This is a genomic window from Corynebacterium sp. KPL4035 (assembly GCF_037908325.1).
In the GTDB taxonomy this organism is placed as follows: domain Bacteria; phylum Actinomycetota; class Actinomycetes; order Mycobacteriales; family Mycobacteriaceae; genus Corynebacterium; species Corynebacterium kefirresidentii.
Window position 1 is genome coordinate 56,835 of the sequence record NZ_JBBMGF010000009.1, and the last position, 52,733, is coordinate 109,567.

52 protein-coding genes and 1 tRNA gene (1 of these 53 only partly in view) are annotated in these 52,733 nt (G+C 57.0%); 21 read left to right on the forward strand and 32 right to left on the reverse strand.

Annotated elements, in window-relative coordinates:
* A protein-coding gene (locus tag WMP96_RS08940) for a Dyp-type peroxidase (RefSeq protein ID WP_239206043.1) crosses the window boundary here: on the forward strand, positions 1–719 show its 3' portion. Its footprint begins 190 nt before the window's first position; only the last 719 of its 909 coding nucleotides appear in the window; its start codon lies off the left edge, out of view; its stop codon occupies positions 717–719.
* Here WMP96_RS08940 and WMP96_RS08945 read toward each other — a convergent pair.
* Entirely contained in the window at positions 716–2,029 is a 1,314-nt protein-coding gene (locus WMP96_RS08945) for an SAM-dependent methyltransferase (protein ID WP_239206045.1), read from the reverse strand. The genes WMP96_RS08940 and WMP96_RS08945 overlap by 4 nt on opposite strands.
* Positions 2,030–2,261: 232 nt before the next feature.
* On the opposite strand from WMP96_RS08945, the gene WMP96_RS08950 reads away from it, so the two are divergent.
* The 4 genes from WMP96_RS08950 (at position 2,262) to WMP96_RS08965 (ending at position 6,822) form a co-directional block, all read left to right on the forward strand.
* The gene (locus WMP96_RS08950; RefSeq protein ID WP_340432983.1) at positions 2,262–3,605 is read left to right on the forward strand and encodes an NAD(P)/FAD-dependent oxidoreductase; all 1,344 of its coding nucleotides are present in this window, start codon (positions 2,262–2,264) and stop codon (positions 3,603–3,605) included.
* A gap of 246 nt (positions 3,606–3,851) precedes the next feature.
* On the forward strand, positions 3,852–4,664 hold the full coding sequence (gene thiM / locus WMP96_RS08955; protein ID WP_239206049.1) for a hydroxyethylthiazole kinase: 813 nt from the start codon (positions 3,852–3,854) through the stop codon (positions 4,662–4,664).
* Positions 4,665–5,294, forward strand: coding sequence for a thiamine phosphate synthase (gene thiE, locus WMP96_RS08960; protein WP_239206051.1), 630 nt, complete (start codon positions 4,665–4,667; stop codon positions 5,292–5,294). It begins immediately after the preceding gene.
* Positions 5,287–6,822, forward strand: a complete 1,536-nt coding sequence (locus WMP96_RS08965) for a bifunctional hydroxymethylpyrimidine kinase/phosphomethylpyrimidine kinase (RefSeq protein ID WP_340432992.1) — start codon at positions 5,287–5,289, stop codon at positions 6,820–6,822. The genes thiE and WMP96_RS08965 overlap by 8 nt, the downstream gene beginning before the upstream one ends.
* Here WMP96_RS08965 and WMP96_RS08970 read toward each other — a convergent pair.
* On the reverse strand, positions 6,819–7,421 hold the full coding sequence (locus tag WMP96_RS08970) for a class I SAM-dependent methyltransferase (RefSeq protein ID WP_034655351.1): 603 nt from the start codon (positions 7,419–7,421) through the stop codon (positions 6,819–6,821). The two genes, WMP96_RS08965 and WMP96_RS08970, sit on opposite strands and share 4 nt — an antisense overlap.
* 108 nt (positions 7,422–7,529) lie before the next feature.
* Between WMP96_RS08970 and WMP96_RS08975 the strand changes: the two genes are divergently transcribed.
* Positions 7,530–8,603 carry a magnesium and cobalt transport protein CorA gene (locus tag WMP96_RS08975; protein ID WP_239206055.1) on the forward strand — a complete coding sequence of 358 codons (1,074 nt, stop codon included), beginning with the start codon at positions 7,530–7,532 and terminating at the stop codon, positions 8,601–8,603.
* A 23-nt stretch (positions 8,604–8,626) separates the two neighbouring features.
* A complete protein-coding gene (locus tag WMP96_RS08980; RefSeq protein ID WP_034655349.1) occupies positions 8,627–9,793 on the forward strand; it encodes a saccharopine dehydrogenase family protein in 1,167 nt (388 codons plus the stop codon).
* Here the strand turns inward: WMP96_RS08980 and WMP96_RS08985 are convergent.
* Positions 9,790–10,236 (reverse strand): PaaI family thioesterase, encoded by a 447-nt coding sequence (locus WMP96_RS08985; RefSeq protein WP_340432996.1) that lies wholly within the window; start codon positions 10,234–10,236, stop codon positions 9,790–9,792. The genes WMP96_RS08980 and WMP96_RS08985 overlap by 4 nt on opposite strands.
* Before the next feature lie 59 nt (positions 10,237–10,295).
* Between WMP96_RS08985 and gndA the strand changes: the two genes are divergently transcribed.
* The 4 genes from gndA to WMP96_RS09005 all read left to right on the forward strand — a co-directional run bounded on the left by gndA (position 10,296) and on the right by WMP96_RS09005 (position 14,908).
* Positions 10,296–11,747 carry an NADP-dependent phosphogluconate dehydrogenase gene (gene gndA, locus WMP96_RS08990; RefSeq protein WP_239206059.1) on the forward strand — a complete coding sequence of 484 codons (1,452 nt, stop codon included), beginning with the start codon at positions 10,296–10,298 and terminating at the stop codon, positions 11,745–11,747.
* A 105-nt stretch (positions 11,748–11,852) separates the two neighbouring features.
* Positions 11,853–13,154: a DEAD/DEAH box helicase gene (locus WMP96_RS08995; protein WP_239206061.1), complete on the forward strand. Its 1,302-nt coding sequence runs from the start codon at positions 11,853–11,855 to the stop codon at positions 13,152–13,154.
* Between the two features lie 19 nt (positions 13,155–13,173).
* The gene (locus tag WMP96_RS09000; RefSeq protein ID WP_340432998.1) at positions 13,174–14,022 is read left to right on the forward strand and encodes a 3-methyladenine DNA glycosylase; all 849 of its coding nucleotides are present in this window, start codon (positions 13,174–13,176) and stop codon (positions 14,020–14,022) included.
* A gap of 40 nt (positions 14,023–14,062) precedes the next feature.
* Complete coding sequence (locus tag WMP96_RS09005) at positions 14,063–14,908, forward strand: hypothetical protein (RefSeq protein ID WP_239206065.1); 846 nt, start codon at positions 14,063–14,065, stop codon at positions 14,906–14,908.
* 273 nt (positions 14,909–15,181) lie between these two features.
* Here the strand turns inward: WMP96_RS09005 and WMP96_RS09010 are convergent, their stop codons facing one another.
* The 5 genes from WMP96_RS09010 to secA2 form a co-directional block, all read right to left on the reverse strand.
* Positions 15,182–15,745 carry a MerR family transcriptional regulator gene (locus WMP96_RS09010; RefSeq protein WP_411338901.1) on the reverse strand — a complete coding sequence of 188 codons (564 nt, stop codon included), beginning with the start codon at positions 15,743–15,745 and terminating at the stop codon, positions 15,182–15,184.
* A 146-nt stretch (positions 15,746–15,891) separates the two neighbouring features.
* Positions 15,892–16,485, reverse strand: coding sequence for a bifunctional nuclease family protein (locus WMP96_RS09015; RefSeq protein ID WP_340433001.1), 594 nt, complete (start codon positions 16,483–16,485; stop codon positions 15,892–15,894).
* Between the two features lie 38 nt (positions 16,486–16,523).
* A complete protein-coding gene (ftsR, locus tag WMP96_RS09020; protein ID WP_239206069.1) occupies positions 16,524–17,270 on the reverse strand; it encodes a transcriptional regulator FtsR in 747 nt (248 codons plus the stop codon).
* 99 nt (positions 17,271–17,369) lie between these two features.
* Positions 17,370–17,804 carry an oxoglutarate dehydrogenase inhibitor Odhl gene (gene odhI / locus WMP96_RS09025; RefSeq protein ID WP_023021587.1) on the reverse strand — a complete coding sequence of 145 codons (435 nt, stop codon included), beginning with the start codon at positions 17,802–17,804 and terminating at the stop codon, positions 17,370–17,372.
* Between the two features lie 85 nt (positions 17,805–17,889).
* On the reverse strand, positions 17,890–20,181 hold the full coding sequence (gene secA2 / locus WMP96_RS09030; RefSeq protein ID WP_340433006.1) for an accessory Sec system translocase SecA2: 2,292 nt from the start codon (positions 20,179–20,181) through the stop codon (positions 17,890–17,892).
* An 87-nt stretch (positions 20,182–20,268) separates the two neighbouring features.
* On the opposite strand from secA2, the gene WMP96_RS09035 reads away from it, so the two are divergent.
* The 3 genes from WMP96_RS09035 to WMP96_RS09045 all read left to right on the forward strand — a co-directional run bounded on the left by WMP96_RS09035 (position 20,269) and on the right by WMP96_RS09045 (position 21,954).
* Positions 20,269–21,420, forward strand: coding sequence for a bifunctional alpha/beta hydrolase/OsmC family protein (locus WMP96_RS09035; protein ID WP_023021589.1), 1,152 nt, complete (start codon positions 20,269–20,271; stop codon positions 21,418–21,420).
* A complete protein-coding gene (locus WMP96_RS09040; RefSeq protein WP_023021590.1) occupies positions 21,420–21,809 on the forward strand; it encodes a YchJ family protein in 390 nt (129 codons plus the stop codon). Before WMP96_RS09035 ends, WMP96_RS09040 begins: the two co-directional genes overlap by 1 nt.
* A 71-nt stretch (positions 21,810–21,880) precedes the next feature.
* A tRNA-Pro gene (locus WMP96_RS09045) sits at positions 21,881–21,954 on the forward strand.
* 37 nt (positions 21,955–21,991) lie between these two features.
* Here the strand turns inward: WMP96_RS09045 and WMP96_RS09050 are convergent.
* Positions 21,992–22,564 (reverse strand): cadmium resistance transporter, encoded by a 573-nt coding sequence (locus WMP96_RS09050; protein ID WP_023021591.1) that lies wholly within the window; start codon positions 22,562–22,564, stop codon positions 21,992–21,994.
* 91 nt (positions 22,565–22,655) lie between these two features.
* Here WMP96_RS09050 and WMP96_RS09055 point away from each other — a divergent pair, with 91 nt between their 5' ends.
* The 4 genes from WMP96_RS09055 to WMP96_RS09070 all read left to right on the forward strand — a co-directional run bounded on the left by WMP96_RS09055 (position 22,656) and on the right by WMP96_RS09070 (position 26,156).
* Complete coding sequence (locus tag WMP96_RS09055) at positions 22,656–23,579, forward strand: ABC transporter ATP-binding protein (protein ID WP_301715772.1); 924 nt, start codon at positions 22,656–22,658, stop codon at positions 23,577–23,579.
* 39 nt (positions 23,580–23,618) lie between these two features.
* Positions 23,619–24,410 (forward strand): ABC transporter permease, encoded by a 792-nt coding sequence (locus WMP96_RS09060; protein WP_200287528.1) that lies wholly within the window; start codon positions 23,619–23,621, stop codon positions 24,408–24,410.
* 155 nt (positions 24,411–24,565) lie between these two features.
* Positions 24,566–25,555 carry a sensor histidine kinase gene (locus WMP96_RS09065; protein ID WP_340433014.1) on the forward strand — a complete coding sequence of 330 codons (990 nt, stop codon included), beginning with the start codon at positions 24,566–24,568 and terminating at the stop codon, positions 25,553–25,555.
* Positions 25,548–26,156, forward strand: coding sequence for a response regulator transcription factor (locus WMP96_RS09070; RefSeq protein ID WP_239206079.1), 609 nt, complete (start codon positions 25,548–25,550; stop codon positions 26,154–26,156). Before WMP96_RS09065 ends, WMP96_RS09070 begins: the two co-directional genes overlap by 8 nt.
* 46 nt (positions 26,157–26,202) lie before the next feature.
* Here WMP96_RS09070 and WMP96_RS09075 read toward each other — a convergent pair whose 3' ends face one another.
* Together WMP96_RS09075 and WMP96_RS09080 are read right to left on the reverse strand one after the other, a co-directional pair.
* Positions 26,203–27,585: a hypothetical protein gene (locus WMP96_RS09075; protein WP_340433020.1), complete on the reverse strand. Its 1,383-nt coding sequence runs from the start codon at positions 27,583–27,585 to the stop codon at positions 26,203–26,205.
* Positions 27,586–27,790: 205 nt separating this feature from the next.
* A complete protein-coding gene (locus WMP96_RS09080) occupies positions 27,791–27,964 on the reverse strand; it encodes an antitoxin (RefSeq protein ID WP_023021594.1) in 174 nt (57 codons plus the stop codon).
* A 357-nt stretch (positions 27,965–28,321) separates the two neighbouring features.
* Here WMP96_RS09080 and WMP96_RS09085 point away from each other — a divergent pair, with 357 nt between their 5' ends.
* A complete protein-coding gene (locus WMP96_RS09085; protein WP_239206083.1) occupies positions 28,322–29,581 on the forward strand; it encodes a site-specific DNA-methyltransferase in 1,260 nt (419 codons plus the stop codon).
* On the opposite strand, the gene WMP96_RS09090 is transcribed toward WMP96_RS09085, so the two are convergent.
* From WMP96_RS09090 to WMP96_RS09100, 3 genes are read right to left on the reverse strand one after another with little or no spacing between them, the layout of a single operon-like run.
* Entirely contained in the window at positions 29,578–30,537 is a 960-nt protein-coding gene (locus tag WMP96_RS09090; RefSeq protein WP_023021596.1) for an alpha/beta hydrolase family esterase, read from the reverse strand. The genes WMP96_RS09085 and WMP96_RS09090 overlap by 4 nt on opposite strands.
* Positions 30,534–32,276, reverse strand: coding sequence for an ABC transporter ATP-binding protein (locus tag WMP96_RS09095; protein WP_023021597.1), 1,743 nt, complete (start codon positions 32,274–32,276; stop codon positions 30,534–30,536). Before WMP96_RS09095 ends, WMP96_RS09090 begins: the two co-directional genes overlap by 4 nt.
* Positions 32,276–33,706, reverse strand: coding sequence for an ABC transporter transmembrane domain-containing protein (locus tag WMP96_RS09100; protein WP_301715777.1), 1,431 nt, complete (start codon positions 33,704–33,706; stop codon positions 32,276–32,278). Before WMP96_RS09100 ends, WMP96_RS09095 begins: the two co-directional genes overlap by 1 nt.
* 37 nt (positions 33,707–33,743) lie before the next feature.
* Here WMP96_RS09100 and WMP96_RS09105 point away from each other — a divergent pair, with 37 nt between their 5' ends.
* Positions 33,744–34,550 carry a class I SAM-dependent methyltransferase gene (locus WMP96_RS09105; protein WP_301715778.1) on the forward strand — a complete coding sequence of 269 codons (807 nt, stop codon included), beginning with the start codon at positions 33,744–33,746 and terminating at the stop codon, positions 34,548–34,550.
* Here WMP96_RS09105 and WMP96_RS09110 read toward each other — a convergent pair.
* The 5 genes from WMP96_RS09110 to scpB all read right to left on the reverse strand — a co-directional run bounded on the left by WMP96_RS09110 (position 34,547) and on the right by scpB (position 39,878).
* The gene (locus WMP96_RS09110; protein ID WP_049360916.1) at positions 34,547–35,932 is read right to left on the reverse strand and encodes an anaerobic C4-dicarboxylate transporter; all 1,386 of its coding nucleotides are present in this window, start codon (positions 35,930–35,932) and stop codon (positions 34,547–34,549) included. The two genes, WMP96_RS09105 and WMP96_RS09110, sit on opposite strands and share 4 nt — an antisense overlap.
* Before the next feature lie 156 nt (positions 35,933–36,088).
* A complete protein-coding gene (gene der, locus WMP96_RS09115; RefSeq protein WP_086589034.1) occupies positions 36,089–37,669 on the reverse strand; it encodes a ribosome biogenesis GTPase Der in 1,581 nt (526 codons plus the stop codon).
* The gene (gene cmk / locus WMP96_RS09120) at positions 37,662–38,357 is read right to left on the reverse strand and encodes a (d)CMP kinase (protein ID WP_200287537.1); all 696 of its coding nucleotides are present in this window, start codon (positions 38,355–38,357) and stop codon (positions 37,662–37,664) included. The genes der and cmk overlap by 8 nt, the downstream gene beginning before the upstream one ends.
* Entirely contained in the window at positions 38,357–39,268 is a 912-nt protein-coding gene (locus tag WMP96_RS09125; protein ID WP_005329503.1) for a pseudouridine synthase, read from the reverse strand. Before WMP96_RS09125 ends, cmk begins: the two co-directional genes overlap by 1 nt.
* A gap of 55 nt (positions 39,269–39,323) precedes the next feature.
* Positions 39,324–39,878, reverse strand: a complete 555-nt coding sequence (scpB, locus tag WMP96_RS09130; protein ID WP_301715779.1) for an SMC-Scp complex subunit ScpB — start codon at positions 39,876–39,878, stop codon at positions 39,324–39,326.
* Positions 39,879–39,966: 88 nt separating this feature from the next.
* Between scpB and WMP96_RS09135 the strand changes: the two genes are divergently transcribed.
* The gene (locus WMP96_RS09135; RefSeq protein WP_005329498.1) at positions 39,967–40,533 is read left to right on the forward strand and encodes a GNAT family N-acetyltransferase; all 567 of its coding nucleotides are present in this window, start codon (positions 39,967–39,969) and stop codon (positions 40,531–40,533) included.
* Here WMP96_RS09135 and WMP96_RS09140 read toward each other — a convergent pair.
* From WMP96_RS09140 to WMP96_RS09200, 13 genes are all read right to left on the reverse strand, one after another.
* A complete protein-coding gene (locus WMP96_RS09140; RefSeq protein WP_200287539.1) occupies positions 40,530–41,327 on the reverse strand; it encodes a segregation and condensation protein A in 798 nt (265 codons plus the stop codon). The genes WMP96_RS09135 and WMP96_RS09140 overlap by 4 nt on opposite strands.
* A gap of 6 nt (positions 41,328–41,333) precedes the next feature.
* Positions 41,334–42,206, reverse strand: a complete 873-nt coding sequence (locus WMP96_RS09145) for a ParA family protein (protein ID WP_034668724.1) — start codon at positions 42,204–42,206, stop codon at positions 41,334–41,336.
* 127 nt (positions 42,207–42,333) lie between these two features.
* Entirely contained in the window at positions 42,334–43,335 is a 1,002-nt protein-coding gene (locus WMP96_RS09150) for a hypothetical protein (RefSeq protein WP_301716806.1), read from the reverse strand.
* Between the two features lie 12 nt (positions 43,336–43,347).
* A complete protein-coding gene (gene xerD / locus WMP96_RS09155) occupies positions 43,348–44,238 on the reverse strand; it encodes a site-specific tyrosine recombinase XerD (protein ID WP_340433032.1) in 891 nt (296 codons plus the stop codon).
* Entirely contained in the window at positions 44,235–44,873 is a 639-nt protein-coding gene (locus WMP96_RS09160; protein WP_023021610.1) for an NUDIX domain-containing protein, read from the reverse strand. The genes xerD and WMP96_RS09160 overlap by 4 nt, the downstream gene beginning before the upstream one ends.
* Before the next feature lie 3 nt (positions 44,874–44,876).
* A complete protein-coding gene (locus WMP96_RS09165) occupies positions 44,877–45,779 on the reverse strand; it encodes a copper transporter (protein WP_301716804.1) in 903 nt (300 codons plus the stop codon).
* 3 nt (positions 45,780–45,782) lie between these two features.
* The gene (gene steA / locus WMP96_RS09170) at positions 45,783–46,934 is read right to left on the reverse strand and encodes a putative cytokinetic ring protein SteA (RefSeq protein WP_340433035.1); all 1,152 of its coding nucleotides are present in this window, start codon (positions 46,932–46,934) and stop codon (positions 45,783–45,785) included.
* 28 nt (positions 46,935–46,962) lie between these two features.
* Complete coding sequence (gene recN / locus WMP96_RS09175; protein ID WP_023021613.1) at positions 46,963–48,624, reverse strand: DNA repair protein RecN; 1,662 nt, start codon at positions 48,622–48,624, stop codon at positions 46,963–46,965.
* Positions 48,624–49,508: an NAD kinase gene (locus tag WMP96_RS09180; RefSeq protein ID WP_340433037.1), complete on the reverse strand. Its 885-nt coding sequence runs from the start codon at positions 49,506–49,508 to the stop codon at positions 48,624–48,626. The genes recN and WMP96_RS09180 overlap by 1 nt, the downstream gene beginning before the upstream one ends.
* The gene (locus tag WMP96_RS09185) at positions 49,505–50,311 is read right to left on the reverse strand and encodes a TlyA family RNA methyltransferase (protein WP_023021615.1); all 807 of its coding nucleotides are present in this window, start codon (positions 50,309–50,311) and stop codon (positions 49,505–49,507) included. Before WMP96_RS09185 ends, WMP96_RS09180 begins: the two co-directional genes overlap by 4 nt.
* Positions 50,311–50,472, reverse strand: coding sequence for a hypothetical protein (locus WMP96_RS09190; RefSeq protein ID WP_162837064.1), 162 nt, complete (start codon positions 50,470–50,472; stop codon positions 50,311–50,313). Before WMP96_RS09190 ends, WMP96_RS09185 begins: the two co-directional genes overlap by 1 nt.
* Positions 50,463–51,446 carry an HAD-IIA family hydrolase gene (locus WMP96_RS09195; protein ID WP_340433041.1) on the reverse strand — a complete coding sequence of 328 codons (984 nt, stop codon included), beginning with the start codon at positions 51,444–51,446 and terminating at the stop codon, positions 50,463–50,465. Before WMP96_RS09195 ends, WMP96_RS09190 begins: the two co-directional genes overlap by 10 nt.
* On the reverse strand, positions 51,446–52,255 hold the full coding sequence (locus tag WMP96_RS09200; RefSeq protein ID WP_239206103.1) for a hypothetical protein: 810 nt from the start codon (positions 52,253–52,255) through the stop codon (positions 51,446–51,448). Before WMP96_RS09200 ends, WMP96_RS09195 begins: the two co-directional genes overlap by 1 nt.
* Positions 52,256–52,733: the final 478 nt, after the last annotated feature.

Here is a 52,733-nt window from a genome sequence, read left to right on the forward strand (position 1 = left end):
CTCGTTTGACCAGCGCACCTATGCCCGAACACCTCAAGGAATTTGCTGCTATTGACGCCGCACATAAGGCACCGGCAACACCGGGCGATATTCTCTTGCACTTCCGTGCCAATAATTATGACCTGTGCCACGAAATGGCTCGCCAGGTACTCAATCAGCTGGGTGAGGCTGCAACGGTCATCGATGAGACCCAGGGGTTTAAATACCTTGACCAGCGCGACCTGCTCGGCTTTGTAGACGGCACCGCCAATCCCCTCGCCGAGGAAGCTTTGGATACCGTATTGCTTGACGACGCCGCCGATTACCCTCGTGGCTCCTATGTCACCGTACAAAAATATATCCACGACCTCGACAAGTGGAACGAGCTGAGCACCGAAGAGCAAGAAAAGGTCATTGGTCGCACCAAGGCTGACGATATCGAGCTCGATGATGGTATTAAGCCTTCCAATTCTCACGTTGCTCTCAACGACCTTGAGGAAGATATCTACCGCGAGAATATGGTCTTTGGTTCTTTTGCTGCTGGTGAGATGGGTACTTACTTCATCGGCTATGCAAAGGATCCAGAAAACGTCATGGAACGTCTGCGCAATATGTTCATCGGCAAGCCGGAGGGGAACTACGACCGCATTCTAGACTTCTCCACCGCTCTTACTGGCACCAACTTCTTTGTGCCCAGCGCGGACCTGATGAAAAACTTCGACGAGCTACCGCCCGCCTAGCGTCGTCCCCCACGGTTGCGGTGGGCCAATCCGAATTGCACCGCGTCAATCATTCCGAGCGTCATTAAGGCCTCGCGGAGGGCAAATTGGAAGGTCCACAGGCGGCGGAATACTGGGTCGAACCCAGCCGCCGCGGCCTCCCGCAGGTGCCCATCAAAAAAGGATCGTTGCTGACGCAAAGATTCTAGGTAGTGTGTCCCCACGTGTGTTTCCGATACGATGCGCAGGTTCGAGTTCTTATCGACGAGCTGGTGCAGCTCCGCGGTAAGCGGATAGTCCAGTGCAGGCCACACATATGCACGCAAGGCCTGAATCGACGCCTTTCCGGCGTCGGTCATTGCTTCGGTCGCCACAAGGGACTGAATTCCTGCCCGGCCATTAGGGGTTAAGAACCGGTCGACTGCGCGAATATACTCTTTGCGCTCCTGTGGGCTAAGCTGTTCTATCTTTTCCACGGTGACGATTGCGTCATAGTGTCCGCGCCATTGCTTGGGATTTGGGACAACCCCGGGAATGCGTTCCACATGGATGGAATCATCTGCCCCCTCGAGCACGAGCGCCTCACGCATATGACTTATCTGATCTACGTCGCTGGTCAATACGTCTACCGTTGCGCGCCGCTTGGTTGCGCGCATGGCAGGCTGCATTCCAGCGGCTGGGTACACCAATAGGTGGGTTCCGGCGCCGGTGCGAGTGACGTCGAGAAGCCAATCAGCGGCGCGACGCTGGGCATCGCCCAAATCATCTCTGTCCACACTCGTGGGCTCGCTTAGCGTCGTGACATCCACGAAGTGGCTTTTCGGTTCCTTGCGGCCGGCCTTGGGGCTATAGCTTTCTACTGTCTCCCTAATGGTCGTCGGCACACCGCTAGAAAAGATGCCACCCACATGGCTTAAACCATCACCGGAATAGAGCCGGACCAACTCCATCGGCAACTCCCCTGGCTCCGAATTGCCGGCGCCTAGCATCTTGGCCTTGGGAAGATATCCCACCCCCAGCAACCGCCCAAGCACTTTTACCAGCTGGGAGGACGAGCTGACGGACCACTCTCCTGCCATAAAGCTTTCTGCGAACCCCAGCCATCCACTGGCGGCGATTCGTTCAAACAAGGCATCGTGTCCGACCTTGAGATCTGGTCCGCCCTCTACTTCCAAGTCGAGTTCCAATCCGGCGTCATCGCAAGCCTTGGCAAATTCAGCCTCTGCACGGCGAGCCTTTAAACCAGGCCAACGAGATGAAGGGACTGTAGCCACATTGGGCCAGGAATCTGCATCGATGGAGCTCAAATGCTCGGGGCGGATAAAACTCATAATGCCAGGTGCGCTCCTTGGTGGGCGGAGGAAGTCACTATCGGCAATTACCTTAGTCAGCTTGGCACGCACCTCGGCTTAGGCGCTCCGCACAGGCGCAATGGTTCCTGCCGCGAAAATAATAACGATGCACGGAAGTTTATCAGTCAATGAGTATGCACGTTCTGTTAGAAGTGTTTACACTGAATGGGTACAAAACATTAGCTTTCTTGAGGAAGGTCGCAATAAATCCATGACTGATACCGCTTATCGTCCCAATGGTGGCCGTCACCACGTTGTCGTGGTTGGCGCTGGCTTCGGTGGTCTCAACACCGTCCAGAAGCTAAAGAACGCCGATGTAGAAATCACTCTCATCGATAGGAAGAACCACCACCTGTTCCAGCCGATGCTGTACCAGGTAGCAACAGGCATGATTTCCGCCGGTGAGGTGGCCCCGTCCACCCGCCAGCTGCTGCGCGATCAGGATAATGTTCACTTCGTCAACGCCGAGGTTACCGATATCAACCTGGCTGACCAGACCGTCACTGCTGAGCAGGATGAGTTCTCCCGCACTTACGCATATGATTCCCTGGTGGTTGCAGCGGGCTCCGGTCAGTCCTATTTTGGCAACGACCATTTTGCCGAGTTCGCCCCAGGCATGAAGACCTTGGACGATGCCCTCGAGCTGCGCTCTCGCATCATCTCCGCGTTTGAGAAGGCTGAGCTTACCGATGACCCAGCGGAGCGCGAGCGCCTGCTTACCTTCATCATCGTTGGTGCTGGCCCAACCGGCGTCGAGCTGACCGGCCAGATTGTCGAACTAGCAAACCGCACCCTCAACGATGTCTACTCCAACTACGGGACCACCTCCGCCAAGATCTACTTGCTTGACGGCGCCCCACAGGTACTGCCGCCGTTTGGCAAGCGCTTGGGCCGCAAGGCACAGCGCACCTTGGAAAAGGAAGGCGTACAGGTTCACCTCAACGCCATGGTGACCGATGTGACCGCGGATACCGTCACTTATAAGGACATGAAGACCGAGGAGGAGACCACCCTGACGGGTGCTACCAAGATCTGGTCCGCTGGTGTGGCCGCTTCCCCGCTGGGCAAGATAGTTGCAGAGCAGGCTGGCGTCGAGGCAGACCGCGCAGGTCGCGTCTCCGTCAACGAAGATCTGACTGTGGGCGAGCACAATAACGTCTACATGGTCGGTGACATGATCTCCCTCAACCGCCTGCCAGGTCTGGCACAGGTTGCAATCCAAGGTGGCGCGCACGTCGCTAAGCTCATTCAGGCCAAGGTGGACGAGGAATCTACCGCTAATGAGAAGGAAGCCTTCGACTACTTTGACAAGGGCTCCATGGCAATCGTCAAGCGCTTCAACGCCGTCGTTAAGCTGGGCAAGACCGAATTCGGTGGCTTTGCTGGTTGGGTAGCATGGCTCGGCCTGCACCTGACCTACGTCATTGGTCTGCGCAGCCGCTTGGCCGTGCTGGTGAACTGGGCTACCAATATTCTTTCCCGCGACCGCGGCAACCTAGAAATCACCACTCAGCAGCGCATCGCGCGCAACATCATTAACAAGAACGAGAAGTAATTACTCCTCGACCGCATCGCCGCCCTCCTGCCTCAATGCAGGGCAAGGGCGGCGATGTTCTATTTTCCTGTCGTTACTCATTGATAGCGATAGCACCACACCAACTGGGCACTGGAGCGCCGATTTTCGCACATAGTTTCCGTGACCTTTGTTAGGCTGAGAATCGCAACATGGGGTGCCGCACACGGTGCGGCTGAGAAATACCCATCGAACCTGCACTCAGTTAGAACTAGCGAAGGGATAGTTGTGGGATATAGTTTTCTCCGCGCACACGATGCCGTGCGCGAGTCCACACCACTTATTCAATGTTTGACCAATAAGGTCGTTTCCAACGTCACCGCCAACGCCCTCTTGGCCGTTGGCGCCAGCCCGGCGATGGTTGATACTCCGGAGGAATCCCGCGAGTTTGCACAGGTAGCCGGCGGTGTTCTCATCAACTGTGGCACGCCTAGCTCCGAACAATACGGCGGCATGCGCGAGGCCATCGCGGGTGCGAATGCCGGACAGACCCCCTGGGTACTCGATCCGGTAGGCGCCGGCGGTCTCCCCCAACGCACCAAGTTCATGCACGAAGTGCTGCCCCTTGGCCCAGGGGCAATCCGCGGCAATGCTTCAGAAATCATTGCGCTCGCAGGTACCGGACAGGGCGGCCGCGGTGTCGAATCTACTGATGAAGTGGAAGCCGCGTTAGATTCCGCACTAGCGCTTTCCCGGGACACTGGCGCTGTAGTAGCCATTTCCGGCCCACGCGATCTTATCGTCCACGCCGGTGAAACCACGCGCGCTGCCTTCCTGCACTCCGGTCATCCGATGCTCCAAAACGTCATTGGTACTGGTTGTTCACTCGGTGCTATCTGCGCAGCATATTTGGCGGCGTGGGAGGATCCTTTCGAAGCAATCATCGCGGCCCACGCACACGTGGGAGCCGCAGGCAGCGTGGCAGCTGAAAAGCACCACGCGCCAGGCTCCTTTGCCGTTGCTTGGCTGGACGCGCTCTACGATGTCCCGACGGCGGACATCGAGGGACTAATCAAGCTCACAGACGTCGAAGGGGTTTAAATGGCAATCGACTGGTCGCTTTACCTTGTCACAGATCCAGATCTGGCAGGCGGGCGAGAAAACGTGGTTCGCATCGTGAAGGAAGCTGTACGCGGTGGGGTTAGCGTCGTCCAGCTGCGGGATAAGGAAGCTAGTGATGAGCAGATTGAACACACCGCCCGCGAGCTGCTGGCCGTGCTCGGCAATGTTCCGCTTTTTATCAATGACCGCGTGGAGGTAGCAGCAAAACTCGGCTGCCATCTACACATTGGTCAAAATGACATGGCCTTTCGTGAAGCCCGAGGGATGCTGTCCGATGAGCAACTTATCGGCTTGTCCATTGGCAACCACGCCGAACTTGCTGCCATTTCGGATGACGCCCGCCCGGATGTCATCGGTATTGGCCCTGTGTATTCGACGAACACGAAGAAGAACGCCCCGGCGGGGATGGGGCCAGATGCAGCAGCGGCCCTCGCCCGCGCCGCACGGGAACGCGGCATTGATTCCGTCGCCATCGGCGGCATTAAAGACCATAACGCGCACGAACTGGCGGGAAGCGACTTTGACGGCATTTGCGTAGTCAGCGACATCATGGCGGCCGCAGACCCTGCAGCAGCCGCCGGCCGACTAAAGGAGGCTTTTCATGCCTAAAGGTATCTATCCCCGAGTACTGTCCATCGCGGGTACAGACCCCACGGGCGGAGCGGGCATCCAGGCTGACCTAAAGTCCATTGCCGCTGCGGGCGGATATGGCATGAATGTGGTAACAGCCTTGGTAGCCCAAAACACCCAGGGCGTCCGCAGCGTACATGTCCCGCCAGTGGAATTTCTGCAAGAGCAGCTAGAAGCAGTCATTGACGATGTGGAGATAGACGCGGTAAAGATTGGCATGCTTGCTGACGCCGCCATTACCGCCAAGGTCGCAGATTTCCTACGCCGCCTGCCGGAGGATGTTCCCGTGGTCTTGGATCCGGTCATGGTGGCTACCAGCGGGGATAGGCTGCTGGAGCAGGAAGCCGAACAGGCCGTGCGAGATCTGTGTTCCCGGGTGGATATCATCACCCCAAACTTGAAAGAATTGGCTGTTCTCACCAACACCGAGGAGGCAGGCGACCTCGAGCAGGCCATCGCCACCGCTAAACAATGGGCGAAGGAAGCTTCTACTGCAGTTGTGGTCAAGGGCGGTCACCTCGATTCCGATATCGCAGACAATGCGGTAGTGAATCCGGATGGGTCCGTTCACCGCGTCTCCTCGAGCCGGGTGGACACGAAGAATACGCACGGCACAGGTTGCTCCCTCTCCTCTGCTCTGGCTACCCGGCTTGGAGCCGGCGATAGCCACACCGCAGCGCTTACGTGGTCCACCCACTGGCTGCACGAAGCCATTGTGCACGCGGATGCGCTCCAGGTGGGCAAAGGGCACGGTCCCGTGGACCACCTGCACCGCTCGCAGCGCCTCATGCGGGCGGCCTCTACCCTGCCACAGCCCTACCTTTCCGGCAGCTTGAAGGAACCAGAAAAAGTCGAGCAGCCCCGCGTTCCTGCGGCCGGACCACACACGCAACGTCTGTGGGACCTGGCGGGAAATCACTGGGAGGCTATCAAGGCTCTGCCCTTTATTCGGGCATTGGGAACGGGCGCTTTGGATAAAGAAGCCTTTGGGTTCTATCTCGACCAAGATGCCCAGTACCTCAACGCCTACTCCAAGGCCTTGGCTCGCCTAGCCAGCCTAGCCCCTGCAGCGGCACAGCAACTGCACTGGGCCGAAGGAGCGCATGATTGCTTGGCGGTTGAGGCCGAGCTGCACCGCGGCTGGCTCCAAGAGGGCATCACTACCGCAGCTTCTAGGGTTACTAGCGCCTATACGGACTTCCTTATCCGTTCAACTCATACGGATGACTACGTGGTAGGCGCTGCGGCAGTATTGCCCTGCTACTGGCTTTATGCAGAGGTAGGCCTACACCTCGCAGATTTCGATTCCCCAGAACATCCCTATCACTCCTGGCTTTCCATGTACGGCGGTGAAGACTTCCTCAACGGAGTCCGCGCCAGCCTCGACATTGTCGAGCAGGCTCTCAGCGGGGCGGATGAGCGCACTCGTACACGGGCCGAGCGCGCCTACATCACAGCGAGCCACCATGAGGTAGATTTCTTCGACCAAGCCGATAGGCGCTTTTAGGCCAGAAGGTCCGACCCCGGACGCGAAAGGACGGCGACGAGGAAGGTGGAATGCTCCGAGAATAGCTTCATGTCCCACGAGGAGAAGGTGAAGTCGACTCGGTAGCCCACCTTCTGCGCCATATCAAGAAAGTCGGAGAACTCCCAGCCCCGGCCCTCGCCGAAGCCGGTGACCAGGCGACCACCTGGTTTGAGAGAATTAAAGATATTGCGCAAAGCGGGCTCGCGGCCTTCTTTTGCTAGAAAGCCCATCACATTGCCGGCAGACACGGCGATATCAAAGGGGCCTTCCGGCACCTCTTCCTCGCACAGGTCTCCAACGAACCAGTGGCCGTCCGGAAAGTCGTGCTCTGCGTGCTCAATAAGAATGGGATCTACGTCGACTCCCACGACGCTGTGGCCGCGGCGAAGCAATTCGCCACCGACTCGGCCAGTGCCACAGCCGGCGTCGAGGATGGTGGAGTTGCGCTCGACCATGGCATCAATAAGCCGGGCCTCGCCATTGATGTCCTTGCCTTGTGCGGCAAGCAGCTTCCATTTGCGGGCAAAATTATGGGAGTGCTCGGGATTAGCTTCGGTTACTTCTTTCCACGTAGGCATAGATTCGATTATATTACCCGCCTTCGGTGTAAGATTTACCCGCTGCATAAAATCGCCGTCGAATTTTTGCGAACTTGTCCGCACTACCGCGCAAAGGAGGCTGAAACGATGCCATCCGTACCTTCACCCTTTAGGGGCCGCAAGAAACCCGAGCCTCCAAGTAAGCCCACCTCCCTGCCGGTACCACCGGAGCGCGCCATCGAACATTGCCGCGTCTTTGTGGATGGCGAGGCGCTACCCGGGGAGTATTCCACCAGCTCCGCGCTGGAAGCCATAGAAGAATACGGACGCGGATTTATTTGGGTGGGCCTGCACGAGCCCTATGAGTCCCAGATGACCAAGGTAGCCTCACAGTTTGGCATTCACGAACTCATCGTGGAAGACGCAGTTATGGCTCACCAGCGTCCCAAACTCGAACGCTACGATGACCAGCTCTTCGTCGTCGCCCGCTCCGTGAACTATCGCGACCACGATGAAGTAACGGATAAGCGCCAGATCATTTCCACCGGTGAGATCCAGATGATCATGGGCTCCAACTTCATCATCACCGTGCGCCACGGCGCAAAGCTGCCCAACTTGGCTTATACCGTGGAAGATGAGCAGGACTTGGTAGAGCTTGGCCCGGTGGCCATGGCCTGGAAGATCCTGGATATGATGGTGGACCGCTACTCGGAAATCTCCCGCCTTATCAGCATTGAGGTCGATGAGCTGGAAGAAGAAATCTTTACCCCGAACCTCAAGTTTGATGTGGACCGCATTTACATGTTCAAGCGTGAGGTGCTGGAGATGAAGCATGCCATCGACCCACTTTCGGTGGCACTGAAATCCATGGTCTCTGACCACAAGGATCTGATTTCTAAGCAATTGCGCTCGTATCTGCGCGACGTCAACGACCACGAGCTCGTAGTCAAAGACCAGGTCTCCAGCTTCGATGAGCGCCTTACCTCGCTTATCGATGCCTCGGTGGCCAAGGTAACCATGCAGCAAAACTCAGATATGCGCACCATTTCTGCGGTCGTTGGCATGTGGGCTGCGCCCACCCTGGTGGCCGGTATCTACGGTATGAACTTCGACATCATGCCGGAACTGCATTGGGCTTTGGGCTACCCCATGGCGATTATCATTATGATTGTGGTCGTTGTGGGCCTGTGGGCTTGGTTCCGAAAGAACCACTGGCTCTAAAGACTGCGGTACGCTCGTATACTATGAGCGATATCACTGTCTATGGTGCCACCGGGCTTGTCGGGCAATTGGTGGCGCGCTACCTTGCCTCGATTAACGCGCCCTCTGTGACTCTGGCCGGCCGGAACCGACCGGTGCTAGCCGCGCTGCGCGATGAACTCAATCAGCACTGGGACATCGCCATCGCCGCCGCCGATGATGCCGACGCTGTGGAGCACATGGTGGAACATACCAAGGTACTAATCACCGTGATCGGACCCTACAGCCTTTATGGGGATAACGTCGTTGCCGCCTGCGCGCGCCATGGCGTAGACTATGTTGACCTGTGCGGTGAGGTTCCCTTTATTCGCCGCAGCATCGATTCCCACCATGCCGTGGCCGAATCTACAGGTGCGCGCATCGTTCATTCCTGCGGCTTCGATTCCGTCCCCTCGGATATTGGCATGCTCAATCTCTACCAGGCGGCAGGAAAGCCGTTTGCACGGGTGCAGATGGTCGTCGACAAGCTCAAAGGCGGAATCTCACCGGGCACCATCGAGTCTTCCCTGCAGGTCTCGCATGCCGCGCACGCGGATAAAGATGTGGCCCGCAACCTGCACAATCCTTACTCACTAGATCCGGATCCCAAGGCCGGGCCACGCTTAGACGGCCTCCAAAATGACTTCGAAATCAAAGAAGTCGACGGCGTGGGCTGGGTGGGTCCATTTTTCATGTCCATGTTTAATACCCGCGTGGTGCGCCGCTCCAACGCTCTGCTTGGGCGGGCGTGGGGCAAGCGCTTGTTTTATAAGGAAGCGTGGTTTGCAGGCACTGGGCTAGCCGGTCGTGCACGGGCCTATGGACTGGCACTCGCCACCAAGCTGCTTTTTGATGGCACCCAATCACGCTTGCGCCCCGTGGTGGAAAAGGTCCTGCCCACGCCTGGGCTTGAAGGCGCGCATTTCCAAGTCAGCCACCACGGCGTGACTGAGGACGGCGAGCGCTGGCATGCAACCGTCTCAGCACAAGGCGACCCTGGCTACGAGGTTACCGCCATGATGCTGAGCCAGGCTGCACTCTGCCTTCTCGAATCGCGCGCCGACTCTGACCGCACAGGAGGCGTGCTTACCCCGGCCACCGGACTAGCTGAGCCGTATTTGGAACGGCTATCCTCCCACGGGATGTCCTTTACTGCCGAGCGGGTGAGCTAACGCAAAATCATGGTGCGCAAAGTGGTGCGGGCAATGAGCTCCCCGCCTTGGCGCATCTCAACGCTCCACAGGTGGGTGCGCCTACCAAGCTGCACTGGTGTGGCCACAGCCTCCAGTTCCCCCTGTCCCGTAGAGCGGATAAAGTCACTGGAAGTATTCACTCCTACTGCGGGGGCGTCGGCAGCCACCACGCTCGCGATGGAGGCCACGGTTTCTGCAATGGAGCAGTACAGCCCGCCATTGGCCACTCCCCAGGGCTGATGATGCTCGGGCTTAACCTGCAGTTTCGCACGCGCCTCGCGCGGGCCTATATGGGTAAATTGCAGCCCTATCAATTCCGCAAGGCCGCCATTGAGGGCATTAAGTGACGCCAATTCTTCTGCAGTGAGTACCCGCGTATGAGCGAGGTGAAGCAAGTCATTGAGTTTCTGCGTATCCGACATAGTCCACCAGCCTAGCCATTGATGACAGCACCGCATCCCAGTGACGTAGGATAGGCAGCATGACTGATAAGAATGAACTTGCTCAAATTGGCGTCGTGGGATTGGCGGTCATGGGATCTAATTTGGCCCGTAACTTTGCCCGCAACGGCAATACCGTAGCGGTCTACAACCGCAGCCCTGAAAAGACCCATGCGCTCATTGAGGCTCACGGTGAGGAAGGCAATTTCGTGCCTTCGGAGACCATCGAGGACTTCGTGGCTTCTTTGGAGCGCCCACGCAAGGCAATCATCATGGTTAAGGCTGGCAAGGCCACCGATGCGGTCATCGATCAGCTGGCTGAGGCCATGGATGAGGGCGATGTCATTATTGATGGCGGTAACGCGCTGTTCACGGACACCATTCGCCGCGAGAAGGACGTAGCCGCCCGCGGCAAGCACTTTGTGGGTGCTGGCATCTCTGGCGGCGAGGAGGGTGCGCTCAATGGCCCGGCCATCATGCCTGGTGGCCCGAAGGAATCCTGGGAGACTCTTGGCCCGATTCTTGAGTCCATCGCCGCTAATGTTGATGGCACTCCATGCGTTACCCACATTGGTCCAGATGGCGCCGGCCACTTTGTAAAGATGGTCCACAATGGTATCGAATACGCCGATATGCAGGTCATCGGCGAGGCTTATCAGCTACTGCGTTACGGTGCAGGCATGGAGCCGGCCGAGATCGCGGAGGTATTCCGCGAATGGAACTCCGGCGACCTTGACTCCTATCTCATTGAAATAACCGCCGAGGTTTTGGCCCAAAAGGATCCGGAGACTGGTGCCCCGCTTGTCGACGTCATCGTAGACGCCGCCGGTCAAAAGGGCACCGGCCGCTGGACTGCCATCAATGGCTTGGAGCTCGGTGTTCCCATTACCGGCATCGCCGAATCGGTCTTCGCCCGCGCGCTTTCCTCCTCCACCGCGCAGCGCAGCGCTGCCCAAGAAGGCCAGCTGCCTGCCGGCACTATCCAGGAGCTGGACGTGGACAAAGCCGAGTTTATTGAAGACGTGCGCCGCGCCCTTTATGCAGCCAAGCTCATTGCTTACTCCCAAGGCTTCGATGAGATCAAGGCTGGATCCGAGGAATTCGGATGGGATGTGGACCCTCGCGACCTAGCTACTATCTGGCGTGGCGGCTGCATCATCCGGGCGAAGTTCCTGGATCGCATCCGCGCAGCCTACGACAATAATGCAGACCTTCCTGCCCTCATCCTCGATCCTTACTTCAAGGGTGAGCTGGAAGACCTCATCGATCCGTGGCGCCGAGTAGTTGTCGCTGCCACTCAGCTGGGCCTACCGGCCCCAGTCTTTGCCTCTTCCCTCTCCTATTACGACAGCCTGCGTGCCGAGCGCCTTCCCGCCGCCCTGATTCAAGGCCAGCGCGATTTCTTCGGCGCACACACCTTCAAGCGCACCGATAAGCCAGGTACCTTCCACATCGAGTGGTCTGGCAACCGCAGCTTGACCCAAACCGACTAGATTCGTATTGCTTTGATGGGGCCCTTCGGGGCCCTTTCCCATATTTAGCAGGCGCTTCCACACGAATGCGGCGATCCGCCTTATTGCCGATAGTATGGGTAAACAATGACTACCTTTGCCGATCTCGGCTTACCCCAGCGCCTAGTGCACGTATTGCGTGACCAAGGCATCACCGAACCATTTCCCATCCAAAGCGCCGCGATTCCCGACGTCCTCGCAGGCAAAGATGTACTCGGCCGCGGCCCTACCGGTTCCGGAAAGACCTTTACCTTCGGTTTACCCATGCTCGCCCGCCTTGCCGGAACGGGTGCTTCCAAGCCCGCTCATCCCCGTGCGCTCATTCTTGCGCCAACCCGGGAGTTGGCCACCCAGATTTACCAGCGTCTTGATGAACCTGCGGCAACGCTTGGCTTGAGAGTTCTCGCCGTGGTGGGTGGGGTAAATATCAATCACCATATCCGCTCGCTGGCACGCCCCGTCGATGTTCTCGTCGCCACCCCTGGCCGCGCCCAAGATCTCATAAACCAGGGAAAGCTGCATTTGGATGCGGTCTGCATCACCACCCTTGATGAGGCCGACCAAATGGCCGATATGGGCTTTCTACCCCAGGTACGCAAACTCCTGCGGTTGACCCCAGCAACAGGTCAGCGATTGCTGTTTTCGGCGACCCTCGACGGGGACGTCAATAAGCTGGTGGAGCAATTCCTCCACGATCCTATTGTCCACTCCACAGCTCCGGTTCAAGCTGCGGTGGACTCCATGTCCCATCATCTCTTTTTCGTCGGTGACCGTCCGGCGCGGAATGAAGTTGCCTTGCGAATTGCTGCTCGCCAGGGCAAAACCATCATGTTCATGCGTACGAAGCACGGGGTGGATAGGCAGGTCAAAAAGCTGCGCCGTGCTGGCATCAATGCTTATCCGCTACATGGAGATAAGGGGCAAGGCGCGCGCACCCGCGCCATCGAGGGCTTTAGCGATGGCAGCGTACCCGTGCTGGTTGCCACAGATATTGCCGCGCGCGGTATCGATGTTGCGGATGTTTCCCTCGTCGTTCATATCGATCCACCCGCAGAACGCAAGGCATATCTCCATCGCGCGGGGCGCACGGCACGTGGCGGCGCGGCGGGGACCGTCGTTACTTTGGTCATGGATGAACAACGCGAGGAAATATCCGCGCTTATTAACAAAGCAGGGGTCACAGCTACTGAGCACGATATTTCTGGCCGCGATAATCCTGCAGGTGCACCTGTGCTCAAGGAGGTAACGGGTGCTCGCAAACCGAATGGTCCCGCCCTTCCCCCGCCTGGGCAGGCCACCCCCCAGAACCAAGCGAAGCCCGCAAAGAAGATATCCCCATCTCAACGCCGCCGCACAGGTAGTAGAAACACCCGTCGCCGCGGCCGCTAAGACAAGGAGGAATGCCCTCGTGCACACTTTGAGCCCGGATGATTGGCAAGCTCAGCTACAACAACACGAAAAGCAAGCCACCGACCGCTTAGAGCGTTTCCGCCACCCTGGCAGCCATCACCCTGTCTTCGATTTTCTCTTTGAGTACTACCCCGTCCGGCCTTCCCACTTGAAGCGTTGGCACCCGGGTGTAGGAATAGCGCTAGAAGGCACTCCCCCACACGCCGAATGGCGCGACTACCACGCCACCCCAGACGGCGTAACCGTCGATGTGGCTGGCTTTCTACAACGCCGCGGTAGCTCGGTTCGTTATATCTCGAATCTTCTTCGCCACTCTGCAAGCAACCCCGCCCACTTTGACTGCTTTGGCCTGCACGAATGGGCGATGGTTTACCACACAGACACCCCACGCCATTCGCTTCCTTTGCGCCTAGGTGCAGAAGGCACAAACCGAGTTGTGGATGAACACTCAATTAAGTGTTCCCACTACGATGCCTTCCGTTTCTTTACCCCACCAGCTCGTCCGCTTAACCTCACCGTGCTGCACCGCGAAGACCAGCCCGCAAATGACCAAGCGGGCTGCGTACACGTCACGATGGATCTTTATAAATGGGCGTGGAAGCTGGGCCCTCTGGTTCCTGGCAAGCTATTCCTTGAGTGCCTGGATTTGGCGATTAAAGCACGCATCCTAGACATGGAGGCCTCTCCTTATGACTGCCGTGACTGGGGTCTCGGAGTAGTGCCCATCGAAACCCCTGAAGGCAAAGCCGAATATGTCTCTCAGCAGCGTTCCCTGGCGCAGAAGGCCGAACCGCTGCGAGCCAGGCTTGTCGCTGTGATAGATCAGGCACTCGCCCCGCTACAATAAGCCACTAACAACGGCAGTTTGCTTGGGAGGAACACACCACATGGCACGGCATTCAAATGGGAAAAATACCTTCGCGGTAGCGGGATGGGTTATTGCAGTGGCTGTCATCGCGCTTCTGGCCATCATCGCCTTGGTGGCCTTCCTCTTGCGAGGTACGGACAATGCCGATGAGGACGATACCGCTGCTCCCGCAGCTGTTGAAAGCAGCAGCGAAGCTACAACGGAGATGACCACGAAAACGACCTCCAGTGTCCCCACTTCCGCCGCGCCTACCAGTTCTTCCTCTCCACGGAGCTCCGCCCCAGCTTCTAGTTCCGCAGCACAACCCAAGCCCGATCTAACTATGGCTGCAAATACCCTACTTCTTTTGGATACTTCCTCCTCAATGGCTCCCATCTACGGTCCTGTCTCCCAGGCCTTGGGCACCACCGCGTCTGACCTAGCTGCTGACGGCGGGGCTGTGTCCTTGTGGAATTATTCTTCACCCATCTCTGAGACGGCAACGGTTGGCTACCGCCAGAACTTGGGCTTTGGTGATGGCAATGCCGTATCCGGCACGCTCGGAGGCTTTGGTACCGGCGGTGTTCCACAAACGCGCAGCGCTGTTGTAGCGGCTGTAGCTAACGCTGCCGACCAAGCTGCAGGTAGCGGCGACAAGTCGCGGGTGCTCGTGGTGACTACAGGTACCGAGCAAGACATGGATGATGCTCAATTTACGGCTGCACTTAAGGACGCTGCTTCGAAGGACGTTTCCCTCAGTGTCGTGCACGTAGGTGAAGGCAACGTGGATGCGGCTCTAAAGTCCGCAGCCGATAGTTTCACCACCGTTGACTCAGCGGAGGAAGCCAAGCTTACTGGCGCTATAACTAAGGCCGCAGGCGTTTAATATCCAACTGCCCTTTCCCTCGGTACCAAACGATTATGTTCGGTGCCTTTGTTTCTATCTCCGTAAAGGTACCGACAGCTAGGCACAGGTGGCACTTCAATAATCGAGCCCGTGTTAAAAGCCGGATTGAAGCGCCTTGGGCTAGGGCCCGGCGACGCGAAGAGATACAAGGTTCCGAGGGCGCTTAACGTAGGCTGCTCGTTGTTTGGAGATCAAAAATCCACCCTATTTCCCCGTGAGCCGGGAAATAGGGTGGATTCTTATGTTCGAAGCCTAGGAGGTTTTGCGCTTGCGACGGGCAGCAAGCTCGTCGAGCCCGACGACGTTGTCCTCGGCGAAGTCTTCGATGCGTTCCGAAGGGAAAGAAGAAATGGTGCCGGACAGTTCCTTCAAGATACCAGGAACTGCAATGCCAAAGACGCCCTGGCCACCGGCAAGCAAGTCAATTACCTCATCGTTAGAACGGCACTCATACACGGTGGTGCCATCTGATACGAGGGTGAGCTCTGCCAAATCATTGACACCACGATCCCGCAAAGACTCAACGGCCAAACGGATATTTTGCAGGGAAATGCCGGTATCTAGCAGGCGCTTAACAATCTTGAGTACCAATACATCCTTGAAGGAATACAGGCGCTGGGAACCAGAACCACGTGCCGTTCGAATGGACGGATTCACCAAGTTGGTGCGTGCCCAATAGTCCAGCTGGCGATAAGTAATGCCGGCAACCTGGCAGGCAATAGGCACGCGGTAGCCCACTTCCTCATCAGGTCCGACATCAAAAAGTGATTCCTGTACGTAGATGGATTCGGACTGGGAGTCCTCGATAATGCTCACGTAATTACTCCAATGGGGTTTGTTGGAAGTTCTAAAGATCAATTAAAAGCCAAGCGCATGCACCCGTCAAGCGCTGTCTGCTCAACTTTCAAGTACAACTTTAGACTTCTCAAACCACATTGTCACCATTAGTCACACGCGTGTCATTAACTTTTTTCTTCATCATCCCCCGAAAGGAAATCCTTTTCTTCCATTCCCAAAGATCTCATCATGGCCTCGAAAACCGCATCTGCCTGCGCATTCCCTGATGCCGATGTGGAAGACTCCGCGTTTTCGCTGCCAGTTTCCGAATCATCTTGAGAAGGGGTAGAAATCTCCAAGTCGAAATATTCTTTCAGATCCGCATCACTGGCATAAACGGATACCTGCGCGAGGAGCTCCGCCTCGGCAGAAATGGGGACATTGAAAAATTCGGATACAGCTAGCGCATCACTAACCCGAGCATCATAAACGTCGCCGTTCGCAGCCTTAATGTCTACCATGAACGTTCCCTGGTGGTAGTTGGCAACGTCTATGGATTCCACCCCGCCTGTTGCCTCAAGGATCTCGCAGATCAGGTCGTGCGAGTTGGGCCGGTTTGGCTGGTGCCCATCTAAAGCGGCGGCCAATTGCATGCCCTCAATGGGAGAAATCCACACGGGGATCAAGCGGTTTTCCTCTGGCCAGCGCAACAATGCGCAGACATCATCTTCAGGACCGACTTGGTGGATTCCGTGGAACTCTAGGGTTACATCACTCATGACTACCACTCTCCCACAAAGATGGAAATGACGGTGTATTAAGCCTGGTATTCGTCACGTAGGTCTGATTTCACCAGTGTCGCATGCAAAGACACCACGAGCGCGGTCATCTGCTGGGAGATTTCTTCCGCCTTCTGGTGTGCAGTATCAGAGTTTGAGTGTGCCACTGGAGCTGCGGCCTGGGAAATCAGGTCAGCCTGCCGGCGCGCGTTATTGCGCAGGGACTTAAGCTCACGGGCACCGAAACCAAAAGCCTTGAGGGCCACGGCGGCTGAGACAATAGCCACGTCATCGGTATTGAAAAACCCAGCAGCATCTGGGTGAATGAGTCCGTACTTCACTAAGGATGCGACGTCATCTTCACTGGACCCCGCCTGCGTGGCTACCTCTACATCAGTCAAGCGCGTGACGACAGGGGCCTTAAACTGCTGCGGGGACAGGAGGGTTTCGGCATGGCCCGCAGAAACAATGGCGGTGACCTGACCGGAATCCATGGCCTCTAGCTGCTCACGGATAACCTTTAGCGGCGTATAGTTATCGCGCTGAGTAGTAAGAATATAACGCAGCCGGTCCACATCTTCTTGAGTGAAGCGGCGGTAGCCCGAGGCCGTGCGCTGCGGGCTAATAAGCCCCTCTGATTCAAGGAAGCGAATCTTGGACACCGTGACGTCTGGGAATTGCTGATTCAGCGTCTCCAAAACCACGCCAATGGACATAGTCTTAGCCTTTTTAGCTTTGGGGCTGGTACGGCGTACTGCTGCTGCCGAAGAATCTGCTGCGCTCACTGTGTCTATCTCTTAGGGGTCCTGAAAAAGTTCTTATCGTGCCATACGTAGACTGCACCGCCCTTCCTAGAAAGGAAGCGCGGCCGGTCTACGAAAGAGTTAGCTCTGGTTAGCGATGAAAACCAGACGGAACTTACCGATTTGGATTTCATCTCCCACCTCGAGCACTTGGGAGTTGCGTGGCTCGCGGTTCACGTAGGTTCCGTTGAGGGATCCGACGTCAACTACCTCAAACTTGTCATCGTCATTCTTGCGGAATTCCGCGTGACGGCGGGATACCGTAACGTCATCGAGGAAGATGTCCGCCTCGGGATGGCGGCCAGCGGTGGTAGTCGCCTGGTCCAACAAGAAGCGGGCACCCGCATTCGGGCCGCGCTTGACCACCAAGAGTGCCTGGCCCTCTGCCAGGTTATCGGTACCGGCAACGGCAGTCTCGTTGCCATTCGCGCCGTTTTCCATCTCCTTGAGCAGGTCTGCGCGGAATACAGATGTGGTCTCTACCTGTGGTTCCGGGGTTCCGGTGTTCTCGCTCATTGTTACCTCCGGGGATTAGTTACGAGTTACTTATGACAATACTAGCGACTTATTTGGGTCCGCGACCCTTTGGTGGAGATTTATTTCACCGGAAAATGTTTCCGATACCGCGCAGCACGGAATTTCCCTTGCCCGCAAGGGGGTTATCGGAAACCATGTAGGTCCACGTAGCACTCGGGCGGGCTAGGCCGGCGTCATCAAGGTGCGCCCCGGCGGCGTCGATAAGCACTGTGCGGAAGGTTTCCACCGACTTTTCGACGGCCCGCTGGGCCAAGTCCTTAAACTCCCTTACCGCGATGCGGTGGTATTCATCGATCGGCGTCTCGCGGGCGATAGCGCGCAAGTGAATGGACTCACGGACATCGTCCATGAGCTCCAGATGGTCGGCCCATGCAAGGTCCAAGTGATAGAGCATGATTTCGCGTGCAGCCTTGATGCGAGCTTCTTCAGGAACCTCCGCGAGCTCTGCTGCGCGCTCTGAGGCGCGTTGGGAAAGCTCCTGCCAGGCTTGATCGGTATCCAAAAGCTTGGCTCGGCGTTCATCAATGATGATGCGTTGATCAGCTAAAAGCTGATTGTACTTCCACGTCTGGGCATGGATCTCGAGCAATTGCCCCTCGGTCACGCGCTGGCAGTGCGCTACAAAGTCACTGACACGTTTGGACTCGATACGTCCGTCCTCCGCCGGTTGGGCGCGGACAGTTTCGCCGTCGCCGCCTTGCTGAACCACGTCATCTTCCAAGGAGACAAAGAAGAGGGAAAGCCCCGGATCTCCTTGCCGGCCCGCACGGCCGCGCAGCTGGTTGTCCAAGCGGGCGGTGCGGTGCCGCGAGGTACCGATGACCGCAAGGCCGCCACGTTCCGCTACTGCGTCATGGTCGGCCTCACTAGCGCCGCCCAACTTGATATCAGTACCACGACCGGCCATCTGGGTAGAAACGGTAACGCGCCCGATATCTCCGGCCTCGGCGACTATCCGCGCCTCTTGCTCATCATTTTTGGCGTTGAGGACATTAACCTCAATGCCCCGCTTGCCCAGTGCATCTGCCAGATCCTCCGATTCGGCGACATCCTGCGTGCCCACCAGGATGGGTTGTCCCGTGGCGTGGATGGCGGCGATTTCTTCCACGATAGCGGCAGATTTATCCTCGACCGTCGCAAAGATACGGTCTTGTTCATCAAACCGCTGCAGCGGCTTATTGCGGTCAATAACAGAGACGTGCAGACCGTAGAACTGGCGCAGCTGATCGGTTGCCTCCACCGCGGTGCCCGTCATCCCGCACACCAGTGGGTAGCGCCGCATAAGTTCTTGCAGGGTGATGGTATCGAGAATGCGCCCACCTTCAGAGACTTCCAGGCCTTCCTTGGCCTCTACCGCCGCTTGCAGGCCATCGGGCCAGCGCTGCAGGTCGGCAACGCGGCCCCGCGAGGCATCGATAAGCTGCAGCTTGCCGTCAACCACAATGTAGTGAATGTCTCGGATAAGCAGCGCTTTGGCATGCAGGGCAAGGTTAACCTTCACCAAAATGGTGCCGATATTCTCCTCGGAATAGAGCGAATCAATGCCCAATTCTTGCTCCACACGGCGCGCACCATCTTCGGTCAATTGAACGGTGCGGCCGTCCTCAGAGATGATGTAGTCCAGCTTTTCGCGCAGGTGGGAAACCACATTGGTGATATGTCCGGTGGGTGCTTCGCCCGGTCGGTTTCCGGCAAGTACCAGCGGCACAAGGGCCTCATCTACCAAGACGGAGTCGGCTTCGTCCACCAAGGCAACATCCCCGGTGGCCTGCACGGTGTGGGAACGGTCAGTGATCTGGTTATCGCGCAGCAGGTCGAAGCCTAGCTCGTTCACGGGCGCATAGATAATATCCTGTGCGTAGGCAACGCGGCGCTCGTCCGGAGTCATGCCCTCTGTTACCGAGGCAACGCTCAGGCCAAAGAACTCCACTACGGGGCGCATCCATTCGGCGTCGCGAGCAGCAAGATAGTTATTGACGGTAACTACATGGACGCGCTTTCCGGTCAGCGCAAAGCCGGTGGCAGCCATGGCACCCACCAGTGTCTTGCCTTCACCGGTGGCCATCTGGATGACGTCTCCGGTGAGTAGGCGCAGGACCGCTTGTGATTGCACGTTAAAGGGGTTCATGCCCAGGGTGCGTTCGCAGGCCACTGCCAGGGCCGCGAGGAACTGCGCCTTGTCCACTATCTCACCGGACTGAACGGCATCGCGCGCGGCCTGGGCCACAGCTGCGTCATCGTGCTGGCTCAATGTCCGGGCAGCTTCGTCTGCCGAACCCACGATGGCCTTGGATTTCTTATTATTACGCTCGCTTTGCGAGCCCATTGCCTTCCAGAACCAATCAAACGCGCCCATGACTCATCCTCCTTAAATGGATTGCTCCTATCGACTGTAGTCAACCTCGTATGGCTTGCGGGAAAGAGGCCCGTTATTCTAGTTCTCATGCAATCCGTCAATGTAAAGCTGCCTTCGAGCCGGGGTACTGAGATGGCTGGAACCATCGACTTCCCGGATTCTCCCCCGATCGCCTACGCCATCTTTGCTCATTGCTTCGCCGGCTCCCGCCATACCCCTGGTGCCGCCCGCACCGCGAAGCAGCTCACCGAGTTCGGCATCGCCACGCTGCGCTTTGATTTTCCCGGCCTGGGCCAGTCCGCCGGTGAATTCGGCGATACTACCTTTAGCCAAAACGTCGATGACATCCACGCCGCAGCCGCGTGGCTGACGGAACACTATTCTGCACCCCAATTGCTGATGGGCCACTCGCTGGGCGGAGCCGCCGCTTTGAAGGCAGCTACGACCATGAAGTCCCTCAAAGCGGTAGCTACCCTCGGCGCCCCGTTTGATCCAGCCCACTCCGTGCTTCACTACGCGGATAAGATTGGCGAGGTCGACGCCAATGGTGAAGTAGAAGTCGTCCTCGGCGGCCGCGGGCTCATCATCTCCCGCAAGTTCTTGGAGGACTTGGCAGATACCAACCCCGAGGAATATCTGCCTAAGCTACGCAAGCCTTTGATGGTGTTGCACTCTCCCATCGACCAAACCGTCGGTATCGATAATGCGCAGAATATCTTCCTCCTCACGCGCTACCCCAAGTCCTTGGTCTCCCTCGACAAGGCCGACCACCTGCTCACCAAGCAAGGTACGGCCGCTCGTGCAGCGGACCTCATCGGGGCATGGGCCGAGCAATTTATCGTTCCCGATTACACGCCGGAAGAAGTAGGTACCGACGCCGCTGTTGCGCAGCCGGCTACCGGCACCAAATTCGGCGTGGTCGTGCGCCACAATGACCATAGCCTTAGCGCCGACCGCACTAAAAAGAACGGCGGCAAGGGCAAGGGCTTTACCGCCGAGGGCCTTCTTATGTCTGCCCTCGCCGCGGCGTCGACCCAAGCGATCAAGGAGGCCGGCAAAAAGCTCGCGCTTGACGACGTCCATGTGAGCATCATCCAAACCGGCCCTGCCAGCTTCGAGCGCCGTATCGAACTCGCCGGTAACCTCTCAGCGGAAGAGGTATCAATTTTGCACTCTGCCGCGAAGGATACTGATGTCGAGCGCATGCTAGGCAACGTCACCATCGTGGACGCACACTAATGCCTGCTTATGACTCCTCGCGCCGCTGTCCTTGTGGCACCGGCCTTTCCTACGGCGAGTGCTGCGGCAAGTACCATGCCGGTAGCAATGCGCCCACCGCAGAAGCGCTCATGCGCTCCCGGTTTAGCGCTTTTGTTACCGGCGACGAGGAGTACTTGCTGCGCACGTGGGATCCTGTCACTCGACCTGAGGCCCTCGACTTGGCAGACTCCCCCATTAGGTTCTACCGCCTCGATATCCTAGATACCCAAGGCGGCGGCCTTATGGATAGTTCCGGCGTAGTGGAATTTGAGGCGTTTTATAAGGGAGCAGCTGTCGGTTCGCAGCGCGAACGTTCCTCGTTCCGCCGCTTCGACGGTACGTGGGTGTATTCCACCGGCGAGCTTTAACGCAGGTTACACCCCAAATTTCACAGTAGAATCCTACTGATGTAATCTAGATGAGTCGCACAGTGCGACGGCGGGCTATGGCGCAGTTTGGTAGCGCACTACACTGGGGGTGTAGGGGTCGCAGGTTCAAATCCTGTTAGCCCGACAAAAAGCAGCCAGCACCTACACGGTGCTGGTTTTTCTTATACTGCAAGCAAAATCGCGATTCCCAGCGCAATGAGCACCACGGGAAAGAGCACACTCTCCCACTTCTCCAGCGCTTCGGCGATTCCTGGCCGGGTTGCCACAAACCGCGCCGCCCAAACAAGTGGGGCTACAAGCGCAAGAAAGACGGCACAATAAACTGCTACTTCGGCCGGCGTAGAGGTAGTAAAAACGGGCACGTATACGCCGATATTGTCCCCTCCATTGGCAAAAGTGACTCCGGCGACCGCCAGCGTGCTCAGCTTTTTGCCGGAAATATCCTCATCGTCATCCTCACCTCGGAATGCTTGCCACGCCGCCCACAGGCCCAATAACAACGGGATGAGGCCAAAGTAGCGAATGAGATCGGTCGGTATAACGGCGTTGAAGCCCAATCCGACAACGGAAGAGGCCACCAGTATGCCGAGGAAACCGAGATACTGGCCCGTCAAAATTGCGGCAGTTGTACCCTTGTGCCCAGCACCACGGGCAAAGAAGAGGGACAACACTACAATGTCATCGATATTGGTGGCCACAAATAGCCCAGCGGCCGCTGCGAGAGTAGTAAGCACTCACCCAGCCTATCGCACCATGACACTTGTCATGAAAATTTCATGACAGATCCTATTCACTATTCTGGCTGGCCCCGGATACTTTTCAGGTATGAGCACGACAGACCTAAGGGCTAAACACACACCAGCCATAAAAGTTTCCGGAGTGAGTAAAACTTTCACCACGAGGGGCTCAGAGCCAGTCCGTGCGCTGAGCGAGGTTTCATTTAGTATCTCCCAAGGCGAGATCGTAGGGCTCCTAGGCACCAATGGTGCAGGTAAAACCACCCTCTTTGACCTCATCCTAGGGCTCACCACCCCCACCGCAGGCAACATTGCCGTGCTTGGCCGCACCCCACGGGCCGCCGTCCAAGGCTCAGAAATCGGTGCCGTACTGCAAACCGGCGGCCTCCTACCCGAGCTCACAGTCCTTGACACCCTGCAGATGATGTCCGCCACCTTTCCACATCCACTGCCAGTCGGGGATATAGCCGCACAAGCCGACCTCACACGGATCCTTCACCGAAAGGTGGGCAAATGTTCTGGTGGCGAACAACAGCGTGTACGCTTCGCCCTCGCGCTTTTAGGCAATCCCCACGTTCTCTTGCTCGATGAGCCTACTGCAGGAATGGATGCTAATGCTCGCCACGAATTCTGGACCACCATGCGCCGCCAGGCAGAGATGGGACGAACTATTGTCTTTGCCACCCACTATCTGGAGGAGGCGGACAATTTTGCGCAAAGGATTATTCTCCTTCATGAAGGCAAACTACGTGCGGATGTAAGCGCCCAGGATTTTCGCGAGCAGTCGGCCCAGCGCATTGTCGAGGCGAAGTTCGCAGGGCCAGTCCCCTCTACAGACGAGCTACCGATTTCTGCCGAGATTTCCCAGTCTGGCGACTACGCCCGCATGGTAACCAGTGACTCTGATGCGCTTGCAAGATACTTCCTTAACCACACCTCGGCGCGCGACATCACAATTCGGAACCGCTCCTTAGAGGACGCATTTTTAGCGATGACTGCGCCCCAACCTTAACCAGCCACTTCCAGTAAACCTTTACACAAGGAATCTCCCATGACGATTAAACCTGCAACCACCACTGCACGAACCCTGCGGTTTGCTGCCCATAACCTGCTGCGCCTGCGTCGAAACTTCACCCCGATATTTTTCAGCACCATTTTGCCGGTGTTTTTCTATCTCCTCTTCGGCGCCATGATGGACTTTGGCGATACCCCCTTTAAAGGAGGTAATTATGCTGCCTTAGAAATGATCAGCATGGCACTCTACGGCGGCGTCGCTGGTTCCGTTGCAGCCGCTGGCTCCGCCGTCACCGATGCCAAGACTGGGTGGGCACGCCAACTAGCGCTTACTCCATTACGCTCACGCCAGCTGCTATGGGCAAACCTCATATCCATCGGCTTTCAAGCCCTGCTACCCATTACGGCAGTATATTTGACTGGCGCCGCTACACATGCGGAAATGCAGCCACACCAGTGGATCTTAAGCTTCATTTCCTGCCTCCTAGTTTCCATTCCCTTGGGCTTTTATGGCTTGGTGTGGGCAATGGCGTTGCCCACCGACAACTCCGTCGCAATCGCCTCGACGTCTGTTGTTCTTTTTCTTTTCGCGGCGAATGTGTTCACACCGCTGACCAAGCCGCTAATGGAGTGGGGCCGCTTCACTCCCCTTTTCGGTCCAGCTGTACTAGCCCAGTGGCCTCTGGCAGAAGGAAGCCAGTTTCTCAACGGGGATGAAGGCACGATTACGCACCCGTTGTGGATGGCGTGGCTAAACTTCACGGTATGGACGACAATCTTCCTGACCGCGTGTCTCCTGCTACGCTCCCGCGACAAAGCTCGGCGCTGATGTCATCTCTCCGAGAGCCATTCCGCGGTTTCAGTCTCAAAAGTGCGCTTTTTGCCAGTGTGTGGTTTGTCTTTCTCATTCCCGGACTGGGGAGCACTTTTGCCGCGCCGGGGATGACCCTCACTAATCAAATCGGGGCCCTTTCGTGCGCTCTAGTGTTCGGTCTTGTCTATTTCTTCGCTTTCGGCGCTGGAGGCTACTACCCCCGCGGATGGCGGGTAGAGCAGCGAATCGGGCTGTATTGGTTTACACTTGCAGCCATCGCGGTATTGTCGACTGTCTTCTTCGGGAGCATTGCCGTCATTTTTGCGCCGTACTTGGCGGCGTTGCTCGGCTTTAACCTTCCTTTGCGCCACAGCTTAGCGTTCACCCTTCTTACAGGGGCTGTGGTGGCTGCTGCCACTTGGTACCTTACGCCCAAAAATATCGGCTGGGTCCTCATCGTCCTTTTCGCTTGGCCAATATTTTTAGTGCTGCTCGGCACCTTTTCCCAGCGTCAAGATAGTCGCGCAGAGCTAGAACGCCGATTGGAGCTGGCACGCCAGCGCGAGGATATTGCTACCGATGTTCACGATCTCTTGGGGCACTCTCTTACCGTGATTAATCTTAAGTCCGAGCTGGCGCGCCGGCTAATAGATACGGATCCACAGCGGGCAAGTCAGGAACTGCAAGAGGTAAGTGAGCTTTCTCGCCGAGGTCTGGCGGAAGTCCGCTCCACAGTGACTCGGATGCGCATGCCCACCTTTGAAGGCGAAATCCACGCCGCCCGGAGGGCGCTCGAAACCGCGGGTATTACGCCCTATTTGCCTTCGGCTACTAAGGCCTCTGGCCTTTATGACGCCGAATTTTCCTGGGCTCTGCGCGAATTGACCACCAACGTGGTCCGACACTCCGGTGCCACCCACTGCTGGGTCCAAGTGACAGACCACCAACTGCAGGTAGCAGACGACGGCTGCGGATTCGGTGCAGAAGAAAGCCTGTTCCGTCCCCAAGGAGGGCTTAGTGGTCTGCGCAAACGCGTGACAAAAGCTGGCGGGCAGCTGCTTTTTACGCGCCGCAATGACTGCACGCTCGCCTTGGTTACTATGGACGGAGACAACGACTTTCTTCCTCTTAGCACCGACGGAGGTGTAGGCGATGCCTGAAACCATTCGAGTTCTCATTGCTGAGGACCAATCATTGGTGCGAGGCGCGCTAGTTGCTCTCTTGGAAACAGAGCCAGACATTAGCGTTGTGGCACAGTGTGCAACGGGTGCGGAGGTTGCGGGGCTCGTCGCCAAGCATAGCGTCGATGTTGCTCTGCTGGATATTGAAATGCCCGGCAAGAACGGGCTAGATGCCGCCGCTGAACTGCAAGGCACGGGCTGCCGCAGCCTCATAGTCACTACCTTCGGCCGCGGTGGCTACGTGAAACGGGCGCTGGAGACCGGAGTTTCCGGGTTCGTAGTCAAAGATACCCCGCCAGAAAAACTAGCCGAAGACATTCGGCGGGTGCACTCCGGGCTCAAGGTCATTGACCCAGCACTCGCCCAAGAGACCATTTTCATTCAGGAAAATCCACTGAACACACGCGAACAGGAAGTCGCAAAATTTGTCTTGCAAGGTAGCGGAACTCACCAGATCGCCCGCAAGGTACACCTGAGCAATGGCACGGTACGCAATATTGTATCTTCGCTCATCGCTAAAACCGCGGCTGAAAATCGCTTTGAGGCAGCGACCATTGCGCAAGCACAAGGTTGGCTTTAATAAAACGCGGCCCCGGTGCTGAAATCCCCCTGTTGCTTGTATATGCCTAATCGGGCCTTTTTAGCTCGAGCACATTGACCATGCCCTGAAGGATTATATCCATCACCTTAGAAGCCAGGTTGAAGTAGAAATTAGCCGAGTGATAGCGCAAGGCCCCTACGGTACTTAGCTGCGAGAGGCCGTGGATGGAAGCCCACAAAGCTGCAATCTGGGTAAAAAGAATCCACGGCGAACGTGGTCCATTAGACTCAGAAATTGCATCTCGCACCAAATTCATGATGAAGGTAAATGCCTTGCCCATATCAAATGGTTGCTCAGTTTCGCCGGTCTCGTCGAAAGAAACGGGGACGATTGAGCGGCTAGAGACCTCAATGAGGGCAACAAACCCAATGGGATCCTCAAGCGCATATTCCAAGTACCCAAAGCCGGTTGCCTTGATATAAGCAAGTCCGTGGGAGCCTTCAGGCAGAACCTGGTTTTGGCGCATGATTGCCAGCGTATTAGCTTCATCCAAGGATTCTTCCAAAGCACGCAACAGGTGAGAATCGCCGTCAAAGAGATGCTCGGCATCTGGCAGATCTACGCCCGCCCGTGCAGCTGCTGAGCCCAGATGCAGATTAGGAAGCCCATTGTAGACGATTTCTTCCGCCGCACCTCGGAAAATGGCTGCGCACTTTTCCTCCGCCGTGCACTTTGGCATGTCCTTTGCAGCAGTAGTAAACGGGACCAGCGGTTCCCCAGAAAGCGCCTCTGGTTCGAAGGGGGCTATCTGCCCGTCGCGCAAGCAAATTTCCAAGCCGGAAAACAACGTCTCAAGACAAGCATTAAAGGTCTGCTTCTTCGCCGTCGGCGAAAGGTGTCGCATAATTCCAAACGTGGCCAAGTGGGTAATTCCCTGCAGCTCACACAAGAAAGAGAGCGACTGGATAACTACCAGCCGGTGCTTAAACTCGCCCCGTGCGGCAACTGCCGCATCCCGCATGTGCTCGAGTACCCAGCGGAAGATGGGAGGAAATGCGTCGAAGCTTTCCGCCTGCTCAATGCCGTCTTCAAAGTTGGGAAAGCTCGTCGCCGTCTGACAGTTATTATAAGCAGCGAAATAGGTCGGGTTTTCAATAGCTAAGTTAAAGTAAACCTTGGCTACTTCACGAAGTTTCTCAATAGCCGCAGCATCATCCGGCAACCTATCTAGTGCCTTAAACGCTGCCACACGGATTCTTTCATCCAGGAATCGGCTGGTTTGAATATATAGGTCGTGGTCGTCTTCAAAAAAGGACTTAGCTTCATCGACTGGCACATCGATTTGCTCCGCGACAGCACAAACCTGTAAAGCGTCGCGCCCACCCTTGGCCAGGATACGAGCACTCTGCTCCAGCAAGCGCTGCTTAGCGGAGCCCGCGTGGGAGACGGAGCCTTCAGGATTGTTCACACAAATAATCCTAGCGATTTCCTGCAAAAATTCAGCCCGGTCCGCCCATTTTATAGCTCAATTCACCCACAAAAAGGTGACATCACTGGGATAGACCTATTGCAGATCACTGCGTTCAAGCCCGATACAATTTTGGCCCCAACCCTGACGGGTTGGGGGCCAAAATAAAAACTAACTGTTCACCCGTCTAGCAGGCGAACGCTATTTACTCGTTGCCGAGCTTGCCATCAGCAGCGTCGCGAGCCTTGTCGATCTGGTCTGCCTTGTCCTCGCCCAGCTTGCCCTTAGCTGCGTCAGCAGCCTTGTCCAAGCCCTTATCGGTGAACTCTTCGCCCTTGTCGGAGTTCAGTGCATCCTTGGCCTTATCGAAGATACCCATGTGGTTATCCTTTCTTCTAGTTCTAGCTTTGTCTAATTATTGCCGTGTCCGGCGACACATCCCAACGTACCGATACTTCTAGCTCCATGCCACCAAATCGAGCGATTGAGTCACTAGACCAAATATTCTTTTCCGCTAAACCAAAAGCAATTCCGCTCTGTAACGGAGTTCTTCTCAGAATGACAAATGGAGGCCCCACAGCCTGACGACCATGTCAGGCCACTGGCTTAGCCGCACTCCAAAGCCCCATGCTATTAGGCAGCGGCAGCATTTTGGCTAATACCAAATGCCCAGATTCTTGCGAATGCTAGCGTTAGACGATATTGACGTTTCCTCCCCTGACAAAGGCTTTGCACCATGGCTACTGCTAACCCACCGCGCCCATCACACCCGGATACGGGCGGGGAATTTTTTGGCTTAGTTTGGCCAGGCAAAGACGCAGCCCGAGAAGCCGCACATACGCCCTTGGCGCGGAATTTCCCGCTCGATTCTGCTCTTAGTACACCGGGTGACTCCCTCAATAGGATTTTTGCCGCAGATAACCTTCCAGTCTTAAAAGAGCTAGCCGCCCGCCGGGAAGTCTTCGACGTCATATATATCGATCCCCCTTATAACACGGGCAAAGACTTCGTCTACCGCGATAACTATCGTTTACGTCGCCAGATGCGTTCAGGTAGCTATGCGGAATGGCACTCGGAATGGCTGTCGATGATGCTCCCCCGGTTAATTTTGGCTCGTGAAGTACTGTCCCCTGAGGGGTTCATCTTCGTCTCCATTGGCGAAGACGAGGTAGCCAATACCCGCAAGGTTCTCGATGAGGTTTTTGGCGAGGGATGCTTTGCCGGCCAATTGATTTGGAAGAAGGCCGGTACTGGCAAAAATGATGCAAAATACGCCGTGGTAGAGCACGAATACATCCTGTGTTATGCCCGAACTCCAGACAACCCCGGTTTCAATATCGATATCCAAGGTCATACCTCCACTAAATATAACCATGAGGATGACAAGGGAAAATACTCCTTGGTACGCCTAGATTCTAAAACCCTTGGTTACCTTCCTTCTCTAGATTTTCCTATTTCAGGGCCCGATGGAAAGGAGTATTGGCCAGACCAACCGGCGGGAAAGAAAAAGGTCGCTCGCTGGCGATGGAGCCTCGACAAGGTGGAACAGTTCTACGATGAGCTGGTTTTCCGTCGAGGGTTTGTCTACACCAAGAACTACCAGAAGGTAGGAGCACGCCCACGTTCGATCCTGGACGGCGAGCGCTTTGGAGTGACCCGCACCGGCCGACGCGATGCGGAGGAAGCAATGGGTATAGAGGGCATCTTCGATTTTCCAAAGCCGGTACGCCTGATTAAACACCTTCTGTCCATTGGTGGTGGCAAGGATGCTCGCGTCTTAGACTTCTTTGCTGGGTCCGGCACCACAGCGCAGGCGGTTATAGAGCTCAACGCCGAAGATGGGGGGTCCAGGACTTTCCATCTAGCGCAAATTCCGGAGCCTACCTCCCCGCGTAGCACGGCTCACCGCGCTGGTTTTTCTACCGTTGCAGATATTTGCATGGAAAGGGTGCGCAAGGTTCCAGGTGCTACCTTTCAGGTCTTTAAGCAGTTCTAGGTTTGTGCGGTACCGGATGGACGGCCAGGAATTCCGAAGAAATCTAAGACGCGATCGGTAGCGAAGAACCTACCTACCTCGTTGTGCGCGTCCGCCGTGCCTCCAGGCCACACGTGCGAACCCCCGGCGATACGGATATGTTCGAGCGGTGCGGTACAACCACTCCACCTCATATCGAGCGCATTATTGACCAAGCGGGTGGTATCGACCTTGGTCGAACAACCATTGCGTTTGCGGTCTTGTTCCAGCACGGACTCCACGGAGTAGTACTTGGTCTTGTGGCGAGTGCCTCCGTAATAGCCCACCACAGGGTCTACGGTGCCGTGCATATCCAGCCGCCCGACGGGAGAGTGCGCACAGTTTTTCAGAATGTCTTCATAATAGGCAGCGGAAACGGTGGCAACGGATTTGAAGGTATCGGGCATCTGGCAGGCCAGATAGGCAGCGAATCCGCCGCCATTAGACATACCGGTGGCAAAAATTCGACCATCATCGACATGGTAAGTAGCGCGGACCGCATCAATTATTTCCCGCACAAACTTCTTATCTTCCGTTGTCGAGGTCTTGGCATATGGAGCGGGGCTCCACGCCTTTTTCTTGCCTTCTGGGAAAATCATGATGGCATCTGCAGCATCAAGACGAGAATAACCACGGAGGTTTTCGGCAGACTGACCCCACCCGTGAAAGGCGAGGACGATAGGCCATTTTTTATCCCCAGAATAGTCTTTGGGCACACTGAGGATAAAGGAACGCCCGGAAGGCAGGTTGATCGTCCTAAAAGAGCCCGGCTCAGGGCCGTTCAAGGGTGCGGAGGTAGGGATTCCTAGGTTAACGGTGTTGGTGGTCTCTGCCGCGTGCGGGGACTCTGTTGATTCGCTAGAACACGAAGTGCCAGCAGCGGCAAGGAAACACACAGTTACCGCACCGAGCACGGCCCGAAGTGACCTCGCGTTCATCCTTGTCTTCCCTTCTGCCATGCGTCCCATAAGTGCTTATAACGGCCACCATAATCTAGCAGGTCGTGGTGACTTCCCTGTTCAACCACGCGGCCATTATCCATCACGATGATTCTATCCGCCCGTGCTGCTTGGTCGAGCCGATGCGCCACGACCAACGCCGAACGCCCACGGGTGACTTCGATGGCGGCCTTTTCGAGGGCTTCGGCTCCCACCGAACCCGCCTCCGCAGTGGCCTCATCCATAATGACGATTTTCGGGTCCAAAAGCAATATTCGTGCTAGCGCGAGTTGTTGGGACGCCACAGGATCTAATTGGACTCCCTGTGAGCCGATAACCGTATCTAGGCCCTCGTCTAGTTGCGCAAACCAGCGTGCGCCCACCCGGTCGAGTGCTTGAAGCATCTGTGCGTCGCTTGCCTGAGGGGCAGCCAAAGAAAGATCCTCGCGGAGGGTGCCTGAAAAAACGTGTACCTCTTGGGAGATCATGGCTAATCGCGCCACACGCTCAGCGTCCGAAAGAAGTGCTACCTCTACCCCGTCGACCAAGACCTTTCCTTCCTCAGGAACCCGCAAGCCAGCCAAAAGTGCGGCCACGGTAGTCTTACCCGCGCCGGAGGCTCCGACTAAAGCCACCGTATGCCCGGCAGGAATATTGAGGCTGATGTCTCGTACAGCCCAGCCACCGTTGCCGTAGCTAAAACTCACATTTCGCATTTCGGCTTCTCCGTATGGGGCTGGAGCGCCGTAATCCGGCACCGCCCGCGGCGGGTCAACGACGACCCCGACTATGCGAGACAGCGAGGCGTAGCCGGATTGTACGGTGTCGATTACCCGCATCAATCCCATGAGTGGGCCCCGCAAACGGATGAGCAGAAGCATGGCTGAGGTTACGGCGCCAACCGTGAGTGCTCCCGTTTGCACCGCCCAAAAACTCACCCCAAGACCACAGCACAGCATGGTGAGCTCGATGCCAGTCATCCACAGCTGTAGAACCATCATGGTTTTACGTGCTGCGTAGCCATCCTTTACCACTTGCGCGGAGGCACGTTCGATGCCGGCATGCATCTGCCCTTCCAGTCCAAAGGCGCGCACGGTCTTTCGCCCTCGTATCGCCTCAAGAAGCCTGCGCGCGCGCTCAGCCATGGCCGCACGCTCGTCGGCATAGCGGCCAGGGGCTCGGTGCAGGTACCTGCAAGCGGCGACTACATATAGCGGCGTAACTGCAACTATTACCAGTATGTATTGCCAATTGAGGCTAAGCAGCGCCACCCCGGTGGTGGTGATGGCAAAAGCAGATTTGGCCAACACTGGTGCGGTCTCGGTGACCGCTGCCGAGAGCTCTGCTACATCATCGGTAGAGCGAGAGACCAAATCCCCGGTGCCCGCTTCCTCCACACGATGTGTGGGCAAGCGCAAAGCGGTAGACAGCATGTCTTCACGCAAAGCCGAAATCACCCGCTCTATAAGGCGGGAGAGAAGAAAGAACCCCGCTGCGGAGAGCACTGCGGAGACGACGGCTACCACTATCAACGAAAGGCCAATAGTAGAAATTGCGCTTTTGGTGATGACGGCATCAACAATCTTTCCCAGCAGGATCGGGATCGCTACATTGGCGCTTGCGCCCGCGGTGAGTAAGGCAAGGGCCACGGCAGCCTGCAGCCGCGAACCGGGGACGTCGGAAAGTTGCCGGCTAATTTCTTCGCGCACCTGGCGCCAAGAAGCCGTAGGAAACCGCATCATAGCCTCGATCCCATAGCAGTCCATGCCGGCGAAGCGGTATAAACGAGTGTTGGCTTTATACCGCGGTGGTGTGCTACCCGCTGCGCAATGACTTGCTCAGTCACCGAGTCCACGGCGGTAGTGGGATCGGCTAAAACAAGGACCGCAGGGTCCGCCGCAATTGCTCGTGCTAGCGCCACGCGCTGCTGTTGTCCCCCGGAAAGATTCCGGCCGCCCTCCCCCACCTCGCGATCTAAACCACCCGGGATATCTTCCCCCGCGGCCGTGTAAAGCGCCCGTTTGGCAACCGCGCTATCGGAAGAAATATTCTCCTGCACGGTTCCCTCAAAAAGCAGCGTATCGTGCGGAGCAACAAGGAAACGCTCCCGCGGCAGAAAAACTAGATCACCTGGGACAGGCTCGGCCACCACGCTCACTCCAGGGGCGAGGGCCGGAAGCTGCGGTTTCTTGCCTTCCACGCTGGGAGCAGCAAGGACGGCTGTAATGCGGGCAGCACTTGCCTGCGCGGCTGCCCAGCGCGAGGCAATATTTCGTCCCAACATCGTCATCGGCGTGATGACGAACTGCGTCAGACCAATAACCGTAATAAGCTCACCCACACTGATAGTGGAATGCATTGCCAGCGCACCTGCCCCAAGGCCCACCGCAATGACATACACCGAGCCCAAAATCTCCGTAGCAGCATTGAGGCGCGCTTGGGAGGCATTGGCGTCTACCGTTCGCTCATAGGCAGTGTCAGAGGCCTGGGCATAGCGCATACTCACCGTTGCTACCGCACCCAAGCCTTTGAGTATCCGAATGCCGTGCACCAGATCGGTGGCCATTGCACTGGCTTTGGCCAACGCCGCCTGGCGGATTCCTGAGCGGGCGCGCAGTGGCTGTGCCGCGCGCACCGAGCCCGACACCACGAGCGGGCCGCCACACAAAATGGCAATGCCCAAGGGTAGATTGATGCGGCTGGTCATGATAGCCACATACACAATGGCGCTAATCTCTGCGACGGGGAATACCGTCATCATCACCGCATTCTGCACCCGCCTAGCGTCCGTGGAGGCAATAGCCAGCAACTCGCCGGCGCTGCGGGGCTTGCCCGCCATTCCACGCGGGTCTTGAATCCTATCCGTGATGGCCATGCGGACATCGTGGCCAATTACCAACATGGCTCGGGCATTCAGCCCGCGCCCGTACCAGGCGGCTAGGGCATTAAGACCGAATGCGGCTACTAATACCGCTAGCCATAGCCCCAGCCGGTGGATGGATCCCTGCTCCACGGCTTCATCGATGGCATGGCCCACTATCACTGGGGTGGTGGCGTTAAGCAGAAAGGACACAACCATGCATAGCGCTGCCGGCACAGTAAGAGCAGGGCGGGAAAAGACCGTCTTCAGCAGCCACCTGGGATCTGATGCTGCGGGAAGTGTCCTCATAGGCAGCCATTCTAATTCGCGGTAGGTTAGATGAGCTATGTCGACTCGCCGCCCAGATCCCCGTCACTTTCCTAGCTACCGCAAGGCCTCCACGAAGCAAGGCCCCGGTTTCCGCACTGCCGCGCAACGCACCGCCTCCGCCCAAGCCTTCCGCCGCGGCGCTAGCACGTACCACGATGTACGCCCTGGCTATCCGGACGAAGTCACTGCCCTTATCGCCCCTGCCCACACCGTAGCTGATATAGGTGCAGGTACCGGAAAGTTCACTGAGTCCCTTCCCAATGAGCGGGTTATAGCCTTGGAGCCTTCCGCCGATATGGCGGGAGTTCTCGCTTCCCGTCTACACCTGCCGGTCCTGCGTGCTACGGCCGAAAACACCGCGCTTGCCGACGCCTCCTTAGACGCAGCCTGCCTCGCCCAAACCTGGCACTGGGTTGATGTGGCAGCCGCCTGCGCAGAGCTTGACCGCGTCCTCGCGCCGGGCGGAAAAATCCTCTTGGTCTGGAATACGCTCGATGTCAATGCCGACCCATGGGTTTTGCGGCTTTCTCGCATTATGCACTCTGGCGATGTACATAAACCGGGTTTCTACCCGGACTATACGGCGCCGTGGTCTTTAGAGCGAGAACTCCGCCTGACCTGGGAGCACAAACTTACCCCGGAACAACTTCACCAGCTAATGCATACCCGGTCTTACTGGCTACGCAACGGCGAAGCCATCCATGAGCGCATGACCCACAACCTGGACTGGTACCTCTACGAGCACTTGGGATATACGCCCGGACAAAAACTGCACATCCCGTACCGCACGGATGCCTTCGTGCTGGTACGGGAGTCGGATTAAAGCAGGATCTGCGCTAGGAGCGAGCCCACGACGCAGGAAGTAAATACCGAGATGGCGCCGGGAATCAGGAAGGAGTGGTTGATGACGAACTTGCCAATGTGCGTCGTTCCCGTGCGGTCAAAGCCGATGCAGGCAAGGTCCGAGGGGTAGGTGGGCAAGATGAAGTAGCCGTAGGCCGCGCCGTAGAAACCGACGATGATGGCAGGGTCGATGCCCAGCTGCAGGCCAATCGGAGCAATTGCAACCAAGGCCGCGGCCTGCGAGTTCACCAGCTTAGACACGATGACCAGCACCACGGCGTAGGCCCATGGGGCGGCCTCCACTACGGAGCCCAGGTTGGATTCCAAAGCGTCGATATGGGCTTCGAAGAAGGTATCCGCCATCCAGGCCACACCGAACACGGAGAATACTGCGGTCATGCCGGCTTTAAACACCGGGGTGGAAGCGATCTTTTTTGGGTCTGCCTTGCAGCTGAGCAAGATAATTGCGCCGGCTACCAGCATGACCATTTGGATAACCAGGTTCATAGACAGCGGGCTTAGCTCGCCATCATCTCCCGGAACAAGCGGGCGAAGGAATTCAAAGGCACCGAGGGCGACAACGCTGGCGATAGCGACGAGGAAGATAACTACCGCACGCTTTGCTTCCGGCGAAAATTCCTCATCCATAAGCGACCCAGTGGATTGGTTGATGCTTTCGGCAAACTCCGGATCCTTCATTCGCTCCTGGAATGCCGGATCCTCGTCCAAGTCCTTGCCGCGGCGCAGCGACCACAGTGCGGCAAGAATGACGCCAGAAAGTGACGCTGGAAGAGCCACCATCAGGATCTGCGGGATGGAATAGGCGTGGTCGATAGCGCCGGCATTTTCCGCGATGATAGACGCCAAGGACACGGTGGCCACAGACACTGGAGAGGCCGTGATACCCATCTGCGCCGACGTCGAGGCGACAGCCATCGGGCGTTCTGGGCGGATGCCCTTTTTCAGCGCAATGTCCTCAATAATCGGAAACATCGTGTACACCACGTGGCCCGTACCGCATAGGACCGTCAAGAACCAGGTAGTAAGCGGCGCGAGGATGGTGATGCGCTCTGGGTGGGCGCGAAGGAACTTTTCGGCAAATTGCATCATCACTTCCAACCCGCGGGCCTGTTGCAAGGTAGCCGCGCAACCAATGACTGCGATGATGGTCAGCATCACTGACACCGGAGGCTCGCCCGGGGCGAGGCCGAAAACAAAGACCATGAGCATCAGACCGATGCCGGAGATTAGTCCCAGCCCGATGCCACCATAGCGAGTGCCCAAGAGCAGGGCGCTAAGGATGATGATGATCTGGAGCACGATGGCCAGAATTGAATCTGGCGCGATTACGCTGGCTAACATACAAAGCCTTCCATCACGAGAGGATCTATAACTGGTTATATCCTATCGATCCCCACATGAACGGACATAAACGGACAGGCGAGCTAATTCTCACACCGTTTTCAGTGCAAAAATCGCTCGCCTGAATGCTATAATCCCAGCGTAACGGGCATACTGCTAGCGCTTCTTGCCGCGCCTCTCCCGCACTCGCACTGCGATGCGGATGGGCGTTCCATGAAAGCCAAAACGCTCACGGAACTTGCGCTCGAGGTAGCGGCGATAGGCCGCATCCAAAAATCCTGTCGTGAACAAGACAATCGTCGGCGGCTGCGTGGATGCCTGCGTGGCGAACAAAACGCGCGGCAGGCGGTTATTTTTCATCGGCGGAGGATTAGCTGCGATGGCCTCACGCAACCAGTTATTCAACTGCCCCGTAGACACGCGCTGGTCCCAGCTTTCCAGCGCCTCGATCATGGCAGGTTCCAGCTTCTGCAGGGCGCGGCCCGTTTCGGCGGAAATATTCACACGCGTAACCCACGGTAGGTGGCTCAGCTGCTGATCGATCTCGCGGTCTAGGTAGTAGCGGCGGTCCTCATCCATGAGGTCCCACTTATTGAATGCGATAACGAGGGCTTTCCCTGCCTCTAGCACCATATTAAGCACGCGCTGATCCTGCTCAGAGATCTCCTCAGAGGCGTCGATAAGCATAATGCAGACCTCGGCAGCATCGATAACGCCGCGCGTACGCAAGGAGGCATAGTACTCATGTCCCTGCGCGTTTTTGACCTTCTTGCGCAGGCCGGCAGTATCAATGAACTTCCACAGCTGCTCATCCAGCTGTACCAAAGAGTCCACCGGATCCACGGTGGTGCCCGCGACATTATCCACCACGGAGCGCTCTTCACTGGTCAGCTTATTGAGCAGGGAGGATTTACCCACATTAGGCTTGCCCACCAAAGCGACGCGGCGCGGACCAGAAGTAATCGCGGTCTGCCGCGGCTCTTCCGGAAATACCCGCAAAATCTCATCGAGCACATCCGCGCCGCCGCGGCCGTGCTGAGCAGATACCGGCCACGGATCGCCCAGGCCCAGCGCATAAAACTCGGCCATATCCGCATACTGATTATCGGAATCAAACTTATTCGATACCAGAATCACCGGCACGGGGGATTTTTGCAGGCGGCGGGCCATGACCTCATCCGTCGCAGTAATTCCCACCTTGGTGTCTACCACCATGACGATGACGTCAGCAGTTTCCATCGCCACCTCTGCCTGGCGAGCGATTGCGCCATGGATGCCCTTGACGTTCGGATCCCAACCGCCGGTATCTTGTACCAAAAAGCGCTGCCCATTCCAGTCCGCTACATAGGAGATTCGGTCACGGGTAACGCCCGGGTGGTCTTCTACCACTGCTTCGCGGCGGCCAAGGAAACGATTGACCAAAGAAGACTTGCCCACATTAGGGCGACCCACAATGGCTACCGTGCACAGAGCTTCTTCGGTGTGATCATCGGACTCAACACCAAAAGCACGGGAGAGTTCCTCCCATTCCTCTTCGCTTAGCGGCTCTTCTCCTTCTGTTTCTTCACCAAAATCGGCCTCGCCGAATTCCGAGTCATCGAACTCATAGTCAAATTCCTCGGCATTGAAGTCATCAGCGGCCCAACCAGGAGAGGCTTCTACCACCTCATCATCAAACTTTCCGGCCGGGTAATGGAACTGAGTCTCCGACTCTTCCTGGGGATCATGCTTAGTCATTGACTGACTCCTTTACCACGTTAATCAGGGCCTGTATGACATCCTCAGGGCTCATATCCGAGGTATCAACTAAGGTTGCATCGTCTGCTGGGCGCAACGGCGAGGTTTTGCGTGAAGAATCTGCCGCATCGCGGCGCTGCACGTCTGCGAGTACCGTCTCGTAGTCTGAAGCGATTCCTGCCCTTTCGTTCTGCGCCTGACGTCGGCGGGCTCGGACTTCAGCAGAGGCGGTCATGAATGCTTTAGCAGGGGCATCAGCAAGCACAACAGTGCCAATATCGCGCCCTTCTACAATAGCGCGATGTGCCTCGCGGGCTAGTTTGCGCTGCAGGGCTACCAGGTTTTCCCGAACTTCCGGAATGGCAGATACGGCGGAGACATTGCGAGTGACTTCGTCTTCCCGAATAACGCGCGCGACATCCTCGCCGCCGAGAAGAACCTCGGTGGAATCTGGATCATCGGAAACTTCCAATGGCAGATCGGCTGTAGCAGCAATCACCGCGGACGTATCCGCAGGGTCCACTCCCTTACGCAACACGGCAAGAGTTGCTACACGGTACATGGCACCAGTGTCGATGTACTTTGCATCGAGTTGTTTGGCTAGGGCGCGGCACGTGGTCGACTTACCAGTCCCAGAAGGGCCATCCACAGCCAGGATGAGGCCCTGATTCGGCATATTAGAAATCATTACATCTCCACCGCCTTATACAAACTAGTCAATTCGCTGGAATTGAGAGCTCGCAGACCACCGGGCTTCATATCGCCCAACTGCACCGTATGAAGCTTGGTACGCACCAAACGCTGCACGGGGAAGCCCGCCTCTTTCAACATGCGGCGCACAATGTGCTTGCGCCCCTCATGCAGCTCAAGACGAACCAAAGAATATCCCTGGTTGGTATCTACAACCTGCGCAAAATCTGCCTTTGCCAGGCCATCCTCCAACTCGATTCCTTCCTTGAGCTGTCGCACAAGCTTCCGGTCGGCCTCACCCAAAACAGTTGCGAGGTAGGTCTTCGTCACCTCATACTTAGGGTGCATCAAACGGTTAGCCAACTCGCCGTCATTGGTGAGAATAAGCAGCCCCTCGGTATCGGCGTCGAGGCGGCCTACGTGAAAAAGACGCTGGCCAGCAGCAACCTTTTCCGAAACCACGTCGCCTACGCACGGGCGGCCCAGGTCATCAGACATAGTGGACTGCATGCCGCGCGGCTTGTTGAGCACAAAATATTCGTGCTCCTCGTTGACATTGACGCGCACACCATCTACTCGGATGACGTCAACAGAGGGGTTTACCTTAACGCCCTGCTTGGAAATGATCTTGCCGTTGACCTCAACACGGCCGGCATCGATGAGGATTTCAGCGTGGCGACGAGAAGCAACGCCTGCCTTAGCGAGCACCTTTTGGAGACGTTCCCCCTTAGGCTTGTCTTCATCGACCAGCCAATCGGCGCCCAGTTCTCGGGCTACGGATTCTGCAGTAGCCTTCTGCTTTTTCTTTGACACATGCTGGTGACGGGCCGGCTTAGCATTAGAGACAATGATGTCACTGTCTCGCTGCTTCTTATCCGGTGTGCCGTCACGGCGAGCGGGAGGAGTCACGTACGTGTCCTTTTCTCTCGAAGATATGAAATTACCTGGGCAATCTTACCCCACGCTAGTACTCCTCGTCGATCGCCTCCACGTCAGGCAATAGCGGCGCCAAGTCCGGCAAGCGCTCCAAAGAATCAATCCCTAATAACTCGAGGAACAATTCCGTCGTCTCATAGCGGTGCGCGGCACCTTCAAAATCATCCTGCGGCAGCTCCCGCACCAATCCGCGCAGGCCTAGGGTCCGCATAACACCATCGACATTGACGCCGCGAACAGCGGCAACCTGCTGGCGGGTTACGGGCTGGCGGTAGGCTACCACCGCCAATGTCTCCAGGGCCGCACGCGAGAGCTTTGTCTGGGCGCCATCCAATAGGAATTCTTCTACCGCGCCTGCGTTTTCGGAACGCGTATAAAAGCGCCACCCCTCTTGGGTCTCGCGCAACTCGATACCAGAACCACGATCATTCAGCTCGCGCTGGACAGCGCGCAGGCAATCACTGACGACGCCCCTTTCCGCCCCCAAAGCACGCGCCAAGGACTCCACCGAAGCTGGGGAATCGAGTACGAGCAAGATTGACTCAAGGCGGGAACGGAGCTGCGAGATGAGGGGAAGGTCCATAGACGCCAAGCTTACTGTAGCGGAAAACGACGCCTGAAATTTCCTAAATCACTTTCGCTTCTAAATGTGAGTCGGGTAACATATTGCCATGGAAACTATTACCCGCACTGACAGACTCATTCTCATCCCACTGTCCGCCGCCAATATCGAAGAGACCCACAAGGTCTACAGCGACGGACGAATCTGGAGCCACCGACCCAACGGGCGCTTTGCTGATATCCGCACCACCCGTGCACTCGCGCAATCCTCCTCCCAGTCGTGGGACGCCCACCATTTTGGACCATGGGCCGCCTACATGCGCCATAATCCTTCTGAGTTCGTCGGAGTTGGTGGGGCCATTTTTGTCGAAGACGGAAATTTCTGGGACATCAAATACCGCCTCCGCCCTGCTCACTGGGGCTCAGGATTTGCTACAGAGATCACTTCGGCGACGCTAAAGAGCATCCGCCAGGTTGATCCTGAATCCCCCATCACCGCCCGAGTGACGACCAACCACCCAGCAGCGATCCGGGTCATTGAAAAGCAAGGACTCCAACAAGTGTGGGAAGGCCGCCGCGTGGGCACCGAGGACAACCCAGATGAGCCTGACGTACGCGTCTATTCTGATCGCGAGCTGGCCCCTGAGACGCTGAAGTTTATCCAGCAGCGTCCTTAGTCCCAGTTCGCGGCGGCAACTACCGCTGGGTCAACGTCCAAACCCGTCCACGAAAGGTCCAACTGGCCCAGCGCTTCTTCCTGTTGTGCGTCAACCGCCTTGGCCTTGTACAACTCCAAAAGAGCCAAGAAACGGCCCACAACTTGCATAGAAACCGTGCAATCGCGGGTCAGGGAACCAAAACTCATCCATTGACCGGCGCCCAGTAGCTTTAGGGTTTCCAGGATCTTGCCGGCTTGCTCTGGTACCGATACCGCCACGGAGTGCACGTGGCCGGTGGCCACTTCTTCCGGCGGCTTTGGGCGGAAGACTCCCGCGGCGAGCTCTGCGAAACTGGCTGGCGTATGGCCGAGGGAGACAGGAGGCAGTAGCTCCGCAAACTTCTCCTCGATAGCTACCGCCCGCGGATAGCTCCGCTGAGCCTCGCGCTGCCACTCCGCGAATTGGTCCGCTACTAGTTTATAGGCCTTATATTGCAAAAGACGAGCAAAAAGAAGGTCGCGCGACTCCAGCAGTTCCAAGTCTTCAATCTCGTCGACATCACCGCGAGGCAGGAGCCGCGCCGCCTTTAAGTCCAAAAGCGTCGCTGCCACCAGCAAGAAATCAGTGGTCTCATCCAAATCCGCAGACTCGCCCAGCTGCCGCGTATAGGCGACAAACTCGTCCGTTACCTCTGAAAGCGCAACATCAGTCACGTCCATCTTTTTGGACTGGATAAGCTGCAAAAGCAGGTCAAATGGGCCCTCAAAATTTCGCAGTGCAATGCGAAAGCCCGTAATCTCCGGCTGGGTCACGATACCTTAAACGGTCGAGCGCTCAATGACCTCTTTGGCCAGGTTGCGATACTGCTGCGTAGCAGGAGAGTTTGGCGCCCACGTAGTAATCGGCTCTCCGGCCACTGACGTTTCCGGGAAACGAACGGTCCGAGTAATTACGGTGTCAAAGACTTTATCGCCAAAATAGTCCACCACTCGGGACATAACTTCCCGAGCATGCTTCGTGCGGCGATCAAACATGGTCACCAAGATACCCATGACCTCAAGATCAAAGTTGATACGGTCAGAGACCTTTTCCACCGTGTCAGTCAATAGCGCTAAACCACGCAAGGAGAAGAACTCGCACTCCATTGGGATGATCACGCCCTGGGAGCAGGCAAGCGCGTTGACGGTAAGCAGCCCCAAGGAGGGCTGGCAGTCGATGATGATGAAGTCATAATCGCGCCGCACTGGGCGCAGGGCCCGAGCTAGCGTGTGTTCGCGGCCTACTTCATTGACCATCTGAATTTCCGCAGCAGAAAGGTCAATATTAGCCGGTACCAAATCCAGGCCTGCTACCCCAGTGTGCTGGATAGCGGAGTGAATAGAAGTATGGCTATCGAGCATGACGTCATAGATAGTGTCCTCGATATCGTCATGTGTGAGCCCCAAACCTGCCGAAAGCGCACCCTGCGGGTCAAGGTCAACCAAGAGGACTTTACGCCCATACTCAGCGAGGCAGGCTCCCATATTAATGGTGGAGGTGGTCTTACCCACGCCACCCTTTTGGTTACACATCGAGATAATGGTAGCCGGCCCATGCTTTTCCAAGGGTGCGGGTTCTGGCAACTCGCGGATAGGACGACCGGTCAGCCCCACCTCTACATCAGAGGCAGAAAAAAGACCCTCTTCGCTCACAGTCACACCTGCTTCCTTGACGCCAAGTTCCGGACCATGACACCTGGCTTAGGGTTGATTACAACGTTGTCATTAAAGCGTACCCGCTACAGCAAGAAAGTACCGAGACTTAGTTTATATCAAGCTTTTAGCGTTGACTAGAACGTCGTTTAAGCGCGGCCACGAGAGCGATCAGAACGATAAGGATCGCCGCAGCTGCCCCTCCGATAATCCAGCCCATATGCGAGCTCTCATTTTCATCTTTGGGTTCTTCCTGTTGCCGCTTATCGAGGTTCTCCGACTCAGATTGATAATTAGGGTCCTGCAAAGTGACGATGAGGGCGGCACCAGAGCCATCATTGCGCAGCAACTGCATAATGAAGGGATTATCAGGCGCTTCTCCCTCTGGATACGTCAGAGTGAGGGTGCGTGATGAAGCATCCACGTCGCGCTTTACGCCTTGGATGATATTTCCTTCACCATCAAGGTAGCGCAGCTTAACGTCGTTTTCTTCCGTGTCCTTAAACTGCTGGTAGAGGTCATAGGCCTGCTTGAGCCCCATCTTCGCGGTAATAGTATTGCCTTCAATATGGGATTCAAGGTTGACGTATTCCGCGCCTTCTAGATTGGCCTCCCCTGCAGGCTTACGTTCCGGTTTTTTACCTGGCACTACCGGGAGATTTTCCTTCCCCTTCGCCGGCGCGGGCTTGTCCGCCCCACCTTCGTCTCCCTTGCCTGCCGGGGCATTGCCGCCTTCATCCGACTTATTCGGCGCCGGGCCAGGCGCTGGAGCTGGAGCCCCCTCTGCACCGTCGATTTCTTCCTGAATGTCTTCCTGCTCCACCGAACCATCGGCTACCAGCGTGAGAGTTGCATTCATACCCTGGGCGGAGACGGGAACAGAGATTTGGCCGCCCTCTGGTGGGGCGGTGATGGTAGCAGAGGTACCAGAGGCAGAAACGTTCCACCCATCACCCGAGTAGCTCGCCTCGGCCGGCACTGGCAGGCTCACGGTCGTGGTTTCGCCGGCCGGAACCGGGATAGGCGCGGCAATAGCGGCTTCTACCTCCGGTGGCAGCTGTGCCTGCGCCACCGCGGGGAAAAGCAACGCGGTAGAAAGTACCGCGCCGGCTACACGAGTAGAAAACATATATGTCCTTTCTTAGGCACGGGGGTGAGCAGTGCGCCACACCTCACGCAAGGAGTCGGCAGTGACGTGGGTATATATTTGCGTTGTCGTCACGGATGAATGTCCCAGCAATTCTTGCACGGTGCGCACATCTGCGCCGCCTTCAAGCAGGTGCGTCGCAAAAGAATGCCGCAAGGTGTGGGGAGAAATGGACTTTCCCAGATCTACACGCTGTGCAGCTGTCTTTAACACTGCCCACGCGCTTTGGCGCGATAAAGCCCCGCCGCGGGTATTGAGAAACAACGCCGGCGTTGTGCCTTTGCTCAGCACCGGACGAGCCCGCACTAAATAGCCGTCAATGGCCTGGCGGGCATGCGACCCCAAGGGCACAATCCGCTCTTTGTCGCCCTTTCCGTGCAGGTGGATTACCTCTTGCGCAGAGGAAACGTCATCAACGTTTAGGGAGATTACTTCTGAAATTCGCGCGCCAGTACCGTAGAGCATTTCCAGCAGGGCACGGTCGCGCACATCCACCGGGGTTTCAGTGGGAATTGCCTCAATAAGGCCGCTGACCTCGTCCACCGATAACGTCTCAGGCAAATGCTGTCCAGTTGATGGAGGGGTAACCTCCACCGCAACATCGACGTCTACAACGCCTTCTGCCACGGAAAATTTATGCAACCCGCGGGCTACGATGAGAGCACGATTAGCCGAGGACGCAGCCATTTTTGACCGCAGATCCTTGAGATAAGCCTCCACCATAGGCCGCGTTACCGCGCGCAGGTCCTCTACCCCGTTGTCCTCCAACCAAGTGACATAGCGCCGAACATCACGGCGATAATTACTCAACGTATTGGCAGAAACGCCTCGCTCAACCGCTAGATGATTAAGCCACGTCTGCGCTATATCTTCGACCGCGCTCACAGCTGCTTCAGGTCCGCGCCCGTGCGCCGGGCACTCATCGACGTCGGCCGCAACGTGAAAGGCTCATCCACGCTGCGGGTCGCCTTGCCACCGCGCAGCACTGCATAAGCCGCCAAAATGCCGCTGCAGGCGATGGAATTGACGATTTCGCCTCGCATTACCTTGTCGACGGCGTCCTCGAGCCGGACCCAAGCAACCTCCATATCAGCTTCTTCATCCCCGGTAGCCTCCATACGCGGCACCTCAGAAAGGTCGGAGGCTAAGAAAACACGGACCGCTTCTTCGCAGAACCCCGGTGAAGTTACCAAATCCGTCAGCACTGACCACGTCTGCGCGCTCAGACCAGCTTCCTCCTGTAACTCCCTCTTCGCGCCGGTTAGCTCATCTTCGCCGCGTACGTCGAGCAAACCTGCCGGTAATTCCCACAGGCGCTTGCCCACGCTGTGGCGATACTGATACACCATGGCAATTCGTTCGTCCGAGTCCAGTGCCACCACTGCCACCGCGCCTAGGTGCTCTACTACCTCGCGGGAGGCAGAAACATCGCCGGGCATGACAACCTCGTCGCGGCGGAGAGCGAGAATGGGGGCGTCGACAAGCAATTGCGAGTCAAGCACCTTGAAATCATGCGCCATGAGCTATTTCTTTCCCGGTAGGGCAGAATCCGCGGTCTCTGTGGCACCATAATCGCCTTGACCACCATCGAGCTGCTCCTCGGTGGCCAAAATAACGGCAATGCGCTCGACTGCACGCTCGGTGCCATCGACCGTGGACAGCTTCGCATCTTGGTCGCGCACCTGGGCAAGTGCCTTATCGTCCTGAGTTTGTTTGGTACGCCCGCTAAACACTACAGAACCATTGACATCATCCAACCCGGTAACAAATTCCGCCAAAGCATCGGAAGGGTAGCCGCGCAGGCCATTGCCAGAGACGACGATAATGGCCTGGGCAGGAACGATGGTCCCATCCTCGTAGTCAATGAAGCCTTCGTCGCGCAGCTTATGGAGCACATCCGCACGCTCTTGTACTGATGCCATGGGCTTCGTGCTCTCAGGATCCATAGACAATGCAGTGCCGAGCACCTCACCGCTGAGCGCTCCCGCAGAATCCAGATCCTTGGTATCTGCCTTCTTAGGCGCAGTGTCTTTCAGGATGGGCAAAAGCTTGTCTTTAGTTTCGGGGCGCAAAAAGTCCTTGGTCAGCTTAATCTCGCCGGCCTCCGTGGCACCGGAAGTTTCCAAGAGCTTCCGGATTGCGTCCACGTCTCCGCCATTAGCATCATCGGTGGTGACGATGAGCACGGGCCGCTGAGACAATGCCCCGTTTACTAGTTCCGCCCCGGAATCAGCCACGATTTTATCGCTCGCCTCATTTTGGGTCTGCAAAATCTTATTGTCCTGGACGACCTTGCGGTGCTCCTCACGGATCGGATCATCATCGGCCATGCCGGTGGTCAGATTGGGAGCAATGACCAGGGCACCCAGCGCCACGCCTACCGCGGCGCCGAAGCCCAAGCCTGCTACTAGCTCAGTCTTTGCCATGCTCTATGCGCCCCCAAAGAGCCTGGACCAGGTTTCGCTGAGGTTACTTGCAAAGTCCTGACTTCCGCCGAAACCGACGATGAGGATAACCGCCGCAATGGCTACCAGGATTCCCAGCAGTGCCCACAGCCAGCCAAGGTTGGACGAAGGTGCACTGTAGAGGTTAATCACCGCATCCGCGTCAACCACCTTGGTGCCGGCCTTAAGCCGGGAAAGCACCGCCGATGGGTTGGTGCGATCCGCAAAAATATCATCAAGGTCTACCCCACCGCCTGCCTGCACGATGAGGTCTGCGCCGTGATAATCAGCAAAAAGCAGACCCAAATCGGTACCTGAATGCGTCGCTGCGGGAAAAGTCATGGCACCGATGCCGAGGTCGTGGATGCGGTCAAGGCCTTCTACCTCGCCCTCTGGATCCGCAGGAACAACCACACGGGCGCCACAACGCAGGGCCTCATCGCTGACGCTATTGGGATCACCAATGATGAAATCTGGCTTATACCCCTGTGCTAGCAACGAATCTGCAGCCTCTCCCACCGCAATCAGCAGCGGCTCATACTCGCGGATAAAGTTCCGCAGCTGCTTGAGCTGTTCGCGGTGTCTGTCTGTTGGCGAAAACAGCACGACCTTGCGGCCTGCGATCTCAGAGCCAGAGGCGGGAACCCCGAGGCCGTCGATAAGCAGCGGCCCCTCAGAGTTAATAAAATCAATGGAGTTGCCAAAGAAGGATTCCATGTGGTCAATCAGCGCACCCTGCGCCGCGGTGAAGTTCTTTTCTGTTCGCTCGCGAGTAACCACACGGCCCGTGCCAAGTGCCTTATCACCGCTAAAGACGGTGCCATCCTCCCCGATTCGCGCCTTTTTTCCATCCTTGAACTCAGACACGAAGGACTGGCCAACGCCCTCAACGAGGGCAATGTCGGCGTCAAGCAAAATGTGCGGGCCATAATTGGGGACCGTACCGGTAGAAAACTCCGCCACGTTAATCACGGCGGAGGGTTTAAGGTCTACGAGGGTTTGGGCCTCGTGGCGAGAGATATTAGCCGCATCAATTACGGCGACATCGCCTTCACTAAATTTTTTCATCCCCTTAGCGCCTGGAGTGCAATCTCGCAGTGCACCAGGCTGCTCGGGGTTACGGGAAAACAGAGCCATGACCCCTATTGTGACGTGATTATTGTTTCTAGTGGGTTAGGCGCGCGGAAGCTTCTTGCTGTGCCCGCTCAAAAAGCTCCTGCGCGTGCGCGCGACCAGTCTCCGTATCATCCAGGCCTGCCAGCATGCGCGCCAACTCCTCCACGCGCTCGTCCTGCGAAAGCTCGGCCACACCAGAAGTGAATTTTTCCTTCGAAACATGCAGGTGTGCATCGGCATACGCTGCTACCTGCGGCAAGTGTGTTACCACGATAACTTGGTTGTGCACGGCCAAACGTGCCAGGCGGCGGCCAATTTCCACCGCCGCGCGTCCGCCCACACCGGCATCTACCTCATCGAAGACCAGGGTGGCGCCGTCCTCATCCGCTAGCACCACCTCCAAGGCCAACATGACACGGGAAAGTTCGCCGCCTGAAGCTGCAGACGCGATCGGCTTTCCGTTCAGCTGCAGCTCGGCCGCGTCCGCGCCAGTTTTAGAATATTTCGCCTGCGTCAGCTCAACTGTCAACGTTGAATTCGGCATGGCTAGGCCGTGCAGCTCTTGCGTGACCTGCTCCCCCAAAGCCTTCGCCGCTTGCCGACGCCCCTTTGTCAGCTCCCCAGCCCGCTCAACCATCACCGATTCAGCGTCCTTGACCTGCTTTTTCAATTCCTCTAGGGCTTCAGTTGAGGTATCCATGGATTCGAGCTTTGCTGCAGCTTCATCCCGCCAAGCTATAACTCCGTCAATATCCCCGGCATATTTGCGGGTCAGTGTACGAAGCTCCTGCTGGCGCTGCAAGGACTTTTCTAAAAGCTGCGGATCCGCCGGCAACCCGGCCAGATACCCTCCCAGCTCGCCGGAAATATCGCCCAGTTGTGAAGAAATCTCACTGAGCCGTTCGCCCAAGGCGGCCAATTCCTTGTCGGTAGTCCCCGCCAATGCCGAAACCGCCCGGCCCAGCAACGCCGAGGCAGCCTCTTCCAGTTCCTCGGTGCCGTCGATAGAAGCCAGTGCAACTTCCGCGGATTCGCGAAGACCGTCGACGTCTTGCAGCTTGCGAACCAGCTGCACCAGCTCCTCATCCTCACCCGGCTCCGGCGCAACGCCGTCGATCTCATCCACCGCGAACTGCAGGCGATCAACCTCTTGCGCGAGTTCGCGGCGCTGCTCTGTACGCCGCTTATAGTCCTTTGCCAAACGGCGCCATTCTTTAAAAGCCTCGGTATAGCGACGGCGTACCTCGGCCAACGTAGGATCCGCACGGTCTACTGCACCCAATTGTTCCTCGGGAGCAAGCAAACGCAGCTGATCATTTTGCCCATGGACCGTAATAAGTTCGCGGGCAAATTCGCCTAAGGTTGCCGCAGGCACCGCCCGACCACCCAAATAGGCCCTCGATCTACCTGCAGCAGAAACCGTCCGGGAGACGATGTATTCTCCATTTTCATCGGGCTCCCCACCTACTGATTCGACCAACTCGCGGATAGAATCTTTCCCCGAGGAAAAATGCCCCTCTACTGCCGCTTTCTTCGCCCCATCCCGCACCCGGGAGGCATCCGCGCGTCCACCTGCTAAAAGCCGCAATCCAGTAACCACCATGGTCTTGCCCGCACCAGTTTCACCAGTAAGCACGGTTAGACCAGTAGAGAGCTCCGCGGAGCTCTGGCTAATAACGCCCAGGTCATTAATGGAAATATCGACGAGCACTACTTCTCCTTCGGCCCGCGCCACCCTTCTACGGGCAGGCGCAGCTTCGAGACTAAACGGTCAGTAAAAGGTTGGTCATCCAAGCGTACCCATCGCACCGGACGCGCGCCTCGCACTACCTCCACGCGAGCTCCTGGAGGCATGGCGAGCGCACGGAAACCATCCAAAATCACGGTCGCCGGAGTTGTACGCATGGTTGATTCAACGGCTACTAAAGAATTGGGCGAGACGACTAGGGGCTTAGTAAACAAAGCGTGCGCATTATTCGGTACTACCAAAATCGCGTCGAGCGAGGGCCACAGCACCGGCCCGCCAGCCGAAAACGCATAGGCGGTCGACCCAGTAGGCGTGGAGATGAGCACCCCATCACAACCGAAGGAAGACACCGGCCTGCGGTCAACTTCCAAAATTGCGTCCAATACTCCAGAGCGATTTTGGTTTTCTACCGAAGCCTCATTCAGAGCCCAGCTGCGATTGAGAAGGGTTCCTTCCTCGTCAAAGATGGTGACATCGATGGTGAGTCGATCCTCAATGCGGTACCTTTTGTCTATGACCCGCACTAAGGCCTGATCTAGGGATTCGACTTCCCACTCAGCCAGAAATCCCACATGCCCGAGGTTGATTCCTAGCACCGGAATATCCACAGAACGTGCCATATCCGCTGCACGGAGGAAGGTTCCGTCTCCACCGAGTACCAGGACTAATTCGCACCCCGAAGCCGCGTCTTCGGTGTGGGGGACGTGCTTTAGCCCAGGCAAGACCTTCTCGTCCGCGCACACTCGAACAGTAATCCCGGCATCTTGTAGCAGCTCCGCTGCTCGCGACGTTGCCTGCAGGTTCTGCTCGCGGTTGGCATGAGGCACCAACAGGATCTCACGGGTCATTGCGGGCCTTCCTCGACTGCACGGTCAATCATTTCTTCTACTCTAGCCAGATCCGTGGGCGCGCCGTCCTTTTTCAGCCACAGGAAATACTCCACGTTGCCACTTGGCCCAGGCAGCGGGGACGCTACAGCACCGTGCATGCTCAACCCGAGCGACAGGGCAAACTGAGCGACCTCCTTGGTTACTTCCTTGCGCAATTCCGGTGATCGAACGACACCACCGCTGCCAAGGCGGTCCTTGCCCACCTCGAACTGCGGCTTCACCATGGGCAATAACCAGGCACCATCCTTTAGGCATTCCACAATGGCTGGCAATACGAGCCGGAGGGAGATAAAGGACAGATCTCCAACCATGCCGTCACAAGGGCCGTCGGTAAGCTCGAGCGTCAGATTCCGGATATTGGTACGGTCGAGAACTTTTACTCGATCGTCGTTTTGGAGGCGCCAGAGCAGCTGTCCGTAGCCGACATCCACAGAAAGAACTTCCTGCGCGCCGTATTCTAAGCACACATCAGTAAAGCCACCGGTAGACGCACCGGCATCAAGAATGCGACCATTCATATCGACGTCAAACGCCGCTAAGGCTCCCAAAAGCTTGTGCGCACCGCGGGAGGCCCACTTATCTTCCTCGGACTCCTCCACCTTGATGGAGACCTCTGGTTCTACTATCGACGCCGGCTTTTGTGCCTTGAAACCACCGACCGTGACACGGCCGGACTTGATCATTTCCCGGGCCTGCTCACGAGAGCGCGCAATCTTCCGGCGCACCAGCTCCGCGTCTAACCTACGACGTTGTGGGGGCATTAATTCTCCTGCAAAGCATCGCGCAACACATTGTGGGCGCGGTCCAGCTGTTCCACCTCAGCGGCCAAATCCGCTGCGTTTTCTCCTAAAATCTTTGCTACGTCAGCATCGATCTCCGCCGGCTCCTTCACGGCGCGAAAATCATGCGGCTTTACCGCCATTGCGCAACAACCTTTTCCGCGCGCTCGCTTCGCGGTTGAATATAGCGCGGAGGAGACGGCATGGCCCACGCCACCTCCAACACAGTTCTTAATGCCTGCACTGACGTGGACTTCTCGTCGCCGCCTTCCAGCAGAAGATCATGTCCATCACACCGAGCAGTAAATCCACCCTGTGCTCCAGGTCGGGCAACAGCGAGCGGCAAAGCCAGTTCATGCATACCTGCACCAATAAAGTTGGGGCGCGCCTCCACAGGTGCCTCAATAAGTTCTAGTTCCCCAGAAACACCGGTAAGCACATGGAAGGTATTCATGGCAGCGGAATTACCACCGGCGATATCGGTATCCAAACGGTCGCCTACAGCAAGCGGTTTTTTCGCACCAATTTGCTTCGCCGCAAAAGTAAACATGGCTGGCGAGGGCTTTCCTGCAGACACCGGCTCTACCCCGGTGGCGGACTGGATGGCGGCCACGAGGGAACCATTGCCCACGGCAAACCCCCTCTCGATAGGCAGAGAAGTATCTAGGTTCGATGCGAAAAACTTCGCTCCCTGGCGGATGGCCAGAGCCCCTTCTGTCAATTGCTCCCAGCCAACAGAACGGTCAAAACCCTGCACAACAGCGGCAGGCTTGTCATCAGCGCTGGAGACCACCTCAAAGCCCATCTCGCGGGCCAAATCACGAAAGGAATCAGCACCAATAATGAGGAGTTTCGAGGCGGCTGGCACCTCATCCGCCACTAATTGAAGGACTGCTTGGGCGGAGGTAACAATCTGCTGCGTGGTCGCCTCGAGCCCGATGTCTGCCAGCATCTTCGACACTGCTTCTGGGCTGCGTGAAGCATTGTTCGTCACGTACACCGCCGGCACACCACAGGTATTGATGACGTCCACCACGTTAGAAAGTGGGCGGCCGCCTTCCCACACGGTGCCGTCTAGATCGAGCAGAAGAGCATCGTGTTTGCTTAGCACCGTCACTACTTACACTCCTCTAAGCGCTCCGCTGCATCGGTCCAGTCGCCCTCATCAATTGAGACGGCGTGCTCAAACCATTCCTTAGCTTCGTCCTTGCGACCCGCTTCCAGCAGAGCATTGCCATAAGCATATGCGAGACGGCATGCGCTTATCCCGCGTGCATCTCGATCAGGATGAGCGCGCTGGATAGTTACAACGGCTGACTCGGCTTGGCCCATATCTAGACGGGCTCCGGCTAAAACAATCGCTAGCTCGATTTTAGATTCCTCATCGAGCTCAGCCGCGTCATCCGCGCGTCCAAGCTCGAGCGCTTTTTCTGGGCGTCCCAAGCCGCGCTCACAGTCAGCCATTACGGCCAGCAGCCCAGGCCCGCCGGAAATACGCCGGGAAGCACGCAATTCAGCCAGCGCTTCCTTCCATTCGCCAGCACGATATGCGGCAATACCATTGACCTCTCGGGCGATAGCCACGCGGCCGGCACGGTCCTTAGCAGCACGTGCGTGGCGCAAGGCAAGCTTGGGATCGTCTTCCATCCAGGTCGCAGCCATGATCATATGCTTGGCGACGGCCTCGGAATTCTCCTTCGAGAGCGATTTTAGGTCCTGCAAAACCAAGGGATCCAAATCGTTAACATCCACCCCGGCCGGGATGTCTGGGTCACTCATGCGACGATTGATGCGTTCCTCACGGTAACCGGAGCGCTGCGGCGAAAAAGACTTCTTTTTCCGGGAATCGCCCTTGAAATCACGGCTCTTGTTATTGCGTGGTTTGCGGTCACGTCCAGCTCGCCCGTTGTGGTTGCGCTCCGACATTAAGCCCTACCCTTTCTTGGTTGGAACTAGCACAGAAATACCGGCCCTATTCTACAACCCCAAGCGAAGAAGCCGGAATTTAGATCCTCTTGCGCTGCCGCAGCGTGAGCTATACAGCGCTAGGCCAAACGCTCGCCCAGACCGGTTCAATGAGACGGCGCTCGATCCTACTGAACGCAAATAAATTGCCAGGACCACCCACAGTGGAAAGCCACTCCGCCCCGCAACGCTCCACAACTCTTCACCGCCGACCGGCCGCGCAGTTGTACGAGCGTGCAAATGGACACTAGGAGGCTTAATCGCTCATTGCGTTACTGAACGCTCCGCGGACGCCCTAGTGCCGTACTCTTGGCTTTGCAGATGAGGCCCTCCACCAGCTGGGAGGGTTGGTAAAACGCAAGGAAGAGGGCGGTGGTGTGCCGTCCTCTTCTTTGTTGTATTTTGTTGTGTTTTTGTTGTTTGGTGTCGGCGGTGACTT

What these genes read in the sequence shown, in the direction of transcription:
- WMP96_RS08945 (WP_239206045.1), bottom strand. Translation starts at nt 2,029, where the DNA reads ATGAGTTTTATCCGCCCCGAGCATTTGAGCTCCATCGATGCAGATTCC.
- WMP96_RS08950 (WP_340432983.1), top strand. Translation starts at nt 2,262, where the DNA reads ATGACTGATACCGCTTATCGTCCCAATGGTGGCCGTCACCACGTTGTC.
- thiE (WP_239206051.1), top strand. Translation starts at nt 4,665, where the DNA reads ATGGCAATCGACTGGTCGCTTTACCTTGTCACAGATCCAGATCTGGCA.
- WMP96_RS08965 (WP_340432992.1), top strand. Translation starts at nt 5,287, where the DNA reads ATGCCTAAAGGTATCTATCCCCGAGTACTGTCCATCGCGGGTACAGAC.
- WMP96_RS08970 (WP_034655351.1), bottom strand. Translation starts at nt 7,421, where the DNA reads ATGCCTACGTGGAAAGAAGTAACCGAAGCTAATCCCGAGCACTCCCAT.
- WMP96_RS08975 (WP_239206055.1), top strand. Translation starts at nt 7,530, where the DNA reads ATGCCATCCGTACCTTCACCCTTTAGGGGCCGCAAGAAACCCGAGCCT.
- WMP96_RS08980 (WP_034655349.1), top strand. Translation starts at nt 8,627, where the DNA reads ATGAGCGATATCACTGTCTATGGTGCCACCGGGCTTGTCGGGCAATTG.
- WMP96_RS08985 (WP_340432996.1), bottom strand. Translation starts at nt 10,236, where the DNA reads ATGTCGGATACGCAGAAACTCAATGACTTGCTTCACCTCGCTCATACG.
- gndA (WP_239206059.1), top strand. Translation starts at nt 10,296, where the DNA reads ATGACTGATAAGAATGAACTTGCTCAAATTGGCGTCGTGGGATTGGCG.
- WMP96_RS08995 (WP_239206061.1), top strand. Translation starts at nt 11,853, where the DNA reads ATGACTACCTTTGCCGATCTCGGCTTACCCCAGCGCCTAGTGCACGTA.
- WMP96_RS09005 (WP_239206065.1), top strand. Translation starts at nt 14,063, where the DNA reads ATGGCACGGCATTCAAATGGGAAAAATACCTTCGCGGTAGCGGGATGG.
- WMP96_RS09015 (WP_340433001.1), bottom strand. Translation starts at nt 16,485, where the DNA reads ATGAGTGATGTAACCCTAGAGTTCCACGGAATCCACCAAGTCGGTCCT.
- odhI (WP_023021587.1), bottom strand. Translation starts at nt 17,804, where the DNA reads ATGAGCGAGAACACCGGAACCCCGGAACCACAGGTAGAGACCACATCT.
- secA2 (WP_340433006.1), bottom strand. Translation starts at nt 20,181, where the DNA reads ATGGGCGCGTTTGATTGGTTCTGGAAGGCAATGGGCTCGCAAAGCGAG.
- WMP96_RS09035 (WP_023021589.1), top strand. Translation starts at nt 20,269, where the DNA reads ATGCAATCCGTCAATGTAAAGCTGCCTTCGAGCCGGGGTACTGAGATG.
- WMP96_RS09040 (WP_023021590.1), top strand. Translation starts at nt 21,420, where the DNA reads ATGCCTGCTTATGACTCCTCGCGCCGCTGTCCTTGTGGCACCGGCCTT.
- WMP96_RS09055 (WP_301715772.1), top strand. Translation starts at nt 22,656, where the DNA reads ATGAGCACGACAGACCTAAGGGCTAAACACACACCAGCCATAAAAGTT.
- WMP96_RS09060 (WP_200287528.1), top strand. Translation starts at nt 23,619, where the DNA reads ATGACGATTAAACCTGCAACCACCACTGCACGAACCCTGCGGTTTGCT.
- WMP96_RS09070 (WP_239206079.1), top strand. Translation starts at nt 25,548, where the DNA reads ATGCCTGAAACCATTCGAGTTCTCATTGCTGAGGACCAATCATTGGTG.
- WMP96_RS09080 (WP_023021594.1), bottom strand. Translation starts at nt 27,964, where the DNA reads ATGGGTATCTTCGATAAGGCCAAGGATGCACTGAACTCCGACAAGGGC.
- WMP96_RS09085 (WP_239206083.1), top strand. Translation starts at nt 28,322, where the DNA reads ATGGCTACTGCTAACCCACCGCGCCCATCACACCCGGATACGGGCGGG.
- WMP96_RS09090 (WP_023021596.1), bottom strand. Translation starts at nt 30,537, where the DNA reads ATGAACGCGAGGTCACTTCGGGCCGTGCTCGGTGCGGTAACTGTGTGT.
- WMP96_RS09095 (WP_023021597.1), bottom strand. Translation starts at nt 32,276, where the DNA reads ATGCGGTTTCCTACGGCTTCTTGGCGCCAGGTGCGCGAAGAAATTAGC.
- WMP96_RS09100 (WP_301715777.1), bottom strand. Translation starts at nt 33,706, where the DNA reads ATGAGGACACTTCCCGCAGCATCAGATCCCAGGTGGCTGCTGAAGACG.
- WMP96_RS09105 (WP_301715778.1), top strand. Translation starts at nt 33,744, where the DNA reads ATGTCGACTCGCCGCCCAGATCCCCGTCACTTTCCTAGCTACCGCAAG.
- WMP96_RS09110 (WP_049360916.1), bottom strand. Translation starts at nt 35,932, where the DNA reads ATGTTAGCCAGCGTAATCGCGCCAGATTCAATTCTGGCCATCGTGCTC.
- der (WP_086589034.1), bottom strand. Translation starts at nt 37,669, where the DNA reads ATGACTAAGCATGATCCCCAGGAAGAGTCGGAGACTCAGTTCCATTAC.
- cmk (WP_200287537.1), bottom strand. Translation starts at nt 38,357, where the DNA reads ATGATTTCTAATATGCCGAATCAGGGCCTCATCCTGGCTGTGGATGGC.
- scpB (WP_301715779.1), bottom strand. Translation starts at nt 39,878, where the DNA reads ATGGACCTTCCCCTCATCTCGCAGCTCCGTTCCCGCCTTGAGTCAATC.
- WMP96_RS09135 (WP_005329498.1), top strand. Translation starts at nt 39,967, where the DNA reads ATGGAAACTATTACCCGCACTGACAGACTCATTCTCATCCCACTGTCC.
- WMP96_RS09150 (WP_301716806.1), bottom strand. Translation starts at nt 43,335, where the DNA reads ATGTTTTCTACTCGTGTAGCCGGCGCGGTACTTTCTACCGCGTTGCTT.
- WMP96_RS09160 (WP_023021610.1), bottom strand. Translation starts at nt 44,873, where the DNA reads ATGGCGCATGATTTCAAGGTGCTTGACTCGCAATTGCTTGTCGACGCC.
- WMP96_RS09165 (WP_301716804.1), bottom strand. Translation starts at nt 45,779, where the DNA reads ATGGCAAAGACTGAGCTAGTAGCAGGCTTGGGCTTCGGCGCCGCGGTA.
- steA (WP_340433035.1), bottom strand. Translation starts at nt 46,934, where the DNA reads ATGGCTCTGTTTTCCCGTAACCCCGAGCAGCCTGGTGCACTGCGAGAT.
- WMP96_RS09180 (WP_340433037.1), bottom strand. Translation starts at nt 49,508, where the DNA reads ATGACCCGTGAGATCCTGTTGGTGCCTCATGCCAACCGCGAGCAGAAC.
- WMP96_RS09185 (WP_023021615.1), bottom strand. Translation starts at nt 50,311, where the DNA reads ATGCCCCCACAACGTCGTAGGTTAGACGCGGAGCTGGTGCGCCGGAAG.
- WMP96_RS09190 (WP_162837064.1), bottom strand. Translation starts at nt 50,472, where the DNA reads ATGGCGGTAAAGCCGCATGATTTTCGCGCCGTGAAGGAGCCGGCGGAG.
- WMP96_RS09200 (WP_239206103.1), bottom strand. Translation starts at nt 52,255, where the DNA reads ATGTCGGAGCGCAACCACAACGGGCGAGCTGGACGTGACCGCAAACCA.